The organism is Palleronia abyssalis (assembly GCF_900302445.1).
Taxonomy (GTDB): domain Bacteria; phylum Pseudomonadota; class Alphaproteobacteria; order Rhodobacterales; family Rhodobacteraceae; genus Palleronia; species Palleronia abyssalis.
The window spans coordinates 55,691-112,355 of record NZ_ONZF01000001.1; the positions used below are offsets into that span (position 1 = coordinate 55,691).

The following is a 56,665-nucleotide window of genomic DNA, read 5'->3' on the forward strand; positions in this document are numbered from 1 at the left end:
CTGGGATAAAACGACAAGACCCCCGATGGTCCGAACCGCCGGGGATCTGCCGCGCAGCGAGCACAAGATCAGGTTGTGCGGCCGATGGGGCGTTCGGGATTATCCTCACGGTCGCCGAAGTCGCGGTCGTCGGAATAGACATCCTCGTTCACACCGATATGCGCGGCCGAGGCGCGGACATTCTCATTGTCGCGCGTTTCATCCATCGCGACATCGGCCGGGACGGCACCCTGGGTCCATTCGGTCACCTGACGCTCAGCCTCGGCGGGGGCCAATCCCTCGCGTTCGGCGATGTAGGCGACCAGACGGTCCCGGTCGCCCTCAAGGGTCAGAAGGTCATTCTCTTCCGTGGCGGGGAAGCGCTGCATCAGTGCTTCGGTAAAGGCGGGCCAGTTCGACTGGACGGCATTCCATTTCATCTTCGCGTTCCTTTGGATTGTCCCGTCAGATCAACCCGCCGGCCGCTCCGATGTTCCTACCGAAGGATCGAGGTGTCGCGCGTGACCAGAAGAACGGCATGACCGGCCGCGCTCAGACCGGTGCCGGCCACGGTGCCCGCGGCCTTGACCGGAACCTGAACCGCGGCGCAGCCGGACAGACCTAGCGCGGCCGCGGCGGCAAGCGCGCTAGTCTTCTTCATACCACCAGACCTCCGGCAGGAAGCCCAGCCAGTCGCCATAGGCCGGAATCGTTTCGGGATGCTGGAGGTTCGCATCATGGGCAATATAGCTGACGGGGTTGTACCAGACGGGGATGACATAGCGGCCCGTCGTCAGCACCCGGTCGAGGGCTTTCACCGCCGCCACATAGTCTTCCTGGCTTTCGGACGTCAGCATGGTCTGAACCAGGCCGTCGATGGCAGGGCTTTTCACGCCCATCCAGTTGCGGCTGCCTTCCTGATCCGCAGCCTCGGACCCCCAATACAGCAGCTGTTCGTTGCCGGGGCTGAGGGAGTTGCCGCGGGTGTACCAGGTCATGTCGAAATCGAACTGGTTGGTCCGTTCGGTGAACTGGGCAGAGTCGACAGTGGTGATCTGCGGCTGAATCCCCAATCGCTCCAGCGACGAGGAGAAGAGATCCACCACCTGCTGCGGCTCGTTCGCGCCTTGGGTCAGCAGGATTTCGAAGGTAAAGGGGGTGCCGTCTTCGTTGCGCAGGACTCCATCCTCGCCCACGGTCCAGCCGGCTTCCTGCATCAGGCCGCGAGCGCGGCGCAGAGCGCTGCGGTTGCGCTCGGTTCCGTCGCTTTCGGGCAGGGCGTAGCCCTCTATCGCGCCGGGAAGCACCTCGCCTTCGTACTGGGCCAGAAGCTCTGCCACGCGGCCTTCGGCGGGGCCGTGATCCATCGCAAGGTCGGAGTTCGAAAAATAGGATGTGATCCGGGGCAGTCCCCCTCCGTTCAAGGTCTGGTTCACGAAGTCGAAGTTGAACGCCGTGATCAATGCTTCGCGCACGCGCCAGTCATCGAAAATCGGGCGCCTTGTATTCATCACCAAGCCGGTGATCCCGGAAGGACGCTCATGCGGGATCTCGGACAGGACGACATCGCCGGACTGAACGCGGGGAAAGTCGAACTGCGTCGCCCACTTCTCGGCATTCGTTTCGCGGAAGATGTTCAGAACGCCACCCTTGAAGGCTTCGAACATGGCGGTGCCGTCGCCGAAAAACTCCATCCGTATTTCATCGAGATTGGCTTGACCCTGCATGAAGGGGATATCGTCGCCCCAGTAATCGGGGTCACGGGTCAACGTCACGAAGCGACCGGGCTCGTAGTCCGAAATGACATAGGGCGCCGAAGAGATCGGGATCGTTTCGAGCCCTGATTCGGCGAATTCCTGTCCCTCCCACTGTGCTTTTTTCAGAATCGGGCGCATGCCCATCAGCAGGGCAAGCTCGCGGTCGGGTTCGTTGAACGTGAATCGGACCCCGCGTTCGCCCACGGCTTCGGCTTCAGCGACTTTCTGCCAAGCGCCGCGATAGCGCGGATGCCCCTCGGTCCCCAGCGTTTCGTAGGACCACAGCACGTCCTCGACCGTTACGGGACCGCCATCGGAGAACCGCGCTTCGGGACGCAGGTGGAACTCGACCCAGCTTCCATCCGGGGCCACCTCGACCGTTTCGGCAAGAAGACCGTAAAGGGTGAAGGGTTCGTCCCAAGACCGCCCCATCAGCGTCTCATGCGCAAGAAAGCGCAATTGCCAGGGGACATTTCCCTTCAAGATGTGGGGGTTGAGGGAATCGAAGGACCCGACCTCGCCCTGAACGACACGGCCCCCGGTGGGCGCGTCAGCGTTGGCGTAGGGCAAGGACTCGAAATCCTCGGGCAGGGCCGGCTCTCCGAACATGGCGACGCCGTGGCTGGGCTCGGCCGTGGCCGTACCGGCAGACAGGGCGATCGCCAGCAATGCCCTGCGGCCGACGTGCCAAAGGCGGACTGTTTCCAAACTCATGATATGTTGCCCTGATCAGGTTGAATTGGGGATCAAGTTATCGGGGTAAGTGCCCGGTATTCAACTTTAACCTTTGCAGTCCAAAGGAATCGGCGTATACAGGGGTCACTGCTCGATAGGTTTCTTGCCTGTATGAAACCTGCCTCAATGACTTAACGCCCGCTTCGTGCGGGCGTTTTTTTTGCCCGATACAAATGGTCCGATCAGCGATTTCCCGCTTAAGTTGCGCCATTCCCCTTTCAGAATCAACCTTGGACCGCAAGCACTTCGTGTCGCTGACAAAATCACGGAACCGTGTAGGCACACATCGTTTTTGCAGTTGCGGGGCGCTCGCGTCAGTATCCCCGCTTAATCCATCACGTGGGAGCATATCATGGATCTCAAGGGCAAGACCGCCGTCGTCACCGGATCGAACTCGGGGATCGGGCTCGGCGTCGCGACCGAACTTGCGAAAGCCGGGGCGGACGTGGTGCTGAACTCGTTCACCGAGCGGGACGAAGATCACAAGCTGGCCGAGGATATCGGGCGCACCCACGGGGTCACGGCGCGCTATATCAAGGCCGATCTGTCCAAGGGGGACGAGGCACGGGCGCTGATCGAAAAGGCCGGACGGTGCGACATACTGATGAACAACGCGGGGATCCAGCACGTGGCTGCGATCGAGGAGTTTCCGACCGAAAAATGGGACGCGATCATCGCCATCATGCTGAGCTCGGCGTTTCACACCATGGCCGTGGCTGTTCCCATGATGCGACAGAACGGCTGGGGGCGGATCATAAATTTGGCTTCTGCCCATGGACTGCGTGCGTCCCCCTACAAGTCGGCCTATGTCGCGGCCAAACACGGGGTTGTGGGTCTGACCAAGGTCACGGCGCTGGAAACCGCGCAGGATCCGATCACCGCAAACGCCATCTGTCCGGGCTACGTGATGACCCCGCTGGTCGAGGATCAGATTCCCGACACCATGCAGAAATACGACATGGATCGCGAAACGGCGATCAAGGAAGTCATCCTTGAACGGCAGCCATCGAAGGAGTTCGCCACGACCGAACAGATCGGCGGGATCGCCACGTTCCTATGCTCGGACGCGGCGGCGCAGATCACGGGGACGACAATCTCGGTCGACGGGGGCTGGACCGCGCGTTGACGCAGGCGACACTGGCGTGCCCTTATGTGGGCGCGCTGCTGAACGGGATACGACGCCGGGGATACGCAGCAGCGGCGCAGCACCTATGGGATAAGTAAACATGGTCAAGCAGATCAATCTGGCCCTTCAGGGCGGCGGTGCCCATGGCGCTTTCACCTGGGGCGTGCTTGACGCTTTGCTCGATTGCGAAGAGATCGAGATTGCGGGAATCTCGGGGACGTCGGCAGGTGCCTTGAACGGCGCGGCGATGAAAGCGGGACTGGCGACCGGAGGGCGCGCCGCGGCGAAAGAGAATCTTGCCTGGCTCTGGGCGCGGGTTTTGGGGGTCCGCGATTTCAAGATCGCGACGTGGTTATCGCCATTTGCGCCGACGACGGCGGCGATTTCCAAAGCGATCGAACACTCCTCTTTCTACGCGATGAGCGATATGGTGTCCCAGGCTACCTCGCCTTATGCGTTGGGGCCGTTCTACCGTAATCCGCTTCGGCCCATCGTCGAGGACATGCGCTTTAACGAGATCTGCTCGGATGCCGGGCCCGAGCTGCATGTCTGCGCGACAAACGTTCGAACGGGAAAGATACGTCTTTTCAAAGGTGAAGGGATCACCCCCGACGCCCTTCTGGCCAGCGCGTGCCTTCCGACGGTATTCCAGGCAGTGGAGATCGAGGGAGAGGCCTACTGGGATGGCGGGTATACCGGCAATCCCGCGCTGTTCCCGCTTTACGAAGATCATCTGCCGGACGACGTGGTGATCGTGAACATCAATCCCCTGTTGCGCGAAAATCTGCCGTATACGGCCCATGAAATCCAGAACAGAATCAACGAGATATCCTTTAATTCGTCCCTTTTGCGGGACTTGCGCGCAATCCGGTTCGTGCAGCGGCTGATCGAACGCGGCGCCATTCCCGAAGGCACGATGAGCTATGTGCGTGTCCACATGATCGCCGATGACGAGCTGATGCGGAACTTGTCGGTGGCGACGAAGATCATTCCCTCGGCCATTCTGGTCGAACGGTTGTTCAAGGCGGGTCGGGCCGCCGCACAACGTTTCATCGATGCCGATCTGGGCAATGTGGGCGAACGATCCAGCGTCGATCTGTCCGAGATGTACGATTGAAGGGTGTCGTCTATTCCGCCGCGATCCGGCCACGCGGTTCCTGAATCGTCTTGTCGTGCGGATAGACCAGCCCGGCCGAGATAACCAACTTCGCGGCATCCTCGACACTCATGTCGAGTTCGATCAACTCGGAGCGTGAGACGAACAGAAGGAATCCGCTTGTCGGGTTCGGCGTCGTCGGCAGGAAGACCGAAACCTTGTCATCCGTGGTCGGTATGGCTTCGGCGATTTCGCCCTTTGCATCTGTCGAGACGAAGGCGATGGCCCACAAGCCGCGTCGTGGGTATTCGACCAGGACCGCCTTGTCGAAGCTCGTCTCGGACTGGGCGAAAACCGTTTCGGCAATCTGCTTCAGCCCGGAATAGACAGATCGGACGACAGGCGTACGGTCCACCAGATTTTCGGCCCAGCGCAGAAGAGACCGGCCGATGAAGCCCTTCGCCAGCCACCCGATGACGACGGTGAACAGAAGAAAGAAGATCACCCCGACGCCACGCAGGTTGATTCCGATGTACTGCTCGGGCTTGAAGCGGTTCGGGACGAAGGGAAGAACGAAACTGTCGACCCACCCCATCACCGCCCAGATCAGCCAGATCGTCAGGCCGATCGGGGCAATCACCACAAGACCAGTCAGGAAGTTCGCGCGTATGCGGCCGAACATTCCGACGCGGCGGGTCTTGGCGGGATTGGAGTCGGTGCTCATGCAGCAGGAGATATGCTGCCCACGGGAACGCTACAATGATGCGTTTGCGCCGCTTGCGATTTCCTGGCGAATGGAGCTGATTTCACGGGCGACACCTGCGCCAAGGCGAGCATTGTTGAGCACCAGTGCGATATTCGCTTCGAGCGACCGCCCGCCCGTCAGGTCGAAGATTCGCGCCAGTAGGAACGGCGTTACGTCTTTGGCGTGGATGCCTTGCGATTCGGCTTCGGCAAGGGCGGTATCGATGGCGGTGGACAGTTCCGACGCGGGAATTTCGTCAGCCTCGGGGATCGGATTGGCGATCAGTTGCCCACCCTGAAGACCCATCGCCCCGCGCATGACATGCGCCGCGGCAATATCGGCTGCACGATCCAGCCGCAGCGGCGCGGCATGGTCCGAGGTTCTGGACCAGAAGGCGGGCAGGACGTTCTGCCCCACCGCGATGACCGGGACGCCCAGGGTTTCCAGCACCTCCCACGTCTTCGGCAAATCGAGAATGGCCTTAGCCCCGGCCGCGATGACCGTGACCGGGGTCTCCGACAACTCTCTGAGGTCAGCCGAGATATCGAAGCTGCGTTCCGCGCCGCGATGGACCCCGCCGATACCACCGGTTGCAAAGACCTCTATCCCTGACAGACGGGCCGCGATCATCGTGGCCGCGACCGTCGTCGCACCCGTGCCCCCCGTGGCCATGCAAACCGGAAGATCGGCGCGGCTGAGCTTGGCGACACCCCGGGCCTGGGCGAGGTCGGCTAGTTGCCGGTCATTGAGCCCGACATGCAGCGTACCCTCGAGCACGGCCACGGTCGCGGGTACTGCCCCGTGCGTGCGAACCTCCTGTTCGACACGGCGGGCCGTTTCGAAATTCTGGGGCCACGGCATGCCGTGCGTGATAATCGTGCTTTCCAGCGCGACGACTGGCGCCCTGGATTCGAGCGCGCTGCGGATTTCGTCCGTTAGAACAAGGGGGCCGCTCATGTCGTTACGTCTCCTGATACGTAATGCGCGGCGGCGCGCAAACCCGAGGCCAGTGCGTCGGCCCCGGCAAGCCCGGAGCGTTCGGCTGCAATATGCGCCGCCATGAAAGTGTCACCCGCCCCGGTGATCCGGGTTACGAGAACGTCAGGGGGGGCTGCATCCACCACCGAATCTCCCTCGGCCAGCGCAGCCGGTTGGCCCCCGTTTGTCACCAGAACCCGCGCCGTTCCGCGATGCGCAAGTGCCGCGGCTGCCGTCCGGGCATCGGCTTGCGGCCCCCCGAGCAGCGCGCCGGCTTCTTCGAGGTTCACGTAGAATGTCGCGTTCGCCATGGCCAAAAGCGGAACGAGGCGAAGAACCTTGCCCGGCGAGGCCGGCGCGATCCTCAGATCGGCGCGGGCCAGCCAAGGGCCCGACGCGATGCGCGCCAGGAGCCCCTCGGACAGGTTTCCATCCAGGGCCGCGACACCGCTGAAAGGATCATCCTCGGTGGCGATACGGCCGTCCAATAGAGGCGCCAGGATCTTGTCGCCCGCTTTTTCCAGCGAATGGGCATCCGCGATGGCCGCCACCAGACCGTTGCCCCCCTCGATCGCCATGTACTGATCGGTGGGCAAATCCTCGGAAACATAGACGTTGCCGCAGCCGATCCCGCGCTGTCGGGCTTCGTTCAGTAGCGCGGCCCCCTCGAAGTCGTTTCCGACGGCGGTCAGCAAGTCGCAGCCAATCCCGAGCCTGGCAAACGTCATTGCGACGTTCATCGCCACACCGCCCGGAATGCGCACGATATGTCCCGGCACGTCCGACCCCAGCGCCATGTGCGCGGGCGTCCGTCCGATGACGTCCCAAAGGACGCTGCCGATGCACAGTATGGCGCTCATGCGGTCTGATTGCGCTACGTCGGACGGGGACGCAAGCCCCTCACCCCCGGTGAATCCAGCCGCCGCCGAAGACACGACTGCCTTCGGGCGCATAGAACACACAAGCCTGCCCGGGGGAGACGCCTTCTTCGGGAACGAACAGTTCCACCTCGGCCTCCGTGCCCGAAACGGGCCGCACGATCGCCTCGCGGGGCGGGCGAGTCGAGCGCACCTTGACGCTGAGGTTCCATTCGCGCCGGGATGTGAAAGGCTCATCACCCAGCCAGTTGATTTCCCTCACCGGGACGATCCGGGTCGACAGCATTTCCTTCGGACCGACCACGACACGCCGATCCTCGACATCGAGTTTGACGACGTAAAGAGGCTCCGACAGGCCGCCGATCCCAAGGCCCCGGCGCTGGCCGACGGTATAATGGATGACGCCGGAATGCGTGCCCAGGACTCGACCGTCGGCGTGAATGATTTCACCCGGATCGGCAGCGCCAGGCCGCAGTTTCTCTATGACCGAGGCGTAGTCGCCGTTCGGCACGAAGCAGATATCCTGGCTGTCGGGCTTGTCGGACACCCCCAGACCATGCTTCGCAGCCAGCGCCCGGGTGTCGGCCTTGGTTTTCAGATGCCCAAGCGGGAACCGCAAATACGACAGTTGCTCGGCCGTGGTCGAGAACAGGAAGTAGCTTTGGTCGCGGACCTCGTCGACGGCGCGGTGAAGTTCGGGGCCGCGAAGACCATCTTTGCGTTGTATATAGTGACCGGTCGCCATGCAGTCCGCATCGAGATCCCTCGCTGTCTCCAGAAGGTCGCGGAACTTCACGCGTTCGTTGCACCTGATGCAGGGCACGGGCGTGGCACCTGCGAGATAGCTATCGGCGAACTCGTCGATCACCGATTCGCGGAACTTGTTCTCGTAGTCCAGCACGTAATGCGGAAAGCCCATCGATTCGGCGACTCGCCGTGCATCGTGAATGTCCCGTCCGGCGCAACAGGCACCCTTCTTCGCCAGCGCGGCCCCGTGATCGTACAATTGCAACGTAATTCCGACGACGTCGTACCCTTGGCTGGCCAATTCGGCGGCGACCGCAGACGAGTCCACTCCGCCCGACATCGCCACGACGACGCGCGTATCTGCGGGCGGTTTTGCGAAGCCAAGTGAGTTCACCGGCTGGGAATCAAGCGCCATGAAATGGCCTCCGGGGTTGGACTGAAGCAAGAACAATAAATGAAAATACCATGTATTCTCAAGTCCCACTTTCACCCTCCTTAAACGCATTCGGTCCAAGTTTACAGGGCTTAGGCGGACATGGGGATGTTGGAATGTATATCAAGAAGGTGTCGGGGCCCAGATCGGTCGTTCTGCCCGACGGGACCATGATGACGCGGGCGGACCTGCCCGACCGCAATACGCGAAGATGGGTCGCCAGTCGCAAGGCTGCCGTTGTCCGTGCGGTCGAAGCAGGCCTGATTTCCCGGGACGAGGCACAGGACCTTTACGAGATTTCGGAGGAGGAACTGGAAAGCTGGTCCACAGCCGTCTCACAGTTCGGTGAGGCTGCGTTGCGTACGACGCGCATACAAAAGTATCGACAACCTTAACGTGTTTTAGTCTTTCTGACCGGGGAACTGGGCGTTAGGTAACCTGAAATTAATCTTTGTCGGGCTAAATGATCTCAACCCTGCCGTAAGCGGAGAGAGCTATGCGCATACTCTTGATCGAGGACGAACCCACCACCTCGCGCAGCATCGAGATGATGCTCAATCACGCCAACCTCAACGTGTATTGCACCGATATGGGGGAGGAGGGGATCGATCTCGCCAAGCTGTATGACTATGATCTTATCCTACTGGATCTGGGTCTTCCCGACATGCATGGTTACGAGGTGCTGCGGCAGATCCGCCTGTCGCGCATTAACACCCCGATTCTGATCCTGACCGGTGCCGACGATACCGAAACCAAGATCAAGGGGTTCGGGTTCGGCGCCGACGATTACCTGACCAAGCCGTTCCATCGCGAAGAATTGGTCGCGCGCATTCACGCGATCATCCGGCGATCGAAGGGTCATTCGCAATCGGTCATCAGAACCGGCCGAATCTGTGTGAACCTTGATTCCAAATCGGTCGATGTGGACGGCCAGACCGTGCATCTGACCGGCAAGGAATACCAGATGCTGGAGCTGTTGAGCCTGCGCAAGGGGACGACCCTTACGAAGGAGATGTTCCTCAATCACCTCTATGGCGGGATGGACGAGCCGGAACTAAAGATCATCGACGTATTCATTTGCAAGCTCCGCAAGAAACTGGCAGAGGCCACCGGGGGCGATAGTCACATCGAAACCGTTTGGGGCCGCGGTTATGTTCTTCGCGAACCCGAATCCTCTGAACGCGCACCTCAGGTTGCCTCAATGGGCTGAACGGTCGGGTGGACGTCACGCCCGACGCGGCCTAGAATCCAGCCTAGGCGGATCGCAAAAAGGATGAGGACGTGGCAGCGGAAGAGGGTGCGACCGGTAGTATTGCGGTTGACGTTCTGACCGAAGACCAAGCCAAGGTCGAGTTGCTGCGCCTCGCTGACCTGATTTCCGAGGCCAACGCAGCTTATCACACCCGAGACGCCCCCGAAATCAGCGATGCCGACTACGACACGCTGAAGCGGCGCAATACCGCGATAGAGGTTCGGTTTCCGGCGCTGAAACTGGAAGACTCTCCATCTGAGCGAGTTGGTGCCGCACCGGCTGCGCCATTTTCCAAAATCCGTCATGCGCAGCGGATGATGTCCCTTGATAATGCATTCTCGGCCGAGGATGCCGCAGATTTCGTTCGGTCGATCCGCAGCTATCTGGGCATTGCCGAGGATGTCGAACTGGCGGTCACGGCCGAGCCAAAGATCGACGGCCTGTCGCTGTCGCTGCGATACGAAGGCGGTCGCCTCGTGCATGCCGCCACCCGTGGAGACGGCGCAGTGGGAGAAAACGTAACGCGCAATGCGCTGACTCTGAACGATATCCCGGAAAAACTGATCGGCGCACCGGAGATCCTGGAAGTTCGGGGAGAGGTCTATATGGCCCACGCCGATTTCGCGGCGCTCAACGCCCGTACCGAGGCGCAGGGGGGGAAGACATTCGCTAACCCGCGCAATGCCGCTGCGGGATCGCTGCGCCAGCTTGATCCGGCGATTACGGAAAGCCGACCATTACGGTTCTTCGCCTATGGCTGGGGCGAACTTTCGGCTCCCCTGGCCGGAACGCAGGTCGACGCCTTGGCGCGGTTGGCGGATCTGGGTTTTCCGATCAACGATCTGACACGGCGCTGTGAAACAATCGACCAGATGCTTGATCATTATAAGCTGATTGAAGAACGGCGCAGTGCGCTGGGGTATGATATCGACGGCGTCGTCTACAAGGTGGACGATTTGGACCAACAACGCCGACTTGGATTTCGGTCAACGACACCCCGTTGGGCGACCGCGCACAAGTTCCCGGCCGAATTGGCATGGACGCGCCTGGAACGGATCGAGATCCAGGTCGGCCGCACCGGAGCATTGAGCCCGGTAGCTCGGCTTCAGCCCGTGACGGTCGGTGGGGTCGTCGTCTCGAATGCCACGCTGCATAACGAGGATTACATCGCGGGCCGCGACTCCCGCGGCGATCCGATCCGAGATGGGCAGGATATCCGCGAGGGGGACTGGGTTCAGGTTTACCGCGCGGGGGATGTCATTCCAAAGATTGCCGCGGTGGACGTAAGCCGCCGGCCGGAGGATGCCGCGCCATTCATGTTCCCGGAGACCTGTCCGGAATGCGGCTCCGCAGCCGTTCGGGAAGCGGGGGATGCGGTTCGACGCTGCTCGGGCGGTCTGATCTGTCCCGCGCAGGCCGTCGAAAAGCTGAAGCATTTCGTATCGCGTGCCGCGTTCGACATTGACGGCTTGGGCGCAAAGCTGGTGGAGGAGTTTTACCGCGACGGTTGGATCACCGAGCCTGCCGAAATTTTCACCCTCAAGGAACGGTACGGCCCCGACCAGCCCCGTCAGTTGAAGAACCGTGAGGGGTGGGGTGAAACCTCTGCGCGCAACCTTTTCGAGGCAATAGACGCGCGCCGTTCCATCCCCCTGAACCGCTTTATCTTCGCATTGGGGATTCGCCACGTGGGGGAAACGAATGCGCGTCTTCTTGCACTGCACTACGGATCTTGGCAGCAATTCCGCACGGGGATGGAAGAAGCATCCGCGCAAGACGGACCAGCCTGGGACGATCTTATGGCGATTGACGGGGTTGGAACCGTTTTGGCCAAATCCTTGGTAACGACCTTCGCGCAAGAAAACGAAATGGCCTCGATCGACCGCCTGATGCGACTGATTACGGTAGAGGACGCCGATCTTCCACAGCTTGAAGACAGCCCCGTTGCCGGCAAGACGCTTGTTTTCACAGGGACTTTGGAAAAGATGAGCCGCCCTGAGGCAAAGGCCAGGGCGGAAGCCCTAGGAGCGAAAGTCTCCGGCTCGGTCTCGGCAAAGACGGATCTTCTTATCGCAGGACCCGGAGCCGGGTCGAAGGCAAAGAAAGCTGCCGATCTGGGCGTCGATGTGATCGACGAAGACGGGTGGCTGACGCTGATCGGCGGGGCATGAGCCGCCCGGAAATCCTGTATCCGCTGTTTGCGGATCTGACCACCCTGCCGGGTATTGGCCCGAAAGGCGCGCAGGCATTGGCTCAGATGAAGATCACGACACCGCGTGACCTTCTGTTCACGTTGCCACATTCCGGAATTGACCGCAGCTGCGTCTCGTCGATCCGCGAGGCAACGCTTCCCGCCACGGTCACGGTCGAAGTCACGATCGGTCGTCATCGTCCGCCAGCTGGCCGTGGTCCGACCCGGATCGAGGTGGAAGATGCACGAACCGGATTTCAACTGGTATTTTTTCACGCGCGCGGCGATTGGCTGGAACGGATGCTGCCAACCGGGCACCGCCGGATCGTTTCCGGCAAGATCGAACTGTTCGACGGGATCGGCCAAATGGCGCATCCCGATTATGTCCTCCGGCCCGAGGAACGCGACCAGATCCCGGACTTCGAACCCGTTTACCCCCTGACCGCGGGACTGACGCAGAAAACTATCGCCAAATCGGTATCCGCCGCGGTCGACAGGGCGCCGAAACTGCCGGAATGGTCCGACCCCGGTGTCATGGCGCGGGAGGGTTGGCCCAACTGGCGGGATGCCTTGCTGCTTGCCCATGCGCCCGAGACAGATCACGATCTGTCGGCCTCGGCGCCAGCGCGGATGCGTCTGGCCTATGACGAGTTGTTTGCCCACCAGCTGACCCTATCGCTGATCCGCGCCGACCGGCGCGCCCGGAAGGGACGGGCGAGCGTGTCAACGGGACGCTTGTCACGGCAGATCCGGGCGGCGTTGCCATATCGACCGACGGCCGCCCAAGAGCGCGCCGTATCCGAGATCACGCGCGACATGGCCTCTGATCAGCAAATGGGGCGGCTTCTGCAAGGCGATGTCGGATCGGGAAAAACGCTTGTTGCGCTCATGGCGTTGGTCGCGGCGGTCGAGGCGGGCGGGCAGGGCGTTCTGATGGCCCCGACGGAGATCCTCGCCCGGCAGCATTTCGAGAGTCTTGCGCCGCTGGCCCAAGCGGCAAATGTTTCGCTGGCCCTTCTGACGGGGCGCGACAAGGGGGCGGACCGGGGCGCGAAACTACAGGCGCTGAAGGCAGGTGAGGTCGGAATCCTCATTGGGACCCATGCGGTGTTCAGCGCGGACGTCGAGTTCGCCGATCTTCGCCTGGTAATCATCGACGAACAGCACCGCTTCGGCGTCAGCCAAAGGCTTGAGCTGGGCCGGAAGGGGGATCGGCCCGATACTTTGGTGATGACCGCAACGCCGATCCCGAGATCCCTGAGCCTGGCGCAATATGGGCACATGGACGTGTCTATCCTGGATGAGAAACCGCCGGGTCGCACACCGGTTCAAACGGCACTCGTGTCCTCCGAACGCTACGACTCCGTCGTCAACAGGTTGCGCAGCGCGATTGATGCGGGGAGGCAGGCATATTGGGTCTGTCCGCTGGTCGGCGAAAGCGAGGTCAGCGATCTGACAGCGGCAGAGGAACGTTTCAAGAGATTGCGTGCCGTGCTGGGGGAAGATCGGGTCGGGTTGGTGCACGGCCAGATGCCATCGGCCGAGAAAGATGCCGCGATGGCGCAGTTCGCCGCGGGCCAAACGGACGTTCTGGTGGCAACGACGGTGATCGAAGTCGGTGTGAACGTCCCCAACGCATCCATCATGGTGGTGGAAAGGGCGGAAATTTTCGGGCTCTCCCAATTGCACCAGTTGCGCGGCCGGGTCGGCCGCGGTGCCGAAGCGTCGACCTGTCTTCTGATGTTCGACCCCGCGCTCAGCGAGACTGCGCGGAGACGGCTGGAAGTTCTGCGCGAGACGGAAGACGGTTTTCGGATCGCAGAAGAGGATTTGGCAATCCGCGGTGCCGGCGACGTTCTGGGCCATGCACAATCCGGACTGCCAAGGTTTCGGATCGCAGATCTGGAGCGGCAGGCGGGGCTACAGGCGACGGCGCAGTCCGATGCACGCCGCCTTCTGGATGCCGACCCCGCCTTGGAGACTGACCGTGGCCGGGCCGCACGAACGCTTCTGTGGCTGATGGAGCAAGACAAGGCAATCGGCCTAATCCGCGCCGGATAGCGCCGTTTGTATTCGTTTCGTTCTCAAAAAGTTCTTGCCAAATGGTTAAGGGCGTGAGAACAAAGTGGAAACGGATATGAAGGAGGGCCACTATGATCCACACCGCAACCCAAACGCTCCGCCGTTCGGACACGCTGCTGGAAGATTTCATGGGATGCGCCGCTTTGGCGATCTTCCTTATTGCGGGCCTCCACCTGCCGCTTCTCTAGGCTTCCCTGCCTGCGTTAGATCGCATTCGGCACCCGGGCCACGCGCAGACACCCGTATGCGCCGAAGCCGGATCAGCCTCGATCCTGTCGATTGCAAAGACGCATTCCTGCCGCCGCCATCTTCGGATGAGCGGCGGTTTTTTCATTATGCAGTAGCATTTTCCTCGGCCGCCGCGATCGCCTCGGCCGTGGCGTCCAAGGTCAACATGATGGACGCGTGCCGATTCTTATAATCTCGGGCAGGCATGAGAACTTCCAGGCCTTGGAACGGGGCTGTCGGAACGGCACCTTCGCTTGTCAGCATCGCTTTAAGCTCGTCCCGCGCTTGTTCGACTTCCGCCCGGGTTCGTCCCACGATCGAGGCACCGACGACGGACGCGGCCGCTTGGCCCAGAGCGCAGGCCTTCACATCCTGGCCAAAGGCGGTCACCCGCCCACCGTCCACCGCGACATCCACCGTTACGGTCGAACCGCATAGGGGAGAGCGTTTGCGCACGGTGGCATGCGGCACGTCCAGTCTGGCGGTGTGCGGAATTTCCGCGGCCAGTTCCAGAATGCGGCCCGAATAAAGCTTGATGAGATCGCTGTCGGCCATGGGTTCCCCTCGTCGTCGCCGCCTCTTATCTAGGGGCCGCACGATCCCACGCAAAGCCCCGGAAAGGTCGCAGATGTTCGATCCCGCGAATTTGACGTTCGACGCCAACGGCTTGGTGCCGGCTATCGCACAGGATGCCGAAACCGGAGAGGTTCTGATGCTGGCGTGGATGAACGCCGACTCGATTTCGCGCACGCTGGACACCGGGCACGTCACTTACTGGAGCAGGTCCCGCCAAGCATTCTGGGCCAAGGGGGAAACGAGCGGGAATCGTCAGCACTTGATCGAGATGCGGATCGATTGCGATCGCGACTGCCTTCTGATGCTTGTCAGGCAGGACGGCCCGGCGTGTCATACAGGCCGTCGCACCTGCTTTTACACGGCAGTCCGCGACGGGGCGGAAGTCGAGCTCATGACGCCGATGGAAGACCAACCAAGCGCCTGATGTCCGCGGGCGTTGCTCCCGTGTCGCGATAGGCTGCGATGGACCTGGCGTCATCTCGTTTGGCGAGCCGTTTTCCCGTGTCATCCCGTATCAGTCGGTGATGGTGGTATATAGGGGATCTCAACCCCAGAAGGGATTGGAGCAAAACGTGAATTGGAGTCGCGTCGAACAGATCAAGACCGCGCACCACATGCGATATGCTCTGCGCTGAATCGTCGAGGACGACGGACAGATGGTAACTTGTCCCCATGTCCCGCCGTGCGAGCACAACATCCCCGATCATTCGCAGCATATGCTCAGCATCCAAAGCGATCCGCCCGGTCCCTGCCGCGCCGGTTTCCTCGAACGCGATCTCGGGAACGAGGGCGAGCGCGCGGTCCATATGCAACCTTATCGCCGAACCTTCATACGGATGATCGGCGTGTTTGCACGTGCCCGGGTATACGATGCCATCCGGTCCCAACATCGGCGCCCCCTCCTGCGGGGCAGCCGCGGCCTCGCGGATGTCACTGCGATTGCAAATACATGCGTAGGTCAGCCCACGTTCGGCCAATCTGAGAAGCGCTTCTCTATATGCTGGCGCCCTATCGGATTGCCGCACAACAGGGCGCGGCCATGACAGCCCCAGCCATGCCAAGTCTCGCTCGATCTCACGTTCCCATTTCACCCGCGACCGGCTGCGGTCGATATCTTCAATCCGCAAAACGAAACACCCGCCGTGGGCTCTCGCCATATCGAACGCGGTCATGGCCGAGAACGCGTGCCCGAGGTGAAGCGGGCCCGTCGGGGACGGCGCAAACCTCGTGATCACGCGGCGTCGCGACATCCCGCCGCGTCCAGCCACGCGGTCCAATCGGCCTTGGCGCGATCGGTATACGCCTTGTAGCGAGCAGGGCGATTGCGTCGGCCGCCCTTCAGATCAACCGGCGGAAAGAGACCAAAATTAACGTTCATTGGCTGGAACGTCTTAGCGTCAGCCCCGCCGGTTATGTGGGTTACGAGGGCGCCAGTGGCCGTTGTCGATGGAACACTGGGCACGTCTAGGCCCAAAAGCTCAGAGGCGGCGAGGCGTCCGGCAAGAAGCCCCATCGCGGCGGATTCGACATAGCCTTCGACGCCGGTGATCTGTCCGGCAAACCGCACGTTGGGCTTCGACCTCAGGCGCAGACGCTCATCCAGTAGCGTGGGTGAATTGATGAACGTGTTTCGATGAATACCGCCAAGCCGGGCGAACCGAGCCTCGGTCAATCCTGGAATCATCCGGAAAACAGAAGTTTGCGCCCCATACTTCATCTTGGTCTGGAAGCCGACAATATTATACAACGTTCCCAATTGGTTGTCCCGCCGCAGTTGAACCACCGCGTGAGCTTTGGTTTCGGGGTCATGCGGGTTCGTCAGCCCGACCGGTTTCATGGGGCCGTGCCGCAAGGTTTCGCGCCCACGCTCGGCCATGACCTCGATCGGCAGGCATCCGTCGAAATATCCGGCGGTTTCACCCTGTTTGAACTCGGTTTTCTCAGCCTCGAGAAGCGCGTCAATAAAGGCCTCGTACTGATCGCGCGTCATCGGACAGTTGATATAGGCCGTCCGTTCTTCCTCGGTCTCACCTTTATCGTAACGAGACTGGCGCCAAGCGAGATCCATGTCGATGGAATCAGCATGGACGATAGGGGCGATGGCGTCGAAAAAGGCCAGCTGATCGGCGCCGGTCTCGGTCCGGATGGCTTCCGCCAAAGCGCCCGATGTCAGGGGGCCGGTCGCGACGATCCATGACCCCTCGGAGGGGATTTCAGTAATCTCAGAAGGTTGAACCGTGATGTTTCCATGGGACTTCAGCGTCGCTGTCACTGCCTCGGAAAAGGTATCTCGGTCGACAGCCAAGGCTCCGCCCGCAGGCAGGCGATGCTGGTCGGCTGTTTGCATGATCAGGCCACCGGCCTGGCGCATCTCCCAGTGAAGAAGACCGACCGCGTTCTGTTCATCGTCGTCCGAGCGGAACGAGTTCGAACATACCATTTCGGCCAAGTTGCCGGTCCGATGTGCGAAGGTCCCAGTATTCGGCCGCATCTCGTGAATGACGACCCGGACTCCCATCTTCGCGGCTTGCCACGCCGCTTCGGACCCGGCCATTCCGCCGCCGATGATGTTCAGAACGTGCGTCATGTCAGCCTCCGCATCGTGCAGTCGCGCTATGAGGTGCCTCGGTGCAATCCACGCTCCAAGGGCCAAAGCTACTCTTCAACGGTATCATCCTCGGCCTGTTCGGCAATCCACGCGACCGTGACGACTTCTTCGCCTTCGCCGGTCTTGAACACGCGCACGCCGCCCGCGCCGCGCGACCGGAACGAGATGCCGTCGACCGGTACGCGGATCGATTGACCGCGCGACGTAGCGAGCATGATCTGGTCGTCCATATCAACGGGGAAAGATGCGACCAAGGGTCCGCCGCGCATCGCTTTGTCCATCGCCATGACTCCCTGACCGCCGCGCCCGCGAACCGGATAATCATGGCTCGAACTGAGCTTACCCATGCCCTGCGAAGTCACGGTCAGGATCAGGTCTTCGGCGGCTGACATCTCGGCGTAGCGTTCCTGGCTGAACTCCTGCGCCTCGGTCGTGCCGTCGTCCTCGTCGGCCTCCGGCTCCTCGGTCACGCCCATCATCGCACGGCGCATCTTGAGGTAGGTCTGCCGTTCTTCCGGCGACGCCTCGAAATGGCGGATCACGGCCATTGAGACCACGCGGTCCCCGTCGGCCAGGCGAATTCCCCGAACGCCGGTTGAATCCCTGCCTTTGAAGACGCGCACCTCGACGGTCGGGAAGCGGATCGCCCGCCCGAGCGCTGTGACCAGCATCACGTCATCGGCTTCCGAGGCGATCCGGGCGTTCACCAAGCTGACATCCCCGTCTTCGGGCAGCTTCATCGCGATCTTGCCGTTGCGCATGACGTTGGTGAAATCCGACAGCGCGTTGCGACGCACTTCGCCCGCCGACGTGGCGAAGACGATTTGGAGTTCGCTCCAGTCCTCCTCCGGCCTGTCGACGGGCATGATCGCGGCAATACCGGTGCCCGACTGCAGGCCCGGGATCACGTTGTTCAAGGCCCGGCCCCGCGACGAACGCGAGCCTGCGGGAAGCTGCCAGGTCTTTAGCTTGAACACCATGCCGGTCGTGGTGAAGACCAGAAGCGGGGTATGGGTATTGGCGACGAACAGCGTGGTGACGACATCGTCGTCCTTCAGCGCCCCGCCGGACACACCCTTGCCACCCCGACGCTGCGACCGGAAATCGGCCAGAGGGGTCCGCTTGATGTATCCGGTGGCCGTGACGGTGACGACCATATCCTCTCGCTCGATGAGGTCCTCGTCCTCCATGTCGCCGGCCCAGTCGATGATCTCGGACCGGCGGGGCACGGCGAATTGCTCGCGCACCTCGCGCAGCTCGTCCGAGATGATCGCCATGATCCGTTCGCGCGACCGAAGAATATCGAGGAAATTCTTAATCTTGCCGGCCAGTTCTTCAAGCTCGTCCGTAACTTCCTGTACGCCGAGTTGCGTCAAACGTTGCAGCCGCAGCTCGAGGATCGCGCGGGCCTGCACCTCGGACAGGTTGTAGGTTCCGTCCTCGTTGACGGTATGCCCGGGATCGTCGATCAGCCGAATGAACGGGGCGATCTCCGCGGCGGGCCACCGACGCTCCATCAGGCGGAAGCGGGCCTCGGGCGCATCGCGCGAAGACCGGATGGTCTGCACAACCTCGTCCACGTTCGAAACAGCGACGGCCAGGCCGCACAAAACATGCGCCCGCTCGCGCGCCTTGCGCAGTTCGAACGCGGTGCGGCGGGCAACAACTTCTTCCCGGAAGGTGATGAAATGCGTGAGGAAATCCCGGAGCGTCAGCTGTTCGGGACGGCCGCCATGCAGCGCCAGCATGTTACAGCCGAACGAGGTTTGAAGGGGCGTGAACCGGTATAGCTGGTTCAACACGACATCGGGCGTCGCATCCTTGCGCAGTTCGACCACCACGCGCACGCCGACCCGGTCGGATTCGTCCTGAACGGCCGAAATGCCTTCGAGACGCTTTTCCTTGGTCAGCTCAGCGATGCGCTCGATCAGCGCGGCCTTGTTTACCTGATAGGGGATCTCCTCGAAGATCAGCGCTTCACGGCCCTTCGAGACCTCTTCGACCCGGGCCTTGGCCCGAATAATGACCGAGCCTCGCCCTTCCAGATACGCTTTGCGCGCGCCCGAACGCCCGAGGATCTGCGCCCCGGTCGGGAAGTCGGGAGCGGGAATGATCTCCATCAGGCGTTCGGTCGACAGGTCGGGGTTCTCGATCAGCGCCAGCGTACCGTCGACCACCTCGCCCAAGTTGTGGGGCGGGATGTTCGTGGCCATGCCCACCGCAATACCGCCCGCGCCGTTGACCAGCATGTTCGGAAAACGCGCCGGAAGGACGGTGGGTTCAAGGTCCTTGCCGTCGTAGTTATCCTGGAAATCCACCGTCTCCTTCTCGATATCGGCGAGAAGGGCCTGGGCAGGTTTGTCCATGCGGACTTCGGTATAGCGCATGGCCGCGGCGTTATCGCCGTCCATCGAGCCGAAGTTGCCTTGGCCGTCCAGAAGCGGAAGGGACATCGAAAAGTCCTGCGCCATCCGCACCAGCGCTTCGTAGATCGCAGAATCGCCGTGCGGGTGGTACTTGCCCATTACGTCGCCCACGGGGCGCGCGGACTTGCGGTAGGGCTTGTCATGCGTGTTGCCGGTCTCGTGCATCGCATAGAGGATGCGGCGGTGAACCGGCTTCAGCCCGTCGCGCAGATCGGGAATCGCGCGGCTGACGATGACGGACATTGCATAATCCAGGAACGACGACTGCATCTCGTCAACGATCGAAATCGAAGGACCAGAGGGGCGCGATGCATCATCTTCGGGCAGTTCGGGGGGCTCGGGCGTGTCGCTCAACGGGGGGCCTTTCCGGTGGGATTTTCCCAGATCTTGTTGCTTTTCACTATATCAGCACATGGATATGGTGAGCAATCGGAGTCTCGGCATCAGTTTGGCAGCACTTCGGATCGACTGCCAATAGATTGTTTTTATTGATTTTTAATCCTGCTTTCGCACTCTGAGTGCATTGGCAAGGAGAGCAGCAATGACAGAAGGCGAAATGCTACTGAAAGGGTATGGCGTGACAACTGCGGAGTTCTTCTATCGCATGCCCGATTACAAGCATGTCCTCAACACGTATGTCTGGCAGGATTACGATCTGGCGCCCGATCATCCGAAGCTTTTCGACTTCATCGAATACTGGCAGCGCGAGATCGAGGGGCCGCTCCATTCCGTGCGGTACACGCACCGGAAGCTTCTGGCGCCCGGTGAATGGCGACATATCACCGGGGAATTTACCTTGCACTAGCGATTGCCGTTGCCGGTGAATCGACCAGCGTCCTCGGCCGCGCGGCGGATGGCGCCCGCCTTGTTCACCGTCTCCTGGAACTCGGCTTCGGGGTCGCTGTCGAATACGACGCCACCGCCCGCCTGGAAATACAGCTTGCCGTCCTGCACCACCGCGGTGCGCAGGGCAATGCACATGTCCATGTCGCCGCCTGCGCTGAAATAGCCCAGTCCGCCGCCATAGATGCCGCGCTTCTCGGGCTCCAGCTCGTCGATGATCTCCATCGCGCGGACCTTCGGCGCGCCCGAGACAGTGCCCGCCGGCAGGCCGGCCAAAAGCGCGGACAAGGCGTCCTGATCCTCGCGCAGCTCGCCCACCACGTTCGAGACGATGTGCATGACGTGGGAGTAGCGTTCGATGATGAATTCCTCGGTCGGGCGCACGGTGCCGATCCGGGCCACGCGGCCGACGTCGTTCCGCCCGAGGTCCAGAAGCATCAGATGCTCGGCCCGTTCCTTCGTGTCGGCCAGCAGGTCCGCTTCGAGAGCGCGGTCTTCTTCCGGGGTTTTGCCGCGGGGACGGGTGCCCGCAATGGGGCGCAACGTGACCTCGCCTTGCATGACGCGGACGAGGATCTCGGGCGAGGCGCCGACAACCTGGAAGCCGCCAAAGTTGAAGTAGAACATGAAGGGCGACGGGTTCGTGCGCCTGAGGCTTCGGTAAAGCGAAAAGGGAGGAAGGGGAAAGTTCTGAGTCCAGCGTTGCGACGGGACGACCTGAAAGATATCGCCCGCCGCGATATACTCCTTGGCGCGTTCGACGATCCGCAAATAGTCCGCGCGGGCTATGTTCGACGTGGGATCGGGCAGGGCGTCCGTATCCCCGAACTCGCGCGCGTTTCCGGGCATCGCGCGATCCAGATCATGCAGTGCGTCCATTACCCGCTCGCCCGCCTGGGCGTAAGCGGCCCGCGCCGATTGTCCGGACGCGACCCAGGCCGGTGCGACGATCGTGACCTCGCCCTTGGCCCCATCCAGAACGGCCACGACAGACGGCCGCAGCATCAGGGCGTCGGGCAGACCCAGCGGGTCGGGGTTCACATCGGGCAAACGCTCCACCAACCGGATCATGTCGTACCCGAGATACCCGAACAGGCCGGCGGATGCGGCTGGCAGATCGACGGGCAGGTCGATGCGGCTTTCCGCCAGAAGTTCGCGCAGCGCATCCAGCGGTGGCGCATCCATGGCCTCGAACGCGGTATCGTCAAAACGCGCTTGGCGGTTCACGCGGCTCGTGGTGCCGCGGCACTCCCAGATCAGGTCGGGCTTCATCCCGATGATGGAATATCGCCCGCGCACTTCGCCGCCGGTGACCGATTCCAGCATGAACGTGTCCCGTGCAGCCTGACCGAGTTTCAGCATTAACGAAACAGGGGTGTCGAGATCGGCCGCGATACGGGCATAGACAACCTGGTTGCGGCCCGCGTTATAGCCGCGCTCGAAACCGGCGAAGTCGGGAACCAGCTGCATCAGTTCATCTGCGACAGCACCGCATTCACTGCGGACTGATTGAGCGAAATGCCCTTCTGAGCTTCCAGCGCCGAGGTGAAGGCCGCCGTGATATCCTGGGCTATGCCTTGGCCGGCGGCCGTGCGCACGCCTTCCTTGATAGCCACCGCCTCTTCGGTGGCGCCCCCGGGAACCGACACGGCGTCGACACGGACAAGAACGGCGCCATCCTGTCCCGACACGACTGTCGAGTCGCCCTCCGGCAGGGTGAAGGCGAGCTCGATCAGATCGGCGGGCTGGCCTTCGAGGAACGCGTCGCGCAAAAGCTCCGTCTCTCGCCGAACCGTGGCCCCAAGCTGGTCGGCCGCGGTGCCTTGCGAAAGCGCGTCTCGCGCGGCCTCGGCTTGCTCCACCAGACGGGCGCGGCGCGCTTCGACTTCCCATCCGGCCTCGACCTCTGCACGCACCGCATCCAGCGGCTGAAGCTCAGGCTCGAGGATCTCTTCGACGCGGAGGGCGAAAAGCCCCCCGTCGGACAGTTCCTCCAGTTCCGGAAAATCGCCGGGTTCGGCGTCCAGAGCGGCCTCGCGGAATGCCGCATAGGCGTCGATATCCGCACCGGCTTCGCTGGCCTCACCGGGGGACCATACGGTTTCGCCCAGCGTGAACTCGGTCTCGTCGGCGATCTCTTCCAGCGTCGCGCCACCAGCCAGCAAATCTTGAATCGGCTCGATCCGGCCTTCGATGGCGCGGCGGCCTGCGGAAAGGGCGACTTCGGCGCGCAGCTCGTCCTCTACATCTTCGAACGGTGTTTGTTGCGCCTCCAGGATGGCGTTCACCCGGAACAGCGCAGGACCGAGCGGCGTGGGCGCGGGTCCGGCGATGCCCGGATCGTCAAGCGCGAAAACCGCATCAGCGGATGGGCCCAGATCGGCGCGGGACACGTCCCCGAGGTCGATATCCGAAAGGGTCAGGCCTCGATCCTGAACCAAGGTCTCGAAATCGGTGTCGCCCGCCTCGATGGCGTCAGCGGCCTGCCGTGCGGCTTCGTCGTCGGGAAACACCAACCGCTCCACGAGGCGGCGTTCGGGCTGGTCGTATTGTTCGGTGCGTTGCTCATAGAGGTTCTGCACGGCCTCGTCGCTGACCTCGACGGTTTCGCGCATTGTCTCGGGCGACAGCCACACGTATGTGATGCGCTTGCGGCGGGGCAGAGTGAACGCATCTTCATTTGCTTCATAGTACTCTACCAGTTGCTCCTCCGTCGGCTCCGGCAGATCGCCTTCCAGCGCATCCGGGCCAAAGCTGACCAGGGTCAGGTCGCGGGTTTCCCTGGCGTATTCGTAAAGCGCATCCACGAACGTCGCGGGCGGTTGAATGCCCGAGATCACGGCACCCTGAAGCAGCGAGCGGGCCGTTTCATCCCGAAGCTGCGCCTCGAACTGGGCGACGGATAGCCCGTTCTGTTGCAGGGCGAAGCGGTATGCCTCGCGGTCGAACCCGCCATCGGCGCCCTGGAACGCCTGAATGTCCTGGATGGATCGGGCGACTTCCTCATCGCCGACCGACAGGCCCAGATCGTCCGCCTCGTCCTCCAGCGCCGCGAGGGCGATCAGGCGTTGCAACACGATGCGGTCGATGCCCATCTCGCGCGCCTGGGCGATGGGGATGTTCTGCCCCGTCTGCCCTTCGAACGCGCGGATTTCCTGCTGGAGCTGCCGGGCATAGCGATCAAGCCCGATCTCGGTATCACCGACGGTGCCGACCACCCGGGTCGAGCCGCCGAAACTCGTCGCACCGAACCCGGCCAGCCCGACGATCAGAAGCAGCATCACGACCCAGATGACGCCACGTGCGATCGGGTTCTTTTTCTCGGCCATGGCGCGGACACCCCTTGGAAAGTTCGGTTCCGGTGGGGTTTAGGCGATGGACGGACCACCCTCAAGGGATGATGCGCGTGTACTTCGTGCCGTCCACGGATGCGCCCGCCATCAGCCCCGCCTGACCGAAGATCAGACCAATGACCGGCGCGGTCGAGGTCAGCGTTGTCGCCGTAAGATTGCCACCCCGGTCCCGCAACGCGTATTCGATGTCGCCCCCGGCTTCCCATCCCGGCGAGGTCCGGAAATTATAGAGCGCGTCGTTCGTCATGAAGAAAAGGGCATGAGCGTATTGCTGCGCGCCGATCTGGAACCCGAGGCTTGCCTGAGCGGCGGAATAATAATCGACAGTAGTGTCGTTTACCAACAGCGCGCCCCGTCCGTAGGCGCCACCGGCACCCAGCGCGGCTTTCGTCATCAGCGGCATAACCAGGACGCCCGCAGATTTCCGGCGTAACTGTTCCGTGCCCGGGAAAGCGGAATACAGGTAGTTCATGGTGGACTGTACACGGGCGTCGATTGTCTGCGACCCGCTCGAGCCGACGCCATTGGCGCATCCGGCCAGCAAGGTGCCGCCTGTTGCAAGCGCGCCAAGCATCGCTGCGCGCCGCGTGATCGTTTTCATGGGGAGGTGTCCCTTCTACTGCCGATTGCCATTCGGATGGCGGCCTTGTCCCGACCGCTCAGGTGCCAGCATAGGCGCGGGACGCATCGCTGTCATCCTTTGCACACGGATTGGTCGTGTTCCCGCCGACGTCGTGCGCGTTCGCGCAACAGATCCGTGCCCTCTAGCCGTTAAGAAGGCGCGCAGCTTCGGGGGCAAAATAGGTCAGGATCCCGTCGCACCCGGCGCGTTTGAACGCGGTCAGACTTTCCATCATCACGGTCTCGCGGTCCAGCCAGCCGTTCTGGAACGCCGCGTTCAGCATCGCATACTCGCCGGACACCTGGTAGGCATAGGTCGGCACGGCGAACATGTCTTTCGCTCTCCGGCATATATCCAGGTACGGCATTCCCGGCTTCACCATGACCATATCCGCACCCTCGGAAAGATCTCGCGCGATCAGGCGCATCGCCTCATCCGCGTTGGCCGGGTCCATCTGGTAGGTCTTCTTGTCGCCTTTCAGCGCGCCCGAGGCCCCCACCGCGTCGCGGAACGGCCCGTAAAAGCCGCTGGCGTACTTGGCGGCGTAGGACATGATCGTCACATCCTTGTGGCCTTCGGCTTCCAGTGCCATGCGCATGGCCCCGATACGACCATCCATCATGTCGGACGGGCCAAGGATGTCGGCCCCCGCATCGGCTTGCGCCAGCGCCATCTTTACCAAGGCTTCGACGCTTTCGTCGTTCACGATGACGCCGTCGCGAACGATCCCGTCATGGCCGTTCGAATTGTACGGATCCAGTGCGACATCCGTCATCACGGCGATGTCCGGCACGGCCTCCTTGATCGCACGCGTGGCGCGGTTCGACAGGTTTTCACGGCTCCAGGCCTCTTCGCAGGTTTCGGTCTTCAGCGACGGGTCGATGTAGGGAAACAGACAGATTGCCGGAATGCCCAACGCCGCTGCTTCCCTGGCAGACTCGACGACTATGTCGAGAGACAGTCGATCCACGCCGGGCATCGACGCGATGGGCTCTCGCGTGTCCTGTCCCTCGCGGATGAAGAGGGGCCATATCAAATCCGATGGCGTCAGGGTGGCCTCGCGGACCAGTGCGCGCAGCTGCGGTGTGCGACGCAGACGGCGCAGGCGGGTGGCTGGGAAGGGGGCGGGATGGGGCGCCATGGGGTGGTCCCTCTGCAACGGAACGTGATCGATGGCCTTGGTCGCATGGAATTCCCGACGTCTCAAGTGTAAGCGCGGGGTCACGGCCCTTCGGAGATAAGCGGTGAACTGGTATCAATCGGTATTCGAACTCATCGACATGCGGTCGTTCTCGAACCTGTGGTACTGGATCGTCCTCGCGACGATCTGGTCGACGGCCAGCCACTACGTTCTGGGCGTGCCATACGACATGGTCGGGCGCGCAGCGCGGCATGGGGGCCAGGCCGAGTCCGATCTGGAAGATGTCGTGCGTATCCGCGTCGATCGTCTTCTCTATATCGCCCGGGTTTCAGGTTTGGTCATTGTCACCCTCGTGGCCGCGGCGTTGACGATGCTTCTGCTGCTGGGGTTCGTGTATGGCGTCGAGTTCGCGCAGGCACTGGCGTTGATCGCGGTCCCGATGACAGGCGTGAGTTTTTTGAGCGTCAGGACCGCCGAACACATCGCCGCGGCAGAGCTGTCGGGCGAGGATCTGCGGCGTCGCCTGACCCGGCACCGGCTTGCAGTTCAGGTGATCGGCATGGTGTCGATCTTCTTCACCGCGATGTGGGGCATGTACCAGAACGTGACGATCGGCGTCCCGGGGTTCTGATCTTGCGCTGAAAAGGCGAACCGTCATCCGGCTCCAACTCGAAATGCCCGTCACTGGTCGAACTCCTACCAGAGGTTTTCCAGCGTTCGGCGGCCCGGTGTCATTCTTGCATCTTGGCCCTTCCGCCCGCCCGGATTTGTCGCTACACCGACCCCGCGATGGTTGCCCGACCCCGCGACATGCGGGCCCGCGTGGCGGAATGGTAGACGCAGGGGATTCAAAATCCCCCGCCGAAAGGCTTGCCGGTTCGAGTCCGGCCGCGGGTACCATCGCAAAATCACGGCTTCAGGACGAATGAACCAGCACGGGGCGCCCCCGGGACCTCCTCCCGGCAGAATCCCATCCCGCAGCCAAGGATGGCCCCGGGAACGGCGGTCTACAGATCGCCCAGATAGTCCTCTGAGACATAGCCGACGATCCCGGGGGATTCGGCGAGCGATACGCGGCACCAAAGCTGTCCAACCTCGGTAATGCAGTCCCGCCGGACAAGCCGCGTTCCGTCCGGAAGACCCAGGATGACATTATAGCCAAGACCCGGCCCCGCCCGAAGCTTCAAAAGCTCTTCCGACCCCGTACCTTGCACCACGGCACCGGTTCCGAGGCCGCTACAGGCCGCGATGCCCAGAATGGCGGAGAGTGGGATGAGCGATGCGAGGCGCATGTGAAAACCTTGTCTTGTTGAGTATGTCTTACCCGGTACGGGAAACCCGCCCGGGCACAACAGAAATCCACGGATCGCGATTGAGGCACGTCCGGGGTAAATCACGAATAGTCCGGCATCACGATATTCGCCAAGAACGCGTGAATGTCTGCGGCGTCGGCCTCCAGCAGGGAACTCGGCCGCTTGCGCTGGGAAACCCATGCCTCCCAAGAAGCATCCTGGTCCGTGGAATAGGACATGCTCCACCCATCGAAGTGCCGTTGAGGCAACGTGCCATACCAACGGATCGTCATGTCCCTGTGCCGGTCGTCCCGTGCGATCTTCGAAAGCAGCGCATCGACCTGGTCTGCAGGACCTTCGACATGCTGAACGAACAGGCAACCCTGGCGGTGAAGAGTTCCGGTAATCCCACGGGCACGATTGTCCCTCCGGCTCTGCAGGTAAACCCGAGAGTCCAGCTCGCGGGGCTGATTGGCCTCGCTGGTATAAAGGAATCCAGTGAACACGTGTTTCGCTCGGTGCCGTCGACGTAACCTGATAAGCCATTCTACAGGCAAGGGTCAAACCTTCCGCGACGGCCGGACGACGGCGGCAAGGCGTGCGGACAGCCCGGCCGGCTGAACGGCCGGGCCGTCGCTATTGCACGGCCTCTGCCGGCTGCGTGTCCTTGGGCGAACCGTGACTGAACAGCGCCTGGAGGGCCGCATACGAAATCGGCTTCGTTATGTGATCATCCATGCCGTGCTCGAGGCATGCCTTGCGCACCTCGGGCGAGGCATGCGCCGTCAGACCTATAATGCACGACTTTGGCAGACCAGTCTCACGCTCAAAAGCTCGGATGGCCCCGGTCGCCTGATAACCGTCCATCACCGGCATGCTGACGTCCATCAACACGAGGGCAGGGCGATCGCGGCGAAACAGATCGACGGCTACCCGCCCGTCAAGGGCCGTGAGTATGCGGTATCCCATGAGCTCGAGCATCCGACTAGCCACAGCGATATTCGTCCGATTGTCGTCGACAACAAGTACTGTGGCTCGGTCCCGGCGCGGCAGAGGCGTTCGGTGTGGTCCATCTGGGACCGGGATCGGATGACGAGGTGTACTTTCGCGGTCCACGACTGCCGCGCGTAAAGGTGTCTTCAGAAGTCGCGCGGTCGCGTTGGCGAGATCGTCGGCCGCTACCGGTTTGGACATTCTGACGACCTTCGGATCGTCCGAAGGTCCCGCGACGGGATCGCCGATCAGGCGGCACAGCAGAACGATAGGTGTCAACGCAAGGGCCGGGTCCGAACGGATCGCCCGGATCGCCTCCACCGCTTTGAGGTCCGGGAGGTGCTGGTCGAGGAGCACGAGATCGAAGCGTTGTCCGGTCCCGGCGGCGGCCAGATGGGCAAACGCCTGCGATCCCGTGGGAACCGACACGGTTTCGGCACCCCAGGATTCGAACAGTTCGGCATGGGTGCGCCGGTCGGACGGGTGTGGAATGACGACGAGGACGCGTCGGCCGTCCAACGACGGTAGGGGAATGCCGGGCGGGCGATCGGCGGTTTCTTCGGCGGGCGGAAGAGGCAGGCGGAACGTGAAGACGGAACCGCGACCGACAGCGGACCGGACCTCTATCTGTCCGCCCATGATTTCGACAAGGCCCTTGGTGATCGCAAGACCCAGGCCGGTTCCCTGTTGCCGACGGGTGGGCGTGCCGTCGACCTGCGCGAACCTTTCGAAAATCGTGGACAGGTGGGCGGCCGGAATACCGCACCCGGTATCGCTGATCTCGACCCTGATCCAAGAAGCGTCCCCTGGGTCCGGCATCGCATCAATCGAAACGTGTCCGGTTTCGGTAAATTTGATGGCGTTGCCGAGGAGGTTGATTATCACCTGAACCAGTCTTGCCCGGTCGCCCCTGACCACGTTTGGCAGGGATGGATCGACCCTGACCATCAGCTCCAGCCCCTTCTGCGCGCTCAGGACCGAAAGCAGCCGGGCGGGTTCCTCGACCATGGAACGCAGGGCAAACGGAGCGACGTGGGTCTCCAGAACCCCGTTCTCGATCCGGGCGTAGTCGAGGATGTCGTTGATGACGGTCAGAAGCGACTGGCCGGAGGACTGGATCGTGTCGACGAAAAACCCCTGGTCTGGATCGAGGTCGGTCTTCGACAGTAGATCGGACATGCCGATCACCCCGTTCAGGGGAGTCCGAAGTTCGTGGCTGACAGCGGCCAGAAACTCGGACTTTGCGATATCCGCGCTTTGCGCGCTTTCCAAGGCGGCCTGCAGACGGGTATTCTTGTCCCGCAGCGCAAGCTGAATTCGACCGATGATGTGAAAGACCGCGCCCAAGACAAGCGGCGCAAGGGCGACGATCCCGTGAATGGGATTCGTGAGAATGCGGGTGCCCAGGGATCCGTGACCGGGCCGAAGGACAAGGTAATCGGCGCCAAGCCCGATGGCCGGGAACAACAGCCCGAAAGCGACCCCGAACAGCGTATAGAACAGGATCACATTGTGACGTGAAATGTCCGGAAGACTATAGGCCGACACGAATGCCATGCCTGCCTTGCCCGAGGTCGAACCGAAATTTCCTTCCGCATCGCCCGATCGACATTCCAGATGCTCCCCGCAACCCTCTCGCGCCGGGCGCGTGCCGCATGCGCTCGGACGGTCCTTTGGACAGGACCCTAGCGCGCCCGGGTAAACACGGTCTGAACAGGCGAAGGTCGTAGAGCTTTCGATTGGCGACGATCGCTTTTGCCGCAGGTCGTGAACCAAGTACGCCATCCCCATCGGTGCCGACCCCGGCCGCCGGGGCAAACGGCACCTCGTTCTTGGATATCGTTTCCCGTGTGGTGCGATCCCCGGAAAATTTGCGTAGCGTCTCGGTTGTCATGGTCGCGCCGGTTAAGCATAAGCTCTCGCTACAAAGCGTGCGCCGTTCCATCGGTGGCACGCAAGATGGCCGGGCGGGCGTGATGGAATGGTAGACATAGGGGACTTAAAATCCCTAGGGCATGGCCCGTGCGGGTTCGAGTCCCGCCGCCCGCACCACCTCTCTTTCTGCGGATCGCGGTCAAATGGCCGCGTAGGCAGGACCGACCGGCCGATCGAATCGTTCGATTATTCGTGAGATTGGAAATAGTCGGGCGCGATGTACCTCATTGGTTCCCGTCCGCCTCTTTTTGCGGCGCGGTTCGCGAGCAAGCTTGCGCCTCACACGTCAGGTTTTGTCCCCATATTGGAAACGACGGCCAAGCAATCATCGCGGGCCACATGCCAGCCCACAACAGATTTTATCAAAGAATGCTGGCGTTTCTCGCCACGCGTTCCATCCCGAAGTGGGATCGGTTCGGAAACGATCCTGCGGGAATCACGGTCAACCGCGCCCGTGGCAGGCCAAATAAGGCAAGCTCTTGATAATTTTCAGCTAACGCTTTCGCGAAGGTTTGAGTAAAACATAAGGTGTCGGGGAACCGACATGGCCGTTGGGGGACGGCCTGCCTGACTGTCCGAAGAGGCCGGGAAGGCAAAGGTGTCTGCTCGCGGGGGCGAAGTCCTCGATCTTGAGCACATCGTGATGCAGTGGCCGGTTCGCCGGCTCATGGGACGGCTTCGGCCGACCGATCGGAGTGCCCGGGTTTGCATGGCGCATGTCATGCCCCCGAGAATTGGAGATTGAGATGACCTATTGGCCCAAGTCCACAACCAAGAAAGATGGAATCGTCGACGGAACCGAGGGCGCGGACTCGATCGTCGCAGGGTATGAGGATTCGGACGGCGACCGGATCGACGGCAACGACGCGATCTTCGGGAATGTCGGGTCGGACGACGATATCGTCGACGCACGGGGCGGCGATGACGTGATCGAATCCGAGGATGGCAATGACACGGTCTATGCGGGCGCCGGCGACGATACGGTCGATGGCGGCAGCGGCAACGACGTGATCTACGGTGACAGCGACCTGCCCGGCGGCGGTGACGATCTGATCTTCCGGTGGAGCGAGCTGCCCGATACGCACATCAGCTATTCTGGCGACAAGATCGACGATGGCGACGACTTGGACGGCAAGACACTGACCCAGCAGGTCGGTGACGTGAAGGTCACGGTGAAGACCCCCGGAAAGAGCGACCTGGAAACGGAGTTCAGCGACGAGAGCATCTATGTCGGCACGCTCGACGACGATGTCAGCTCGAAATCCAGCCTGTTGTCCGAAGCCCATGACGACGACGTGGGCAAATACGAGATCGGGTTCGACACCCCGGTCGAGGATGTCACCTTCACCATTTCGGATATCGACGCGAATGTCGGTTACGTGCAAGTGCTGGCCTATGACGAAAACGGCAATCCCGTTCAGGTCGACATCTCCGTGCTCGACCCGTCGAAAAGCGGCGATCTGCAGGTCGGTCCCGACGGAAAGATCACCGAGCTGAACCAGGAGACGAACGACGCCGCTGATTCGACCCAGGCCGCGACGATCTCGATCCCCGGGCCGGTCACCCGCATCGAGATCGTGCACGCCGCTGACGGAAGTGGGCAGTCGGACATCAACATCTCCGACATCCACATCGGCAGCGTGCCGGGAGGGGATACCGCTGCGGGCGACGACGACCTCTCGGGCGGTGTTGGCGACGACACGATCTTCGGCGAGGGGGGCGACGATACGATCACGGGCGGTTCGGGCGACGACAAGCTCGAAGGCGGCGACGGAAACGACTCGATTTCAGGCGACGGCGGCTCTGGGCCACAGAAGGTCACGCTGGATTTCAACGATCTGCACAAGGGTCAGATCGTCGACGACGAGTATGTCTCGGACGGCGTGACGATCTCGAGCCCGACGAACAAGGTGATGGCCTTCGACACGGCCAACCCGACGGGCGGCGATCATGATCTGGCGACCGGCAATCTGGGCAAGGTCCTGATCCTCAGCGAGGATGGCAATTCCCACGATCCCGATGACGACGCCGATGGCGGCAAGTTCGTTTTCGAATTCGACGACCCGTCCGAAGTGCATTCGCTGACTGTCCTCGATATCGATCACCGCGAGGACGGCGGTAAGATCAAACTCTATGATGCGCACAACAACCTGATCGACACGATCTCGATCCCGACGACCGGGAACAACGGTCAGGCGACCATCGACATCAACACCGATGGCGTTGCCCGGATGGAGGTTATCCTCGAAGGGTCGGGCGCCATCGACAACCTGTCCTACACGGTTCCGTCAGGATCCGACGGCAACGACACGATCTATGGCGGCGACGGGCAGGACACCGTCGATGGCGGCGGCGGCGACGATCTGATCGACACGCGCGGCGGCGACGCGGCCTTCGACACCGATGTGCCTTTCGTGTCGCCCGATCCGGCTGGCGCCGAGGATCCCGATGTCCTGGGCGACATGGATCCGGACCCCGACAACGATCGCGACAGCGTCAATGGCGGGGCGGGCAATGATACGATCCGCACGGGCGACGATGCCGATACGATCTATGGCGGCGAAGGCGACGACCTGATCGAGGCCGGCATCGACGACGACTATGTCGAAGGCGGCGAAGGCAACGACAAGATCCTCGACGTCCAGGGCGCCGACACGATCTATGGTGGCGACGGCGACGACACCATTGTGGCCGGCGTGGATACGCTGACCGACGATGTCGACCCCAATACCGATGACGGCCGCGACTACGTGGATGGTGGGGACGGCAACGACCACATCATCACGGGCGACGATGACGACACCGTCTTCGGCGGCGCCGGAAACGACTACATCGATGCCGGCATCGACGACGATCATGTCGAAGGTGGCGAGGGCAACGACACCATCCTCGGCGGACAGGGCGACGACACCGTCTTGGGCGGCGAAGGCGACGACGACATCAAGGGTGGCGACGGCGACGACTCGATCCGGGGCCAGGGTGGCGAAGACACCATCGACGGTGGCGCCGGAAACGACTTCATCTCCGGCGGGGATGACGACGACTATCTCCGCGGTGGCGACGGCGATGACGAGATCGTCGGCAACGGCGGCAACGACACGCTGGAAGGCGGGGACGGCAACGACTTCGTCCGCGGCAGCATCCTGGACGATACGATCCGGGGCGATGGTGGCGACGATACGCTGGTCGGTGGCCTGGGGCACGACCTCCTTGAAGGCGGTGCTGGCAACGACTCGATCAACGCGGCCGGCGGCGACGATACCGTCTATGGCGGCACCGGCGACGACACCATCAACGGGGGCGACGCCCCGGGCAGCGACTCCCTGTTCGGCGAGGACGACCGCGACACCTTCATCCTGGTGGGCGAGGGAGACTCGGTCTTCGGTGGCTCTGGCGGCGACGACTACGACACGCTCGACCTGACCGGATCGCTGCAACCGGGTGGCTCGTACAAGATCATCAACAAGACCGATGACGATGATCCGGGTGATACCGTCGACGGCGACAGCCCGAATGACGGGACCGACGGCACGGTGGTCTTCTTCGACGCCGGTGGGAACGAAACGGGGCGTCTCGAGTACGAGAATATCGAGAACATCATTCCCTGCTTCACCCCCGGCACCCTGATCGCCACCCCCAAGGGCGAAATGCGGGTCGAAGATCTGCGCGAGGGCGACCGTGTCATCACCCGCGACAATGGCATCCAAGAGATCCGCTGGACGGGCGAGAAGCGTCTGACCCGCAACGAGCTGCTGCGCCAGCCCGAGCTGAAGCCGGTCCTGATCCGCAAGGGTGCGCTGGGCCACGGCCTGCCGGAGCGTGATATGCTGGTCAGCCCGAACCACAGGATGCTTTCGGCGTCTGATCAGGCGGCGCTCTACTTCGAAGAGCGGGAAGTCCTTGTCGCTGCCAAACATCTGACGCATTCGACAGGTATTGAGCAGGTCGAGGCACTGGGTGTCAGCTACATCCACTTCATGTTCGATCGCCACGAGGTGGTTCTGTCGGACGGGACCTGGTCGGAAAGCTTCCAGCCGGGGGACTATACGCTGAAGGGCATCGGCGACGCACAGCGGCAGGAAATCGTAAGCCTCTTCCCCGAGCTCGACTTGCCCCAGGGGATCGAGGGGTATCGTTCGGCCCGGCGTAGCCTCAAGAAGCACGAAGCCCGACTTCTGCTTCAGGATTGACGACGGCCATCCGGCGCGCGCCGCCGGGTGACGGAACAGAAGAACACTCGGGGGCTGGATCTGTCTGATCCAGTCCCCGATTTGCGGATCGGCGATCGGGCCTCGATCCCGGACCGCTGCAGGGGGGCGACCGGCATCCACGGATCCGGGAACATCAGAAGACGATCTTCCGTCCTATAGCGGAAAGGAAAAAAAGATGGCCACGAAGAACGGAACGCCCGGCGATGACAGCATCGAAGGGACCGATCAGAACGACAGCCTGTCCGGCGGAGCGGGGAACGATACCATTTCCGGTTTCGGCGGTCGGGATACCATTTCGGGCGGCGACGGCGACGATGTGCTGGATGCCGGCACCGGGATGAACGACCCCGACGACGTATACGGCGGCACTGGCGACGATACGCTCACCGGCTATGGCGAGAATGACAAGCTGTATGGCGAGGACGGGAACGATGTCTTCGTTCCTCTGCCGGGCACGGTCAATGGCGGCGATCTGCTGATCAAGGGCGGCTCCAGCGAGTCCGGAGATGTCATCGACTTCCGCGAGGTGATCGCGCGCGGGTTCGAGGTCAACATACGGACCCAGAACCCCTCGGGCGACGACAACGGTACCGACAGTTTCTCGGGTCAGATCACGGTGTCGAACCCCGATACCGGTGAATCCTTCAATATCAATTACGAGAACATCGAACGCTTCATTCCCTGTTTCACGCCCGGCACGCTGATTGCCACGGCGAAAGGGGAAGTCCCGGTCGAGGATTTACGCGAGGGCGACCGCGTCATCACCCGCGATAACGGCATCCAGGAAATCCGGTGGGTGGGGCGCAAGGATCTGACCCGGTCCGAGGTTTCGGCCCAGCCCGAATTGACGCCGGTTCTGATCCGCAAAGGCGCGCTGGGCAATGGCGTGCCCGAACGCGACATGATCGTCAGCCCGAACCACAGGATGCTCTCCGCCTCGGACGAGACGGTCCTCTATTTTGAGGAACGCGAGGTTCTGGTCGCGGCCAAGCATCTGACGCACTTGGCAGGGATCGACCAGGTTGCCCCGCAGGCCGTCAGTTACGTACATTTCATGTTCGACAGACACGAGGTCGTGGTTTCGGACGGAACTTGGTCGGAAAGCTTCCAGCCTGGCGATTACAGCTTGAAGAGCATCGGCCAAGCTCAGCGGGCGGAGATCCTGACCCTGTTTCCCGATCTTGCAACGCTCGCCGGCGCGAAGGAATACCGCGCCGCACGTCGCAGCCTGAAAAAGCACGAGGCCGCGCTTCTTCACGGGTGAGCCCACGATAAGAACAAAGGCGAAAGGGGCGGTCTCGAAACCGCTCCTTTTTTCGTTTCCGGCGGCCACAGGCTCCTGATCACCGCAAAGATTCGCGACCGCGGGAGCCATTCGGGGAAACGATTCTGCTCCACCAGATGGCATTGGACTGGTTTCCGCTCGAGATTCACCACGATTTCGCCATGGGGATCGTTGCCGGGGCGACCACAATAACGCCCTGAATTCCGGTCCATTTCCACATACATCCCGATTGTCCCGGGACCGTGATCGGTGCTGCAATTCGGCCTGAATCGTTTCCCAGGACTTATGAAAACTTTCCCCGATTTGGTCACAATTCCTTCCAGTAACGCCCCGGGACCGGGTACTCTTGTGGCAAGCAGAACGGCGTGCCGTTCCTCTCAATCAGTGCGACAGGACATCCAATGGCCTCTCTTTTCGACCGCCTCGCCCGCCCTATTCAGACCTCGCCTCAGAATACGTGGTTCACCGGATTGGCGATGGGGGCCCGTGTCGCGACGGGTCGGGGCGAATGCCCGGTCGAGGCGCTGCGTATCGGCGAATCTGTTCTGACCCGCGATTCCGGCCTCCAGCGGATCATCGCGATCAACCACGAACTGTGCGAGACCCGGACAACCCGCGCCGTGCTGATCCGCAAGGGGGCGCTGGGTCATGATCTGCCCGAGCGTGACATGACCGTCTCGGCCACGCACAGGGTTCTCGTGGTGTCGGGCCAGATGCGCTTGTTCTTCGATGTCGACGAAGCTTTCGTGGCCGCGGGCGATCTGGTCGGTCGGCACGGCGTCGAATGGACCGACGCCCCGGCCGCTGGGTGGCTCTCCATCTCGCTCGCCTCGCACGAGATCATCCTGACGGAAGGGACGTGGTCCGAAACCGAGCCGCTGCGCCTCGCCGGCGGTCAGCCCGTCACCGGCCGGCGCGTCCTCAAGCGGTTCGAGGCGCAACTCCTTTCTTGACTTGACTTGTCCGCCGGGGACGGTGCCATAGCTGTTCCAAGTCACGAAACGGAGAGACGCATGCACCCCACGCCCTGGCACTTCTGGATCGTCGTCACCTTGGGTGTCGTGTGGCATCTGATCGGGGTCGTAGACTACACCTCAATCCAGTACGACTGGCAGCCGTGGCTGACGATGATGTCGGGTCGGCAGGCCGCTTTCGTGCAGACCATGCCGGACTGGGTCGACGGGGCTTGGGCGCTGTCGGCCTGGGTGGGCCTTCTGGGCGTCCTGCTGCTGGCCGCAAGGGTGAGCTTCGCGCCAGTAATCCTGGCCGTCTCCATGTTCGCCACCTTCGTCGTGGCGGTCTGGCTGTCGCTGTTCTCGAACCCGCCGGTGCTGCAGCTTGCAGGTTGGCCGGCCCTCGCTACGCTGTGGATCGCCGTCGTGTTCACCGTCCTTCTATGGCTCTACGCCAGAGACATGCACAAGTCGGGCGTGATCGCCTAATTCCGGATCCCAGTTCGCGCGCGCCACTCCGACCAAGCTTCGGGCGTGTCGAGATCGGTGATCGCGCGCTGGCCGGGCAGGGGAACCAGGCGGGGCGGATGGGCCTTCAACAGCCCCTGCGCCCCCTTGTCTCCCTCAAGCCGCGCCATCGCAGCCACCAGTCCCGGTGGAAAGATCACCGGCTGACCGGGCGTGCCGTCCTGCGCCGTCGCCCTCACAGGCGCCGTGCCGTCATAGGCCGCGATCAGCGTTTCCATGTCTGCGGTCTCGATCTCTGGCATGTCGCCCAGGCAGACCATCAGCGGACCCTCGATCCCCGACAACGCCCGGAACGACGCAGCCATGCCCGCGTCGGCATCCGACACCTCGACAACCCGCGTTGTCGAGGTGTCTAGATGTTGTCGGCGTTCCGATCCGGGCCTCAACGTGACCGCAACGTCCCACCCGATTGCCGCTGCCCGATCGACCAGCACCCTTAGAAGCGGCACGCCGCCCACAAGCTCCAGGCACTTGTCGCCGCCCCGCATTCGCGAGGCGGACCCGGCGGCGAGGATGGCGATGGTGCCCTTACCGCTCAGGGATCAGACCCCGTGGCGCGAAGCGAAGCACCAGCAAAAGTACCAGCCCCATGGTGAACAGACGCATATGCGCCGCCGATTCCAGCAACCTGTCGCGCAGCATCGACCCCTCGGGCAGCCCGGACGAGATCGTGGACATCAGCCACAGCCCCAGCGGTTCGACCTGCACCCACAGGAACCAGATCAGGAACCCGCCCAGCACGGCGCCCCAGTTGTTACCGGATCCGCCGACGATCACCATCACCCAGACCAAGAAGGTGAAGCGCAGCGGCTGATAGGAGGCCGGGGTCAGCTGCCCGTCCAGCGTCGTCATCATCGCCCCCGCGATCCCGCACACGGCCGAGCCCAGGATGAAGATCTGCAGGTGCCGCCGCGTGACGTCCTTGCCCATCGCCTCGGCCGCGACCTCGTTATCGCGGATCGCGCGCATCATCCGCCCCCAGGGCGAGGCCAGCGCGGCCTGCGCCAGCCACAGCACGATCCCCAGCACCACGATGAACAGCGCCGCATAGCCCAGCTTGACCACCACCGACGAGGCCGTGACCGGATCCGCGCCGATGGCGGCCATTTGCTCGACGAAGCCGGGGTTCTGTTGCAGGTCGACCTCGTAAGGCACAGGGCGGGGCAGGCCGATCACGTTCTTCACGCCCCGGCTCATCCAGTCCTCGTTCTTCAGGACTGCGATGACGATCTCGGCGATGCCCAGCGTCGCGATGGCCAGATAATCCGACCGCAGCCCCAGTGCCGTCTTGCCGATGGCCCAGGCGGCGCCCGCCGCCAGCAGGCCGCCGACCGGCCACGCGATCAGGATCGGCAGGCCAAGCCCGCCCAGATACCCCTCGAGCGCCGAGTTCACGTCCTCGATCGCCTGTACGCCCGGATCGAAGACCGACCGGAACAAGAAGAACCCGACCACCAGGATCACGATCATCGCGGCGGTGCGCGTTGCCCCCTTGCCCATGCGGGTGAAGGCGATAACGGCGGCCACGATCACGCCTGCACCCACCAGAAGCCCGCCGATGACCCGTGCGCCGCCTGCGGTCCAGGCTTCGCCTACCGGGGGCATGCCGACCAGCACCGCCGCCAGACCGCCCAAGGCCACGAAGCCCATGACGCCCACGTTGAACAGGCCCGCATAGCCCCATTGCATGTTGACCCCCAGCGCCATGATCGCGCTGACAAGCCCCATGTTGAAGATGCCCAGGGCGACGTTCCAGCTTTGGGTCAGGCCGGTCAGGACGATCAGGAAACCGACCGCGGCGAACAGAAGGACGTTTCTCATACCGCTTTCCCCTGGAACAGACCGGTGGGCCGGAACAGCAGGACGATCACGAGAATCGCGAAGCTGACCGCGAACTTGTAGTCGGTGGACAGAAGCTGAACCAGGCTGTCGGGCTCCAGCCGTTCGGGCAGCCAGTATTCCAGCACCTTCTTCCACGCATAGGTGATCATCACCTCGGAATAGGCGATGACGAACCCGCCCGCGATGGCGCCGATCGGCGATCCCAGGCCGCCCACGATGGCCGCCGCGAAGATCGGCAGCAGAAGCTGGAAATAGGTGAACGGCTTGTAGGACTTGTCCAGCCCGTAAAGCGTGCCCGCCACGCAGGCCAGGGCCGCCACTATGATCCAGGTGATCGCCACCACGCGCTCCGGGGATATCCCCGAAAGAAGCGCCAGATCCTCGTTGTCGGAAAACGCGCGCATCGACTTCCCCGTGCGGGTGCGGTTCAGGAACCAGAACAGCACGGCCACGACCAGCACCGCCGCGACCACGGTGATCGCTTGGCTGGTTCGGATCGCCAGCCCCTCGTCCAGACCGGTCATGTTGCGGAAATCCCGGGCCGAGATCAGAAACCGCGTCCCGTCGTCGAAATTCTGGTCGTCCGGCCCCAGAATGAAACGCGTCAGGCCGTTATAGACGAACATCACCCCCATCGAGACAATGACCAGCAGCACCGGCGTAACCTTCTGCCGACGATAGAACCGATAGACCATGCGGTCGGTTAGCAGCACCAACCCGATAGTGATGAGGATCCCCAGGGGCAGCGCCAGAAGCGCGGTCGGGATCGGGCCCAGACCCACACCCAGCGCCTGCAGCCCCCAGGTCACCAGGATCACGGCCATGGTCCCGAAGGCCATCGTGTCGCCATGCGCGAAGTTCGAGAATCGCAGGATCCCGTAGATCAGCGTCACCCCCAACGCCCCAAGCGCAAGCTGCGCGCCATAGGCGGTGGCGGGGATCGCCACGAAGTTCAGGAAGGCCACCAGCCCGTTCAGGAAATCCATCATTCCGCCGCCTCGCAGGTCCCGGCATAGTTCAGCATCAGGTTCCCCCCGGCGGAATGGACCGACAGGCGCGCCGTCTCGCCTTCGGTCCCGGTCAAAAGACGGATCGCGCTATTGCCCCGGCCCAGAAAGGCGGTGGTCCTGTCGATCAAGACCGCTTCGGCGGGCACGTCCTCGGCCGTGTCCGACATGATGAAATCCGCGCCGTCGGGGCGGACCGAAAGGCTGTAATCGGTCGGCTCGCACCCGGCGGCGTCATAGCATTCGGTCTGGAAATTGCATTCCAGCGGCGCGCCCTCGAACGCTGCCACTGGGGCGGCCAGCCCTAGGGCCAACGCCATCGCGGTTCTGAATATCATTCTCGTCATCCCTTTCACGCCTGGGCGGCACATCGGTCGCGGGGGCATCGAGTCGAGCGGGGCAGGTGGTGTGACACCCCTTCAGCCCCCAAGGAACGACCGGCGCACGTCCGGATTGGCCAGCAATTCCTTGCCCGTGCCCGTGAAGGCGTTCGCCCCCTGCACCAGCACGTATCCGCGGTCCGCGATTTCCAGCGCCTGCCGCGCGTTCTGTTCCACCATCAGGATTGAGATGCCGGTCCGCGCCACCTCGATGATCCGGTCGAACAACTCGTCCATGACGATGGGGCTGACGCCCGCGGTCGGCTCGTCCAGCATCAAAACCTGCGGCTGGGTCATCAGCGCCCGTCCCACGGCGACCTGTTGACGCTGACCGCCAGAAAGCTCTCCGGCCGCTTGGCGTCGCTTGTCGCGCAGGATCGGGAACAGGTCATAAACCTGATCCATCGTTTTGCGGATGTCGTCGCGTCGCAGGAAGGCCCCCATTTCTAGGTTCTCCTCGACGCTCATCGAGGTGAACACGTTTGACGTCTGCGGCACGAAGGCCATGCCCTTGGCCACCCGCTCCTGCGGTTTCAGGTGGGTGATTTCCTCGCCGCGCAGGCGCACGGCCCCCTCCCGCACGTTCAGCATCCCGAAAACGGCCTTCATCGCGGTCGATTTGCCCGCGCCGTTCGGCCCCACGATCACCGCGATCTGCCCCTTGTCCACAGCGACGGTGCAGGCGTGCAGGATGTCCGCGCCGGTGCCATAGCCGCCGGTCATCTTGTCACCGATCAGAACCGGCTCGCCCGGCTTCGGCTGGCTGTTCCGGGGTGCACCCGTTTGCGGCGTGGTCCCGACGGGGCGGTTCGACTTGGTGGCCGACAGGTCGTTGCTTCCGCGGTCCGAATACGTATCGCTCATGCGAGGGTCCCCCGCGCGGACAGGCTGTCCCGACGGATGCCCGACAGACGCCCGGCGCCTGTCCGGCCGAAATCCGGCCCATGTCCGGCCACGGCGCGGCGGAAACCCGTCGCGGGTCCGGCGCATGTCCGCCGGGTTTCAGGGGCGAAAGACCCGTTTTGGGGCGTCCTCATGCCGGTTCCTTGTTCTTCAGACCGGTGCCGAGATACGCCTCGATCACCTCTTCGTTACTCTTGATCTCGTCGATCGTGCCCTCGGCCAGCACCTTGCCCTCGGCCATGACGATGACCGGATCGCAGAGACGCCCGATGAAATCCATGTCGTGCTCGATCATGCAGAAGGTGTATCCACGCTCCTTGTTCAGACGCAGGATCGCGTCGCCGATCGTGTTCAGAAGGGTGCGGTTCACGCCCGCGCCGACCTCGTCCAGGAACACGATCCGCGCGTCGACCATCATCGTCCGGCCCAGCTCCAGAAGCTTCTTCTGGCCGCCCGACAGGTTTCCTGCCTTCTCGTCCTTGAGGTGATCGATGGTAAGGAATTCAAGAACTTCGTCGGCCTTCTTCAGAAGGTCGGCCTCTTCCTGACGGATGCGCGCACGGTGGAACCAGGCGTTCCACAGCGTCTCCCCGGACTGGCGGGGGGGCACCATCATCAGGTTCTCGCGCACCGTCATCGAACTGAACTCGTGCGCGATCTGGAACGTCCGCAGAAGCCCCTTGTGGAACAGCGCGTGCGGCGGCAGGCCGGTGATGTCCTCGCCCGCCATGGTCACACGGCCGCTGGTCGGGGGCAGGACCCCCGCGATCACGTTGAACAGTGTCGTCTTTCCCGCACCGTTCGGACCGACGAGTCCGGTGATGGAACCTTCCGCGATTTCCAGTGTTGCCCCGTCGACGGCGTGGAACCCGCCGAAGTGCTTGTGAACGTCCTCTACGACGATCATGTCCCTGCTCCCCGTGGGTGTCCGATATTGTCCCGATCGGCACGCGTTTCGGTCCGGCCGTCAAATTAGCAGCCCAGGCGTGTCCCTAGCCTGGGCTGCGTTTTTATTCAACGATATCAGCGAATTTCGACGGTCGTGAACGCGCTGTCTTCGATGTTGTATTCGCGATAGGTACCGGCGGCTTCGCCCGGTCCGATCAGCTCGACATTGGTCGCGCCGACATAGTCGATCTCGCCGCCGTCGGCCAGGATCTCGATCGCGCGGCCAAGCTGACCGGGGAGGATCTGCTCGCCTGGCTCGTTGGCGATCTCGGTGATCATCGGGCCGTAATCCGATGCGCTGGTCGAGCCTGCAGCCTCCATCGCCAACGCGAGAAGGGCTGCCGCGTCATAGCTTTCGCGCGTGTACGAGGTCGAAGGATCGAAACCAGCTTCCTCGGCGGCGGTGTTGAACGCCTCGGTGCCTTCGCCTTCGGCCCAGGGAACGGTCCCGAACGAGCCTTCCATGTCGCTGCCCAGATCGGCCAGCAGCGCTTCCGAGAACATCCCGTCGCCCATCATGAACGTGTCGAACGCGCCCGAGTCGAGCGAGGATTGGATCATCCCCTTGCCGCCCTGGTCGGCATAGCCCAGCACGACCAGCACATCGCCACCGGCAGACGCCAGCGCACCGACTTCGGCCGAATAGTCCCCCTTGCCGTCCTCGTGCGGCGCCGACAGGGTCACGGTGCCCCCGGCGTCCTCGTAGGCGGCGGTGAAGGCGTCGGCGAAGCCCTTGCCGTAGTCGTTGTTCGTATAGGTGACGGCGACTTCCTCGATCTCCCGCTCCATCAGGATGTTGGCCATAACCTCACCCTGGCGTGCATCGGACGGGGCAGTGCGGAAGAATAGGCCGTTATCCTCGGCCTGGGACAGACCCGGCGAGGTGGCGGACGGCGAAATCATAGCGACGCCGTTCGGCACGGCGACGTTGGCCAGGATCGCCCCGGTCACGCCGGAACAGTCAGCGCCCATGATGCCCGCAACCCCGTCCGAGGTGATCAGACGCTCGGCAGCGGCCTGTGCGGCGGCGGCGTCGATGCAGGTTGAGTCGGCGCGGACCGCTTCGAGCATACGCCCGTCGAGGATGCCGCCGGCTTCGTTGATCTCGGAGATCGCCAGCTCGGCCGCGGTGCCCATGTTGGGCGTGATGGATTCGATGGGGCCGGTGAAGCCCAGAATGACGCCGATGCGCACCGGGTCGCCATCCTGCGCAAAAGCGCCGGTCGCGGCAGTGGTCATCGCGGTCGCGAGAAGAAGTTTTTTCATTGATCGTTTCTCCCTGTTGCTCAGGATTTGACTCCTGGCGCGCAAGCTAGAACGCCCGTTCGGAAAAGAAAAGCAGCCCCCTGCGTCAGGGTTCGGCCTGGCTGCCACGTTCCCGGTACGGCGTGGTCTTGTAGTGCGCGCGGTAGCATTTCGAAAAATGCGAGGGCGAGGTGAAGCCGCAGGCCAGCGCGACGTTGATGACGCTCATATCGGTCTGAAGAAGCAGGTTGCGGGCTCGGCTAAGGCGCAACTCCATGTAGTAGCGCTTGGGGCTACGGTTCAGGTAACGGCGGAACAGGCGTTCCAACTGTCGGGTACTGAGGTCGACCTCGCGCGCCAGGATGGCGGGGCTGATCGGCTCCTCGATATGGCGCTCCATCTTCTGGATCACCTCGGACAGTTTCGGGTGGCGCACGCCGATCCGGGTGGGGGTCGACAGCCGTTGCTGATCGCGGTCCGTGCGGATCGCCGAATAGATCAGCTGATCGGCCACGGCATTCGCCATATCCTCGCCTTGGTCACGCGCGATCAGACGCAACATCAGGTCGATCGATGCGGTGCCGCCCGCGGTCGTCAGGCGGTTGCCGTCTATGGCGAAGACGCGTTTGGTCAGTTCCACGTCGTCGAACGCTTCGGCGAACCCATCGGCATTCTCCCAGTGGATCGTGGCGCGTTTGTCTTCCAGCAGCCCCGCTTTGGCCAGCGTATGCGCCCCGGTGCACAGTCCACCGATGACCGCCCCGCGCCGCGCTTCGCGCCGCAACCAGTTAAGCACCCGCTTGGTCGACGCCTGATCGACCTCAAGCCCGCCGCACACGATGATCGTCGCGTCGCGGGGCGGATCTCCCAGATCGTCGTTCAGTTGAAACACCACGCCGGCCGAGCATGTCTTCGCCGCGCCCCCGTCGCCGGTCAACGACCAGGAATAAAGATCACGCGCTGCAAGGCGGTTCGCGATGCGCAGGCAGTCGACCGCACCCGCAAAGCTTAGCAGGCTGAAGCGATCCAGAAGAAGAAAGGTATAGTGGCGTGCGACCCCGTCTCGCGGGGCAGCGCGCTCGGTCTTCGGCGTGGGGCGGACGGATTGTTCCATTGGCGGACCGAAGCACCATTTCCCGGCCCTTCGCAAGACGCGTAATTCGGCGGGATTGAGGTTTGCAAGCTGCGCCGCGCGCGCCTATACGTTCTCCCCGGTTTCTTTCGCAGGAGGATGGGCGATGCAAATGTCCGGGATTTCGAGCTGGCGCCAGCGTGAGCGGATCCAGATGCCCGTCTATACCGACGCTGCCGCGCTGCGCGCGGTCGAGGATCGGCTACGGGCATTGCCGCCCCTTGTCTTCGCGGACGAGGCGCGGCGCCTGAAGTCCGAGCTTGCCGCGGTCAGCCGCGGGCAGGCGTTCCTTTTGCAGGGTGGGGACTGTGCCGAGAGCTTCGAGCAGTTCGGCACCGAGCAAGTCCGCGACTTCTTCAAGGTCATTCTGCAAATGGCCATGGTTCTGACCTATGGCGCGAAGGTGCCGGTGGTGAAGGTCGGCCGCATCGCCGGGCAGTTCGCCAAGCCGCGCTCGGCCCCGACCGAGACGGTGAACGACGTCGAGCTTCCCAGCTATCGCGGGGATATCATCAACGGGTTCGACTTTAGCGAAGCCGCCCGCGCGCCCGACCCGAACCGGATGATCGAGGCCTATACACAGGCTGCCGCCACATTGAACCTGTTACGCGGGCTGTCGAAGGGCGGCTTTGCCGACGTCAACAAGGTGCATGCCTGGACGCTGGACTGGACGGCCGAGGACAAGGCGGCCGATTACCGCGCCATCGCCGGAGCGCTTCAGGACACGCTGGACTTCATCCGCGCCGCGGGCCTCAGCCCCCGCAAGGCGGAAGAACTGGCGACGGTCGACTTCTATAGCAGCCACGAGGCGCTGCTTCTGGAATACGAGGAAGGCCTGACCCGGGTCGATCCGCAGACCGGTGATCTGGTGGCCGGCTCTGGGCACCTGATCTGGATCGGCGACCGCACGCGCCAGCCCGATGGCGCGCATGTCGAGTTCTGCCGCCAGGTCATTAATCCCATCGGCCTGAAATGCGGCCCGACGACCTCGAACGAGGATCTGAAGGTCCTGATCGACAAGCTGATGGGCGGCAACCTGGACGACGCGGGGCGCCTGATGCTGATCACCCGTTTCGGCGCCGACAACGTCGAGGATCATCTGCCCCGCCTCATCGACACGGTCGAGGAGATGGGCGCAAAAGTCGTCTGGACCTGCGATCCGATGCACGGCAACACGATCAAGTCTGCCACCGGCTACAAGACTCGCCCGTTCGAGAACGTGCTGAAGGAAGTGCAGGAGTTCTTCCGTATCCACGCCGCGAAGGGCACCGTGCCCGGCGGCGTGCATTTCGAGATGACGGGGCAGGACGTGACCGAATGCACCGGAGGACTGCGGGCGCTGACCGACGAGGATCTGTCGGATCGCTACCACACGGCTTGCGATCCCCGCCTCAACGCATCGCAAGCCCTGGAACTGGCGTTCCTCGTCAACCAGTTGATGCGGAACACCAAGGGCGACGTCATGACGGCCGCCACCGCCTGATCCACATATCCCGCGGGTTTCGCCGGCGGGATTTTCGTCAAACGGGATCGACGATCCGGAACGATTGGCGGCGACGCAGGACGTCTCGCGCCCGCTCGGCATCTTCGAAGATCGGCGTGTTGGTTTGGACAGGTGCAGCCACCCGCGCCTTCAGGCGCCGGAGACGCGTATCCATAATGTCGAACCGAAGCGGGGCCTTGGTCCGGCGTTCGGGCAAGCTGGCATAGCAGATCGCACGGGTGATCTGATCTTCGCGATCACGCAATGGCAGAAGCAACAATTCCCCATGCATCCGCCTGCGGAATGGCGTCTTGGGGCCTGCAAGCTCCAGTTCCACCATGGACGGGCGATCGAACAGGGCTTCCATCGCATCCTCGAGCGCGCCACGCGACGCCGTCGAGATCAGCGATGTCATCGGCATGCCACGGGGTTCGATCCCGACGGCGTTTCCAATCGCCTGCCCTGCCAGACGGATCTTGGCTTGGCGGGGTGCGATGCGTTCGATCAGCACGATCTCGCCCAGAAGTCCCGAGATCCGCGCCGGGTCGATGGCGTCCCGCCCTGGCACGTCCAGCGCGCCCCCGATCTCGTTCCAGTAGGCGAGCAGTGCATCCTTGCCGGTTGGTATCAGCGCCTTGCGATGCGCTTCCAGATCGACAACCGTACTTTCCTGCGACATGACAAGACCCCTCATGCAAATTCGGAACGCTCCGGGTCGTCTTTCCGACCGCCTTGCGACACACTGTTCCGCAAACAAGCAAATACCACGGCAGTTTCTGAAAATCTGCTGCAATTTTAACGAGAGGTTAACGGATGACCGCTTCGATGACGGGGTTTGCCAGCGAAACAGGCGCTTGGGAAGGGTGGACCTGGGGCTGGGAAATGCGGTCCGTGAACGGCAAGGGGCTGGACTTGCGCCTGCGTGTGCCGGACTGGATCGGCGGGCTTGAAACCGGGCTGCGGCAACGGGTGCAGGCGGCACTCGCCCGGGGGAACGTGACCGTCTCGCTGCGTCTGACGCGCGAGGCGATCTCCGGCGGGGTGGACAGGGTCGCGGTCGAGACGGCACTGACTCAAATCTCCACGGTCGAGGCGATAGCGGCCGAGAAAGGGCGTCCTCTGGCCCCGGTGCGCGCGATCGACATTCTGCAGATCCGGACTGCGCCCGAGTCCCTGTCTCCCGAGGCCGAAGCCGGTCTGCGCGATACCCTGATCGCCCAGTTCGAGGACGAGGTTCTGCCGGCCTTCGTCACCTCGCGCCTGGATGAGGGCCGCGCCCTGGATGCCATCCTGATGCAGCAATTGGACCGGATCGGTGACCTGGTGGCGCAGGCATCCACGGCCGCACGGGACCGTCAGGCGGGGCAGGGCGACGCATTACGCGCCGCCATTGCCCGCATCGCGCCAGAGGCCAGCGTCGATCCCGACCGCCTGGCACAGGAGCTGGCCCTTCTGGCGGTCAAGCAGGACGTGACCGAGGAACTGGACCGGCTGTGCGCCCATGTCGCCGCGGCCAAGGCCGAGATGCGCCGGGACGGCCCCAAGGGACGCAAGCTCGACTTCCTGATGCAGGAGTTCAACCGCGAGGCCAACACTCTGTGTTCCAAGTCTCAGGATGCGGCGTTGACGGCCATCGGGCTTGACCTCAAAACCGTCATAGATCAACTCCGCGAACAGGTTCAGAACGTGGAGTGATCTCTTGTCCGTCTCCCGACGCGGTCTTCTCATTATCCTGTCATCCCCGTCCGGCGCGGGCAAATCCACGCTGGCGCGGGCGCTGATGGCCTGGGATCCCAGCATCCAGTTCTCGGTCTCGGCCACGACGCGATCGCCGCGCCCGGGCGAGGTGGACGGCAAGGATTACCTTTTCGTCACGGAATCCGAGTTCAAACGGCAGGTTGCCGATGGTGACATGCTGGAACATGCCCATGTCTTCGGCAATTTCTACGGCTCGCCCAAGGGGCCGGTTCAAGAGGCCATTCACGCGGGCCGGGACGTCCTGTTCGACATCGACTGGCAGGGTGCACAGCAGATTCGAAATTCCGAGCTCAATACAAACACGCTGTCGATCTTCCTGTTGCCGCCTTCGATTCCCGAACTGCGCCGCCGTCTGGAAGCCCGCGGTCAGGACAATGACGAGACCATCGGGCGGCGGATGCAGAAAAGCTGGGACGAGATCAGCCATTGGGACGGCTACGATTTCGTGCTGGTGAACGAGGATCTGGCCGAGACCGAGCAGAAGTTGCGTGCGATCATCACCGCGGCCCGTCTGCGCAGGACCCAACAGCCCCGCCTGACCGAGCATGTGCGCCATTTGCAAAGCGAGTTCGAGGAAACGACATGATCTACGATCTGGGCGGGGCCACGCCCCTTCTGGAAGACGGTGTCTGGGTGGCGCCGGACGCGAACGTCATTGGCCGGATTCTTCTGCGCGCCAAGGCGTCGGTCTGGTTCGGGGCCACCTTGCGCGGCGACAACGAAACCATCGAAGTCGGCGCCGGCACGAACATCCAGGAGAACTGCGTGCTGCATACCGACATGGGGTTCCCGCTGACCATCGGGCGCGACTGCACGATCGGGCACAAGGCGATGCTTCATGGCTGCACGATCGGCGATGAAAGCCTGATCGGCATGGGGGCGACGGTTCTGAACGGAGCACGGATCGGGAAGAACTGCCTGATCGGGGCAGGGGCCCTGGTCACGGAAGGGAAGGAGGTGCCCGACGGGTCCCTCGTCCTCGGCGCGCCCGGCAAGGTCGTGCGCGAGCTCGACGCGCAGGCGATCCAGATGCTGCGCGCGTCGGCCATCCATTATCAGGAGAACGCGGCCCGCTTCTCCACGTCGCTGAAAGCCATCTCATGAGCATTTTCGACCGCCTTTTCGGCACCTCTCGCCTCGTCGACCGTCCCGCGTTGCCCGCGCCATCGACCACGAATCCGATGGCCACACAGGTGCGCCGCACCCCATGGCCCGGGGGAACGGGGCGCGCCGTTGGCACCCCGATCCAGCCCTCGGTCGTCTATGGGGCCGAAAGCCCGGACGCGCTGGACGCGATCTATGAAGGGCGCGAGGAAGGGTTCACCTATGCCCGCGAGGCGCACCCGAATGCAGCACTTCTGGCCCAAAAGATCGACGCGATGGAGGGGCTGTCGGGCGGCATGATCATGGGCTCGGGCATGGCTGCGGTCAGCGCGGCGCTGATGGGAATTCTGAAGCAGGGCGACCACGTGATCGGCGCCGACCGTCTTTACGGCCGGTCGCTTCGCATGATGTCCGAAGAGCTGCCGAGGATGGGCATTGCGACCACCCTTGCCGATCCGACCGATGTCGAGGCCCTCCGTGCGGCGATCCGACCCGAAACCCGCATGATCCTGATCGAAGTTGTGTCGAACCCGACGTTGCGGATCGCGGACCTCAAGGGGATCGCCAAGATCGCGAAGGAAGCCGGTATCTTGCTGGCCGTGGACAACACGTTCACAACCCCCCGTGCCGTGAGGGCCCGCGATTTCGGCGCGGATATCGTGATCCATTCTGTCACGAAGCTGCTGGCCGGTCACTCCGACGCCACGTTGGGCTATGTGGGCGCAACGGATTCGGCGCTGATGGACCGGATGCGCGTGTTTGCCGTCACTCTGGGTCTGACGCCCAGCCCGTTCGACTGCTGGCTTGCCGAGCGGGGCCTGTATTCCTTCGACTTGCGGTATGACCGGGCCGAGGAGAACGCAGCGAAACTGGCTGCCCATATTGACGGTCTGCCCGGTGTGACGCGGGTGATCTATCCCGGGCGGGCCGATCATCCGGATCACGAACGGGCCCGGGACCTTCTGAAGGGACGCTTCGGCAACATGGTCACGTTCGAGATCGCCGGCGGGCGTGACGCGGCCAACCGCCTTGTTCGTGCGGCCCGGAACATCGCCTTCGCACCCACGCTGGGCGACGTTGGCACCACCATCAGTCATCCTGCGACCTCCTCTCACCGCGCGCTCAGTCCCGAGGATCGCGAGGCCAAGGGTCTGGGCGAGGGGACGTTCCGCGTCTCGGTGGGGGTGGAACCGGCCCAGCTTCTGTGTTCCGAGTTCGAGACCGCCATACGGTCGGCTGCGAACGGCTGACATGGCGCTGTCCGATCCCTCCGATCTGCTTCGGGCCTTGCCGCAGCCCGCATTGCTTGTCGGATCCTCGGACCGGATCACCGCGGCGAACCCCCAGGCGGAGACGCTTCTGGGCGCGGGGCTGGTAGGGCGACACTATGTCGTGGCGCTGCGCCAGCCCGGCCTGATCGAGGCGATCGAGAAAGTCCGGGGCGACGCGACGTCCGCCCGGGCGCGGTACCTTGCACGGCGTGACGGCGTGGACAGCACATGGCGGGCCCATGCGGGCAAGATCGGCACCTCTGCCCTTGTGACGTTCGAAGACCTGTCGGCGGCGGAAGATGCCGACCAGATGCGGCGCGATTTCGTGGCCAATGTCAGCCACGAATTGAAGACCCCTCTAACCGCGATGATCGGCTTTATCGAAACATTGCGCGGTCCGGCCCGCGACGATGCCGGCGCACGGGACCGTTTTCTGGGCACCATGGCGCAGGAAGCGAGCCGGATGAACCGGCTGGTCGAGGACCTGCTGGCGCTGTCCCGGGTCGAGGCAAACGAAAGGGTGCGCCCGCGCGAGGAAGTCGACGTCGCCTCGATCCTCGCCTCGGTCGTGCGCGTGCTTTCGATGCAAGCCGAAGCAAGGGGAATCGACGTTGTTTGCAATGCGCCTGAGCCGCCCGTCATCATACGCGGCGATGCGGATCAGCTTCGCCAGGTTTTCGCGAACTTGCTGGAAAACGCCATCAAGTATGGTGGGAAAACCGTTTCGCTGACGCTGACCGAACACGCGATGCTGGACGATCTGCGCCGGCCCGGTGTCGTGGTCGAAGTGCGAGATGATGGCGTCGGCATCGACCCTATGCACGTTCCACGCCTGACCGAGCGTTTCTATCGTGTCGACAGTCACCGGTCCCGCGAGGTTGGCGGAACGGGGCTGGGCCTGGCCATCGTGAAGCACATTGTTTCGCGGCACCGGGGACGTTTGCGCACGCGCTCTCAGGTGGGGCAGGGGACGTGCTTCACAGTAAGTCTGCCCCGCGAACCTTGACGCCGCGGAATTATGAACTTTGTCATCAAACTGTTACGTGAGCGTTACAAAAGCGACTCCGAACGCGCCTAGTCAGCCCTCCAAGGCCGCCTCGACGCGGTCTCAACGAAAGACAGACCAGGAGATTCCAATGTCCTTCGCAAAAGCCACCGCATCCGTCGCCATTCTGGCCGCGGCCGCGACCGCCGCGTCCGCCCAAGGCCGCGAGCAGGTCCAAGTCGCCGGTTCGTCCACCGTGCTGCCCTACGCCAACATCGTCGCCGAATACTTCGGCGAATCCACCGAGTTCCCGACTCCCGTCATCCAGTCGGGCGGCTCCTCGGCCGGCCTCAAGCTGTTCTGCGAAGGCGTGGGCGAGAACACCATCGACATCGCCAACGCCTCGCGCGCCATCCGCCCCGCCGAGGTCGAAACCTGCGCCGCGAACGGCGTGAGCGACATCATCGAAGTCCGCATCGGCTATGACGGCATCGTCTTCGCCAGCCAGACCGACGGCCCGGCCTTCAACGAGTTCGAGCCCGCCCAGTGGTATCAGGCTATGGCCGCCGAACTGCCCCAGGACGGCGAGATGGTGTCGAACCCGAACACCAACTGGACCGACGTCGACAGCGAATTGCCCGACGCCGAGATCCTGGCCTTTATCCCGGGCACCAAGCACGGCACCCGTGAAGTCTTCGAGGAAAAGGTCCTGCTGCAGGGCTGCGAAGACACGGGCGCGATGCAGTCCATGATGGACATGGGCATGGACGAAGATGCCGCGGAAGAGGCCTGCATGGCCGTTCGCAACGACGGCGCCGCCGTGGACATCGATGGCGACTACACCGAGACGCTGGCCCGCATCGAATCGAACCCGCAGGGCGTCGGTGTCTTCGGCCTGTCCTTCTACGAGAACAACACCGACGTTCTGAAGGTCGCCACCATGGGCGGTATCGAGCCGTCGACCGAGACGATCTCGACCGGCGAATATCCCGTGTCGCGTCCGCTGTATTTCTACATCAAGGGCGCGCATATCGGTGTCATTCCCGGCCTGAAGGAATACGCCTCGTTCTTCGTCAGCGACCAGATCGCCGGTCAGGGCGGCCCGCTTGCCGATTACGGACTGGTCCCCGACCCTGAGCTTGCCGCGACCCAGCAGAAGATCTCGGACGAGGAAACCATGTCGGCCGACGCGTCCTGAGCGACGATCTACCATTGCCGGGGGCGGCCATCCGGCCGTCCCCTTTTCGTACCTGAAACCCGGGGGGTTGAATGTCGGTGTTCTGGATCCTGGTCATCCTCGTGGGACTGGCTATCGTGGGCTTCGCGCTTGGACGGCGCCGGGCCATTGGCTCGGCCGGTGGCGATCCCAAGACCTTGCACTCGCGGCCGAACTATTACGGCGTCGGCGTCGCACTCGCCGCACTGATCCCGTCGCTTGCCCTGCTGGCGATCTGGCTGTTCGTTCAGCCCCTCTACATCGATGCGCAGGTCGCTACCCAAATTGCCGATGCCGCGATCCCCGAAGGTTCGACCCGCGGCCTGATGATGGGCGATATCGAGCGCCTGGCGGCCGGGTTCGATCAGCTTGAATCGCGCGGGCTTATGACGCCGGAGGAGATCGCGGCCCTCGGACCCGACGACGATATTCGCGGGCGCCTTGGCGAGGTCGGCCTTGCCCTCGGCTCTAACGTGTCGGCCGAGACCCTTGATGCCGCCCGTACCTTCCGCAGCCTGTCTGCCACCGGGGGCATTCTGATGACGGTGGCCGTCCTTCTGGCGGGCGCCGCGGGGTTCGCGATCAATCTGGCCCGCGTTCATCACAGCAAACGCGCCCGCAACCAGGTCGAAAGCGTCATACTTGCTCTGCTTCTGGCGGCGGCGTGTATCGCAATTCTGACGACGGCCGGCATCGTGCTGTCGATGCTGTTCGAGTCCATCAATTTCTTCCGCCAGTACCCGATCACCGAGTTCTTCTTCGGCCTGCAATGGGCGCCGAACTTCCGCGGCAACTCCGATCTGGGGATCATCCCGCTGCTATGGGGAACACTCTATATTTCGCTGATCGCGCTTCTGGTGGCGGTGCCCATCGGCCTGTTCTCGGCGATCTACCTGTCGGAATATGCCGGACGGCGGATGCGGGCCATCGCAAAGCCCTTGATCGAGGTGTTGGCCGGCATTCCCACCATCGTCTACGGCCTGTTCGCGCTTCTGGTCGTGGGCCCGATGCTGCGGGATTACTTCGCGCAGCCTCTGGGACTTGGCAATTCGGGGTCGTCGGTGATGACGGCGGGCCTTGTGATGGGGATCATGCTGATCCCGTTCGTGTCGTCGCTGTCTGACGACATCATCTCGGCCGTGCCGCAATCCATGCGGGACGGGTCGCTGGGTCTTGGTGCGACCAAGGCCGAAACCATCCGTCAGGTCGTCGTGCCAGCCGCACTTCCGGGTATCGTGGGCGCCATCCTGTTGGCCGCGTCGCGTGCCATCGGCGAGACGATGATCGTGGTACTGGGGGCAGGGGCCGCGGCCCGCCTGTCACTCAACCCGTTCGAGGCCATGACCACCGTCACCGTCAAGATCGTCAGCCAGCTGACCGGCGACACCAACTTTGCCTCGCCCGAGACGCTGGTGGCCTTCGCGCTTGGCCTGACCCTTTTCGTCATAACGCTGGGGCTGAACGTCTTCGCCCTGTTCATCGTGCGCCGCTACCGGGAGCAATACGACTGATGACCGCCATTCCCGACACCCCGTCCCGGCCCTCAAGCATCCTCGAAGCCGATGCGCGGACCCGCAAACGCAATGCCGCAGAAAAGCGGTTCCGCATGTACGGCCTGGGGGCGATCTTCGTCGGTCTGACCGCACTGGTTCTCCTGCTGACGTCGATTCTGATGCAAGGCCTGCCAGCGTTCCAGCAAAGCTATGTCACGCTGGAGGTGCCGCTTCTGGAGGACACGCTGGACCCCAGCGGCGAGAGGAATATCGACGACATCGCCGGCGTGATCTCGTTCGGCTACAACGGTTTGATCGAGCAGGCGGTGGAAGACGCCATCGAGACTCAGGGGATCGAGATCGAGGGGCTGGACGATCCGGCCGAGATCGTCTCGAACCAGGCCGCTGCGCAAGTGCGCAGATTCGTGCTGGCCAATCCCGAGCGGATCGGCACGTCCGAGACGTTCCGCTTCCTGACAACCTCGCGGGTCGACCAGTATTACAAGGGTCAGGTCACCATGGCCTCGGCCGAGCGGGACAGCCAGATCTCGCCCCAACAGTTGCAACTGGCCGAGGCCTTGGCCGAGGCGGGTCTTCTGGAGCAGTCCTTCAACTGGAACTTCGTGACTCAGCCTGATGCGTCGGACCAGCGCCCCGAGGCGGCCGGGCTTGGCGTCGCGATCCTTGGGTCGGCCTACATGATGCTGATCGTCCTGTGTCTTGCGCTGCCGATCGGGGTCGCCGCGTCGATCTACCTTGAGGAATTCGCACCGACGAACCGCATCACCGACATCATTGAGGTCAATATCTCGAACCTCGCGGCGGTGCCCTCCATCGTGTTCGGCATCCTGGGCCTGGCGATTTTCATCAATTTCGCGGGTCTGCCGCAATCGGCACCCATCGTGGGCGGGCTTGTTCTGACGCTGATGACGCTGCCGACCATCATCATCTCGACACGGGCGTCGCTGAAATCTGTGCCGCCTTCGATCCGCGATGCGGCCCTCGGGGTCGGCGCGTCAAAGATGCAGGCGGTGTTCCACCACGTCCTGCCGCTGGCCGGCCCCGGCATCCTGACCGGCACGATCATCGGCCTGGCGCAGGCCCTTGGCGAAACCGCGCCGCTTCTGCTGATCGGCATGGTTGCCTTTGTGACCGAATACCCCGACGCCCCGCCCGAAGGATTCTTCGATCCCGCCACGGCATTGCCCGTTCAGGTCTATAACTGGACCCAACGTGCCGATCCCGCCTTTGCCGAACGGGCCAGCGGAGCCATCATCGTATTGCTGGTCTTCCTGGCCATCATGAACATCACGGCAATCCTGCTTCGCCGCAGGTTCGAACGGCGCTGGTGAATGGAGGATAGAATGAAAGACGTGAGAGCCGACGAGAGAGACACGACCATGAACGACGTGAAAATCGAAACAAAGGGCGTTCAGGTGTACTATGGCGAAAACCACGCCATCAAGGACGTAAGCCTTGCGATCAAGGACAAGACGGTCACCGCCTTCATCGGCCCCTCGGGCTGCGGGAAATCGACGTTCCTGCGCTGCTTGAACCGCATGAACGACACGATCGACATTGCCCGGATCGAGGGCGAGATTTCGATCGACGGCGAGGATATCTATGATCCCCGCGTCGATCCGGTGCAGTTGCGCGCCAAGGTTGGCATGGTGTTCCAGAAGCCGAACCCGTTCCCGAAATCGATCTTTGACAACGTGGCCTACGGGCCGAAGATTCACGGGCTTGCCAGCAACAAGGCCGAGCTGGACGAAATCGTGGAAACCTCGCTTCGGCGTGCGGCGATTTGGGATGAGGTGAAGGACCGTCTGCAAGCGCCCGGCACCGGGCTTTCGGGCGGCCAGCAGCAGCGTCTGTGCATCGCCCGCGCCGTGGCCACGTCTCCGGAAGTGCTGCTGATGGACGAACCCTGCTCGGCGCTCGACCCGATTGCCACCGCGCAGGTCGAAGAACTGATCTCCGAGCTGCGCACCCGTTATTCCGTCGTGATCGTGACGCACTCCATGCAGCAGGCGGCCCGGGTCAGCCAGAAGACGGCCTTCTTCCACCTGGGCGATATGGTCGAATACGGCGAGACCGACGACATTTTCACCAATCCGCAGGATCCGCGGACTGAAAAATACATTACCGGCCGGATCGGCTGAGGGGGGTACGACGATGAGCGAAGGGCAACATATTCTTTCGGCGTTCGACAGGGATCTTGAAGGCCTCCAGGCCAAGGTTCTTCGCATGGGCGGATTGGTCGAGGCGGCGATCACCGATGCGGTCACCGCACTGGAAACCCGCGACGAGGAGCTGGCCCAGAAGGTCCGAGAGAACGACAAGAGCATCGACGAGATCGAGGCTGTCGTGAACGAAGAAGCCGCCCGCGTGGTCGCCTTGCGTGCGCCCATCGCCAGCGACATGCGCCTGGTGCTGTCGGTGATCAAGATCAGCGCCAACCTCGAACGCATTGGCGACTATGCCAAGAACCTGGCCAAGCGCACCAACATCCTGCTGGAGCTTCCGCCCATCGAAGGCGCGCCGCGGTCCATTCGCCGCATGGCCCGCGAGGTCGAGCGGATGCTGCACGACGTCCTTGATGCCTATATTCAGCGCGATGCGAAGCTGGCCCATGACGTGCGCAACCGCGACGAGGACGTGGACCAGATGTACACGGCCATCTTCCGCGAATTCTTGACCTACATGATGGAAGATCCGCGCAACATCACGGCTTGCATGCACCTGCATTTCATCGCCAAGAACATCGAACGCATGGGGGATCATACCACCTCCATCGCCGATCAGGTGATCTATACGATCGAGGGGAACCAACCGGGCGGCGAACGTCCCAAAGGCGACCGGACCTCGACCGAGGTTTTCGAGGGCTAGACGATGTCCACCAAAC

The 56,665-nt window shown here is 62.9% G+C and carries 52 protein-coding genes and 2 tRNA genes (1 of these 54 only partly in view); 27 read left to right on the forward strand and 27 right to left on the reverse strand.

The genetic code is table 11. The annotated features are described in order from the left end of the window. Positions 1 to 68: 68 nt before the first annotated feature. Genes PAA8504_RS00290 through PAA8504_RS00295 form a run of 3 tightly spaced genes read right to left on the reverse strand, consistent with a single transcriptional unit; the run spans position 69 to position 2,450 of the window. On the reverse strand, positions 69 to 419 hold the full coding sequence (locus tag PAA8504_RS00290) for a CsbD family protein (RefSeq protein WP_108892182.1): 351 nt from the start codon (positions 417 to 419) through the stop codon (positions 69 to 71). 56 nt (positions 420 to 475) lie between these two features. Further along, positions 476 to 640 carry a hypothetical protein gene (locus tag PAA8504_RS21940; RefSeq protein WP_181375649.1) on the reverse strand — a complete coding sequence of 55 codons (165 nt, stop codon included), beginning with the start codon at positions 638 to 640 and terminating at the stop codon, positions 476 to 478. Next, positions 627 to 2,450 carry an extracellular solute-binding protein gene (locus tag PAA8504_RS00295; RefSeq protein WP_370739659.1) on the reverse strand — a complete coding sequence of 608 codons (1,824 nt, stop codon included), beginning with the start codon at positions 2,448 to 2,450 and terminating at the stop codon, positions 627 to 629. The genes PAA8504_RS21940 and PAA8504_RS00295 overlap by 14 nt, the downstream gene beginning before the upstream one ends. Before the next feature lie 373 nt (positions 2,451 to 2,823). Between PAA8504_RS00295 and PAA8504_RS00300 the strand changes: the two genes are divergently transcribed. Together PAA8504_RS00300 and PAA8504_RS00305 are read left to right on the forward strand one after the other, a co-directional pair. Next, on the forward strand, positions 2,824 to 3,597 hold the full coding sequence (locus PAA8504_RS00300) for a 3-hydroxybutyrate dehydrogenase (RefSeq protein WP_108892183.1): 774 nt from the start codon (positions 2,824 to 2,826) through the stop codon (positions 3,595 to 3,597). Between the two features lie 100 nt (positions 3,598 to 3,697). Then, positions 3,698 to 4,714, forward strand: a complete 1,017-nt coding sequence (locus tag PAA8504_RS00305) for a patatin-like phospholipase family protein (RefSeq protein ID WP_108892184.1) — start codon at positions 3,698 to 3,700, stop codon at positions 4,712 to 4,714. 10 nt (positions 4,715 to 4,724) lie between these two features. Here the strand turns inward: PAA8504_RS00305 and PAA8504_RS00310 are convergent, their stop codons facing one another. From PAA8504_RS00310 to mnmA, 4 genes are read right to left on the reverse strand one after another with little or no spacing between them, the layout of a single operon-like run. Next, positions 4,725 to 5,417: a DUF502 domain-containing protein gene (locus tag PAA8504_RS00310; RefSeq protein ID WP_108892185.1), complete on the reverse strand. Its 693-nt coding sequence runs from the start codon at positions 5,415 to 5,417 to the stop codon at positions 4,725 to 4,727. A 30-nt stretch (positions 5,418 to 5,447) separates the two neighbouring features. Then, positions 5,448 to 6,395: a pseudouridine-5'-phosphate glycosidase gene (locus PAA8504_RS00315; protein WP_108892186.1), complete on the reverse strand. Its 948-nt coding sequence runs from the start codon at positions 6,393 to 6,395 to the stop codon at positions 5,448 to 5,450. Continuing rightward, positions 6,392 to 7,276 carry a PfkB family carbohydrate kinase gene (locus PAA8504_RS00320; RefSeq protein ID WP_108892187.1) on the reverse strand — a complete coding sequence of 295 codons (885 nt, stop codon included), beginning with the start codon at positions 7,274 to 7,276 and terminating at the stop codon, positions 6,392 to 6,394. The genes PAA8504_RS00315 and PAA8504_RS00320 overlap by 4 nt, the downstream gene beginning before the upstream one ends. A gap of 40 nt (positions 7,277 to 7,316) precedes the next feature. Beyond that, on the reverse strand, positions 7,317 to 8,456 hold the full coding sequence (gene mnmA / locus PAA8504_RS00325) for a tRNA 2-thiouridine(34) synthase MnmA (protein ID WP_108892188.1): 1,140 nt from the start codon (positions 8,454 to 8,456) through the stop codon (positions 7,317 to 7,319). Between the two features lie 134 nt (positions 8,457 to 8,590). Between mnmA and sciP the strand changes: the two genes are divergently transcribed. The 4 genes from sciP (at position 8,591) to recG (ending at position 13,978) form a co-directional block, all read left to right on the forward strand. Continuing rightward, a complete protein-coding gene (sciP, locus tag PAA8504_RS00330) occupies positions 8,591 to 8,869 on the forward strand; it encodes a CtrA inhibitor SciP (RefSeq protein WP_108892189.1) in 279 nt (92 codons plus the stop codon). A gap of 101 nt (positions 8,870 to 8,970) precedes the next feature. Then, the gene (gene ctrA / locus PAA8504_RS00335) at positions 8,971 to 9,684 is read left to right on the forward strand and encodes a response regulator transcription factor CtrA (RefSeq protein WP_108892190.1); all 714 of its coding nucleotides are present in this window, start codon (positions 8,971 to 8,973) and stop codon (positions 9,682 to 9,684) included. A 71-nt stretch (positions 9,685 to 9,755) separates the two neighbouring features. Then, a complete protein-coding gene (gene ligA, locus PAA8504_RS00340) occupies positions 9,756 to 11,897 on the forward strand; it encodes an NAD-dependent DNA ligase LigA (protein ID WP_181375650.1) in 2,142 nt (713 codons plus the stop codon). Beyond that, positions 11,894 to 13,978: an ATP-dependent DNA helicase RecG gene (gene recG / locus PAA8504_RS00345; protein WP_108892191.1), complete on the forward strand. Its 2,085-nt coding sequence runs from the start codon at positions 11,894 to 11,896 to the stop codon at positions 13,976 to 13,978. Before ligA ends, recG begins: the two co-directional genes overlap by 4 nt. A 354-nt stretch (positions 13,979 to 14,332) precedes the next feature. Here recG and PAA8504_RS00350 read toward each other — a convergent pair whose 3' ends face one another. Further along, entirely contained in the window at positions 14,333 to 14,782 is a 450-nt protein-coding gene (locus tag PAA8504_RS00350; protein WP_108892192.1) for an iron-sulfur cluster assembly scaffold protein, read from the reverse strand. A gap of 73 nt (positions 14,783 to 14,855) precedes the next feature. On the opposite strand from PAA8504_RS00350, the gene hisI reads away from it, so the two are divergent. Beyond that, positions 14,856 to 15,227: a phosphoribosyl-AMP cyclohydrolase gene (gene hisI / locus PAA8504_RS00355; protein ID WP_108892193.1), complete on the forward strand. Its 372-nt coding sequence runs from the start codon at positions 14,856 to 14,858 to the stop codon at positions 15,225 to 15,227. Here hisI and gluQRS read toward each other — a convergent pair. The 3 genes from gluQRS to gyrA form a co-directional block, all read right to left on the reverse strand. Beyond that, on the reverse strand, positions 15,193 to 16,053 hold the full coding sequence (gene gluQRS / locus PAA8504_RS00360; protein WP_108892194.1) for a tRNA glutamyl-Q(34) synthetase GluQRS: 861 nt from the start codon (positions 16,051 to 16,053) through the stop codon (positions 15,193 to 15,195). The genes hisI and gluQRS overlap by 35 nt on opposite strands. Then, the gene (trmFO, locus tag PAA8504_RS00365; RefSeq protein ID WP_108892195.1) at positions 16,035 to 17,390 is read right to left on the reverse strand and encodes a methylenetetrahydrofolate--tRNA-(uracil(54)-C(5))-methyltransferase (FADH(2)-oxidizing) TrmFO; all 1,356 of its coding nucleotides are present in this window, start codon (positions 17,388 to 17,390) and stop codon (positions 16,035 to 16,037) included. Before trmFO ends, gluQRS begins: the two co-directional genes overlap by 19 nt. A gap of 68 nt (positions 17,391 to 17,458) precedes the next feature. Further along, complete coding sequence (gene gyrA, locus PAA8504_RS00370; RefSeq protein WP_108892196.1) at positions 17,459 to 20,191, reverse strand: DNA gyrase subunit A; 2,733 nt, start codon at positions 20,189 to 20,191, stop codon at positions 17,459 to 17,461. A 187-nt stretch (positions 20,192 to 20,378) separates the two neighbouring features. Here gyrA and PAA8504_RS00375 point away from each other — a divergent pair, with 187 nt between their 5' ends. Then, positions 20,379 to 20,642 carry an usg protein gene (locus PAA8504_RS00375; protein ID WP_108892197.1) on the forward strand — a complete coding sequence of 88 codons (264 nt, stop codon included), beginning with the start codon at positions 20,379 to 20,381 and terminating at the stop codon, positions 20,640 to 20,642. Here the strand turns inward: PAA8504_RS00375 and trpE are convergent. The 4 genes from trpE to hemB all read right to left on the reverse strand — a co-directional run bounded on the left by trpE (position 20,639) and on the right by hemB (position 25,796). Next, complete coding sequence (gene trpE / locus PAA8504_RS00380) at positions 20,639 to 22,150, reverse strand: anthranilate synthase component I (RefSeq protein ID WP_108892198.1); 1,512 nt, start codon at positions 22,148 to 22,150, stop codon at positions 20,639 to 20,641. The two genes, PAA8504_RS00375 and trpE, sit on opposite strands and share 4 nt — an antisense overlap. Continuing rightward, positions 22,150 to 24,009, reverse strand: coding sequence for a SurA N-terminal domain-containing protein (locus PAA8504_RS00385; protein WP_108892199.1), 1,860 nt, complete (start codon positions 24,007 to 24,009; stop codon positions 22,150 to 22,152). The genes trpE and PAA8504_RS00385 overlap by 1 nt, the downstream gene beginning before the upstream one ends. A 61-nt stretch (positions 24,010 to 24,070) precedes the next feature. Continuing rightward, entirely contained in the window at positions 24,071 to 24,634 is a 564-nt protein-coding gene (locus tag PAA8504_RS00390) for a lipid-binding SYLF domain-containing protein (protein WP_108892200.1), read from the reverse strand. Between the two features lie 163 nt (positions 24,635 to 24,797). Then, positions 24,798 to 25,796 carry a porphobilinogen synthase gene (gene hemB / locus PAA8504_RS00395; protein ID WP_108892201.1) on the reverse strand — a complete coding sequence of 333 codons (999 nt, stop codon included), beginning with the start codon at positions 25,794 to 25,796 and terminating at the stop codon, positions 24,798 to 24,800. Positions 25,797 to 25,899: 103 nt separating this feature from the next. Here hemB and PAA8504_RS00400 point away from each other — a divergent pair, with 103 nt between their 5' ends. Further along, on the forward strand, positions 25,900 to 26,427 hold the full coding sequence (locus PAA8504_RS00400; RefSeq protein WP_108892202.1) for a component of SufBCD complex: 528 nt from the start codon (positions 25,900 to 25,902) through the stop codon (positions 26,425 to 26,427). 185 nt (positions 26,428 to 26,612) lie between these two features. Then, positions 26,613 to 26,696: transfer RNA gene (locus PAA8504_RS00405), tRNA-Leu, on the forward strand. Between the two features lie 107 nt (positions 26,697 to 26,803). On the opposite strand, the gene PAA8504_RS00410 is transcribed toward PAA8504_RS00405, so the two are convergent. From PAA8504_RS00410 to PAA8504_RS00420, 3 genes are all read right to left on the reverse strand, one after another. Then, positions 26,804 to 27,088: an SH3 domain-containing protein gene (locus tag PAA8504_RS00410; protein WP_108892203.1), complete on the reverse strand. Its 285-nt coding sequence runs from the start codon at positions 27,086 to 27,088 to the stop codon at positions 26,804 to 26,806. Positions 27,089 to 27,189: 101 nt separating this feature from the next. Beyond that, positions 27,190 to 27,594, reverse strand: a complete 405-nt coding sequence (locus tag PAA8504_RS00415) for a BLUF domain-containing protein (protein ID WP_181375651.1) — start codon at positions 27,592 to 27,594, stop codon at positions 27,190 to 27,192. Positions 27,595 to 27,724: 130 nt separating this feature from the next. After that, on the reverse strand, positions 27,725 to 29,638 hold the full coding sequence (locus PAA8504_RS00420) for a response regulator (RefSeq protein ID WP_181375652.1): 1,914 nt from the start codon (positions 29,636 to 29,638) through the stop codon (positions 27,725 to 27,727). A 410-nt stretch (positions 29,639 to 30,048) separates the two neighbouring features. On the opposite strand from PAA8504_RS00420, the gene PAA8504_RS00425 reads away from it, so the two are divergent. From PAA8504_RS00425 to PAA8504_RS00445, 5 genes are all read left to right on the forward strand, one after another. Next, positions 30,049 to 30,133: transfer RNA gene (locus PAA8504_RS00425), tRNA-Leu, on the forward strand. Between the two features lie 629 nt (positions 30,134 to 30,762). Then, entirely contained in the window at positions 30,763 to 34,206 is a 3,444-nt protein-coding gene (locus tag PAA8504_RS22670) for a Hint domain-containing protein (RefSeq protein WP_181375653.1), read from the forward strand. A gap of 196 nt (positions 34,207 to 34,402) precedes the next feature. Then, entirely contained in the window at positions 34,403 to 35,491 is a 1,089-nt protein-coding gene (locus PAA8504_RS00435; protein ID WP_108892207.1) for a Hint domain-containing protein, read from the forward strand. A gap of 422 nt (positions 35,492 to 35,913) precedes the next feature. Beyond that, complete coding sequence (locus tag PAA8504_RS00440; RefSeq protein WP_108892208.1) at positions 35,914 to 36,465, forward strand: Hint domain-containing protein; 552 nt, start codon at positions 35,914 to 35,916, stop codon at positions 36,463 to 36,465. Positions 36,466 to 36,525: 60 nt separating this feature from the next. Further along, on the forward strand, positions 36,526 to 36,954 hold the full coding sequence (locus PAA8504_RS00445) for a hypothetical protein (protein ID WP_108892209.1): 429 nt from the start codon (positions 36,526 to 36,528) through the stop codon (positions 36,952 to 36,954). On the opposite strand, the gene PAA8504_RS00450 is transcribed toward PAA8504_RS00445, so the two are convergent. The 8 genes from PAA8504_RS00450 to PAA8504_RS00485 form a co-directional block, all read right to left on the reverse strand. Further along, complete coding sequence (locus PAA8504_RS00450) at positions 36,951 to 37,532, reverse strand: nucleotidyltransferase family protein (protein WP_281259932.1); 582 nt, start codon at positions 37,530 to 37,532, stop codon at positions 36,951 to 36,953. The two genes, PAA8504_RS00445 and PAA8504_RS00450, sit on opposite strands and share 4 nt — an antisense overlap. Continuing rightward, complete coding sequence (locus PAA8504_RS00455) at positions 37,522 to 38,814, reverse strand: branched-chain amino acid ABC transporter permease (RefSeq protein WP_108892211.1); 1,293 nt, start codon at positions 38,812 to 38,814, stop codon at positions 37,522 to 37,524. The genes PAA8504_RS00450 and PAA8504_RS00455 overlap by 11 nt, the downstream gene beginning before the upstream one ends. Continuing rightward, positions 38,811 to 39,821, reverse strand: coding sequence for a branched-chain amino acid ABC transporter permease (locus tag PAA8504_RS00460; RefSeq protein WP_108892212.1), 1,011 nt, complete (start codon positions 39,819 to 39,821; stop codon positions 38,811 to 38,813). Before PAA8504_RS00460 ends, PAA8504_RS00455 begins: the two co-directional genes overlap by 4 nt. Beyond that, entirely contained in the window at positions 39,821 to 40,180 is a 360-nt protein-coding gene (locus tag PAA8504_RS00465; RefSeq protein WP_108892213.1) for a hypothetical protein, read from the reverse strand. Before PAA8504_RS00465 ends, PAA8504_RS00460 begins: the two co-directional genes overlap by 1 nt. Positions 40,181 to 40,261: 81 nt before the next feature. After that, on the reverse strand, positions 40,262 to 41,086 hold the full coding sequence (locus PAA8504_RS00470) for an ABC transporter ATP-binding protein (RefSeq protein WP_108892214.1): 825 nt from the start codon (positions 41,084 to 41,086) through the stop codon (positions 40,262 to 40,264). Between the two features lie 169 nt (positions 41,087 to 41,255). Beyond that, a complete protein-coding gene (locus PAA8504_RS00475) occupies positions 41,256 to 42,032 on the reverse strand; it encodes an ABC transporter ATP-binding protein (RefSeq protein WP_108892215.1) in 777 nt (258 codons plus the stop codon). A 116-nt stretch (positions 42,033 to 42,148) separates the two neighbouring features. After that, positions 42,149 to 43,339 (reverse strand): ABC transporter substrate-binding protein, encoded by a 1,191-nt coding sequence (locus PAA8504_RS00480; RefSeq protein WP_108892216.1) that lies wholly within the window; start codon positions 43,337 to 43,339, stop codon positions 42,149 to 42,151. 85 nt (positions 43,340 to 43,424) lie between these two features. Continuing rightward, a complete protein-coding gene (locus PAA8504_RS00485; protein WP_108892217.1) occupies positions 43,425 to 44,432 on the reverse strand; it encodes a GlxA family transcriptional regulator in 1,008 nt (335 codons plus the stop codon). A gap of 124 nt (positions 44,433 to 44,556) precedes the next feature. On the opposite strand from PAA8504_RS00485, the gene PAA8504_RS00490 reads away from it, so the two are divergent. After that, entirely contained in the window at positions 44,557 to 45,933 is a 1,377-nt protein-coding gene (locus tag PAA8504_RS00490) for a class II 3-deoxy-7-phosphoheptulonate synthase (RefSeq protein WP_108892218.1), read from the forward strand. A gap of 37 nt (positions 45,934 to 45,970) precedes the next feature. Here the strand turns inward: PAA8504_RS00490 and PAA8504_RS00495 are convergent, their stop codons facing one another. After that, on the reverse strand, positions 45,971 to 46,612 hold the full coding sequence (locus PAA8504_RS00495; RefSeq protein ID WP_181375654.1) for a PAS domain-containing protein: 642 nt from the start codon (positions 46,610 to 46,612) through the stop codon (positions 45,971 to 45,973). Positions 46,613 to 46,746: 134 nt separating this feature from the next. Here PAA8504_RS00495 and PAA8504_RS00500 point away from each other — a divergent pair, with 134 nt between their 5' ends. From PAA8504_RS00500 to phoB, 11 genes are all read left to right on the forward strand, one after another. Continuing rightward, positions 46,747 to 47,628 (forward strand): YicC/YloC family endoribonuclease, encoded by an 882-nt coding sequence (locus tag PAA8504_RS00500; protein WP_108892220.1) that lies wholly within the window; start codon positions 46,747 to 46,749, stop codon positions 47,626 to 47,628. A 4-nt stretch (positions 47,629 to 47,632) separates the two neighbouring features. Continuing rightward, entirely contained in the window at positions 47,633 to 48,277 is a 645-nt protein-coding gene (gene gmk, locus PAA8504_RS00505; protein WP_108892221.1) for a guanylate kinase, read from the forward strand. Next, positions 48,274 to 48,795 carry a gamma carbonic anhydrase family protein gene (locus PAA8504_RS00510; protein WP_108892222.1) on the forward strand — a complete coding sequence of 174 codons (522 nt, stop codon included), beginning with the start codon at positions 48,274 to 48,276 and terminating at the stop codon, positions 48,793 to 48,795. Before gmk ends, PAA8504_RS00510 begins: the two co-directional genes overlap by 4 nt. Positions 48,796 to 48,872: 77 nt before the next feature. Then, positions 48,873 to 50,045: a trans-sulfuration enzyme family protein gene (locus PAA8504_RS00515; protein ID WP_108892777.1), complete on the forward strand. Its 1,173-nt coding sequence runs from the start codon at positions 48,873 to 48,875 to the stop codon at positions 50,043 to 50,045. Position 50,046: 1 nt separating this feature from the next. Continuing rightward, positions 50,047 to 51,072: a sensor histidine kinase gene (locus PAA8504_RS00520; protein ID WP_108892223.1), complete on the forward strand. Its 1,026-nt coding sequence runs from the start codon at positions 50,047 to 50,049 to the stop codon at positions 51,070 to 51,072. Positions 51,073 to 51,202: 130 nt separating this feature from the next. Next, entirely contained in the window at positions 51,203 to 52,249 is a 1,047-nt protein-coding gene (locus PAA8504_RS00525; protein WP_108892224.1) for a PstS family phosphate ABC transporter substrate-binding protein, read from the forward strand. A 71-nt stretch (positions 52,250 to 52,320) separates the two neighbouring features. Beyond that, a complete protein-coding gene (gene pstC, locus PAA8504_RS00530) occupies positions 52,321 to 53,778 on the forward strand; it encodes a phosphate ABC transporter permease subunit PstC (RefSeq protein ID WP_108892225.1) in 1,458 nt (485 codons plus the stop codon). Then, the gene (pstA, locus tag PAA8504_RS00535; RefSeq protein ID WP_108892226.1) at positions 53,778 to 55,112 is read left to right on the forward strand and encodes a phosphate ABC transporter permease PstA; all 1,335 of its coding nucleotides are present in this window, start codon (positions 53,778 to 53,780) and stop codon (positions 55,110 to 55,112) included. The genes pstC and pstA overlap by 1 nt, the downstream gene beginning before the upstream one ends. 12 nt (positions 55,113 to 55,124) lie before the next feature. Then, the gene (gene pstB, locus PAA8504_RS00540) at positions 55,125 to 55,922 is read left to right on the forward strand and encodes a phosphate ABC transporter ATP-binding protein PstB (protein ID WP_108892227.1); all 798 of its coding nucleotides are present in this window, start codon (positions 55,125 to 55,127) and stop codon (positions 55,920 to 55,922) included. A 13-nt stretch (positions 55,923 to 55,935) separates the two neighbouring features. After that, positions 55,936 to 56,649: a phosphate signaling complex protein PhoU gene (phoU, locus tag PAA8504_RS00545; RefSeq protein ID WP_108892228.1), complete on the forward strand. Its 714-nt coding sequence runs from the start codon at positions 55,936 to 55,938 to the stop codon at positions 56,647 to 56,649. Between the two features lie 3 nt (positions 56,650 to 56,652). Continuing rightward, positions 56,653 to 56,665 carry the 5' end (the start) of a phosphate regulon transcriptional regulator PhoB gene (gene phoB / locus PAA8504_RS00550; protein WP_108892229.1) on the forward strand. The gene runs 674 nt beyond the window's last position, so the window shows 13 of its 687 coding nt (coding positions 1–13); the start codon lies at positions 56,653 to 56,655; the stop codon falls past the right edge of the window.

What these genes read in the sequence shown, in the direction of transcription:
- PAA8504_RS00290 (WP_108892182.1), bottom strand. Translation starts at nt 419, where the DNA reads ATGAAATGGAATGCCGTCCAGTCGAACTGGCCCGCCTTTACCGAAGCA.
- PAA8504_RS21940 (WP_181375649.1), bottom strand. Translation starts at nt 640, where the DNA reads ATGAAGAAGACTAGCGCGCTTGCCGCCGCGGCCGCGCTAGGTCTGTCC.
- PAA8504_RS00295 (WP_370739659.1), bottom strand. Translation starts at nt 2,450, where the DNA reads ATGAGTTTGGAAACAGTCCGCCTTTGGCACGTCGGCCGCAGGGCATTG.
- PAA8504_RS00300 (WP_108892183.1), top strand. Translation starts at nt 2,824, where the DNA reads ATGGATCTCAAGGGCAAGACCGCCGTCGTCACCGGATCGAACTCGGGG.
- PAA8504_RS00305 (WP_108892184.1), top strand. Translation starts at nt 3,698, where the DNA reads ATGGTCAAGCAGATCAATCTGGCCCTTCAGGGCGGCGGTGCCCATGGC.
- PAA8504_RS00310 (WP_108892185.1), bottom strand. Translation starts at nt 5,417, where the DNA reads ATGAGCACCGACTCCAATCCCGCCAAGACCCGCCGCGTCGGAATGTTC.
- PAA8504_RS00315 (WP_108892186.1), bottom strand. Translation starts at nt 6,395, where the DNA reads ATGAGCGGCCCCCTTGTTCTAACGGACGAAATCCGCAGCGCGCTCGAA.
- PAA8504_RS00320 (WP_108892187.1), bottom strand. Translation starts at nt 7,276, where the DNA reads ATGAGCGCCATACTGTGCATCGGCAGCGTCCTTTGGGACGTCATCGGA.
- mnmA (WP_108892188.1), bottom strand. Translation starts at nt 8,456, where the DNA reads ATGGCGCTTGATTCCCAGCCGGTGAACTCACTTGGCTTCGCAAAACCG.
- sciP (WP_108892189.1), top strand. Translation starts at nt 8,591, where the DNA reads ATGTATATCAAGAAGGTGTCGGGGCCCAGATCGGTCGTTCTGCCCGAC.
- ctrA (WP_108892190.1), top strand. Translation starts at nt 8,971, where the DNA reads ATGCGCATACTCTTGATCGAGGACGAACCCACCACCTCGCGCAGCATC.
- recG (WP_108892191.1), top strand. Translation starts at nt 11,894, where the DNA reads ATGAGCCGCCCGGAAATCCTGTATCCGCTGTTTGCGGATCTGACCACC.
- PAA8504_RS00350 (WP_108892192.1), bottom strand. Translation starts at nt 14,782, where the DNA reads ATGGCCGACAGCGATCTCATCAAGCTTTATTCGGGCCGCATTCTGGAA.
- hisI (WP_108892193.1), top strand. Translation starts at nt 14,856, where the DNA reads ATGTTCGATCCCGCGAATTTGACGTTCGACGCCAACGGCTTGGTGCCG.
- gluQRS (WP_108892194.1), bottom strand. Translation starts at nt 16,053, where the DNA reads ATGTCGCGACGCCGCGTGATCACGAGGTTTGCGCCGTCCCCGACGGGC.
- trmFO (WP_108892195.1), bottom strand. Translation starts at nt 17,390, where the DNA reads ATGACGCACGTTCTGAACATCATCGGCGGCGGAATGGCCGGGTCCGAA.
- PAA8504_RS00375 (WP_108892197.1), top strand. Translation starts at nt 20,379, where the DNA reads ATGACAGAAGGCGAAATGCTACTGAAAGGGTATGGCGTGACAACTGCG.
- trpE (WP_108892198.1), bottom strand. Translation starts at nt 22,150, where the DNA reads ATGCAGCTGGTTCCCGACTTCGCCGGTTTCGAGCGCGGCTATAACGCG.
- PAA8504_RS00385 (WP_108892199.1), bottom strand. Translation starts at nt 24,009, where the DNA reads ATGGCCGAGAAAAAGAACCCGATCGCACGTGGCGTCATCTGGGTCGTG.
- PAA8504_RS00390 (WP_108892200.1), bottom strand. Translation starts at nt 24,634, where the DNA reads ATGAAAACGATCACGCGGCGCGCAGCGATGCTTGGCGCGCTTGCAACA.
- hemB (WP_108892201.1), bottom strand. Translation starts at nt 25,796, where the DNA reads ATGGCGCCCCATCCCGCCCCCTTCCCAGCCACCCGCCTGCGCCGTCTG.
- PAA8504_RS00410 (WP_108892203.1), bottom strand. Translation starts at nt 27,088, where the DNA reads ATGCGCCTCGCATCGCTCATCCCACTCTCCGCCATTCTGGGCATCGCG.
- PAA8504_RS00420 (WP_181375652.1), bottom strand. Translation starts at nt 29,638, where the DNA reads ATGGCATTCGTGTCGGCCTATAGTCTTCCGGACATTTCACGTCACAAT.
- PAA8504_RS22670 (WP_181375653.1), top strand. Translation starts at nt 30,763, where the DNA reads ATGACCTATTGGCCCAAGTCCACAACCAAGAAAGATGGAATCGTCGAC.
- PAA8504_RS00435 (WP_108892207.1), top strand. Translation starts at nt 34,403, where the DNA reads ATGGCCACGAAGAACGGAACGCCCGGCGATGACAGCATCGAAGGGACC.
- PAA8504_RS00440 (WP_108892208.1), top strand. Translation starts at nt 35,914, where the DNA reads ATGGCCTCTCTTTTCGACCGCCTCGCCCGCCCTATTCAGACCTCGCCT.
- PAA8504_RS00445 (WP_108892209.1), top strand. Translation starts at nt 36,526, where the DNA reads ATGCACCCCACGCCCTGGCACTTCTGGATCGTCGTCACCTTGGGTGTC.
- PAA8504_RS00455 (WP_108892211.1), bottom strand. Translation starts at nt 38,814, where the DNA reads ATGAGAAACGTCCTTCTGTTCGCCGCGGTCGGTTTCCTGATCGTCCTG.
- PAA8504_RS00460 (WP_108892212.1), bottom strand. Translation starts at nt 39,821, where the DNA reads ATGGATTTCCTGAACGGGCTGGTGGCCTTCCTGAACTTCGTGGCGATC.
- PAA8504_RS00465 (WP_108892213.1), bottom strand. Translation starts at nt 40,180, where the DNA reads ATGATATTCAGAACCGCGATGGCGTTGGCCCTAGGGCTGGCCGCCCCA.
- PAA8504_RS00470 (WP_108892214.1), bottom strand. Translation starts at nt 41,086, where the DNA reads ATGAGCGATACGTATTCGGACCGCGGAAGCAACGACCTGTCGGCCACC.
- PAA8504_RS00475 (WP_108892215.1), bottom strand. Translation starts at nt 42,032, where the DNA reads ATGATCGTCGTAGAGGACGTTCACAAGCACTTCGGCGGGTTCCACGCC.
- PAA8504_RS00480 (WP_108892216.1), bottom strand. Translation starts at nt 43,339, where the DNA reads ATGAAAAAACTTCTTCTCGCGACCGCGATGACCACTGCCGCGACCGGC.
- PAA8504_RS00485 (WP_108892217.1), bottom strand. Translation starts at nt 44,432, where the DNA reads ATGGAACAATCCGTCCGCCCCACGCCGAAGACCGAGCGCGCTGCCCCG.
- PAA8504_RS00490 (WP_108892218.1), top strand. Translation starts at nt 44,557, where the DNA reads ATGCAAATGTCCGGGATTTCGAGCTGGCGCCAGCGTGAGCGGATCCAG.
- PAA8504_RS00495 (WP_181375654.1), bottom strand. Translation starts at nt 46,612, where the DNA reads ATGTCGCAGGAAAGTACGGTTGTCGATCTGGAAGCGCATCGCAAGGCG.
- PAA8504_RS00500 (WP_108892220.1), top strand. Translation starts at nt 46,747, where the DNA reads ATGACCGCTTCGATGACGGGGTTTGCCAGCGAAACAGGCGCTTGGGAA.
- PAA8504_RS00510 (WP_108892222.1), top strand. Translation starts at nt 48,274, where the DNA reads ATGATCTACGATCTGGGCGGGGCCACGCCCCTTCTGGAAGACGGTGTC.
- PAA8504_RS00515 (WP_108892777.1), top strand. Translation starts at nt 48,873, where the DNA reads ATGGCCACACAGGTGCGCCGCACCCCATGGCCCGGGGGAACGGGGCGC.
- PAA8504_RS00520 (WP_108892223.1), top strand. Translation starts at nt 50,047, where the DNA reads ATGGCGCTGTCCGATCCCTCCGATCTGCTTCGGGCCTTGCCGCAGCCC.
- PAA8504_RS00525 (WP_108892224.1), top strand. Translation starts at nt 51,203, where the DNA reads ATGTCCTTCGCAAAAGCCACCGCATCCGTCGCCATTCTGGCCGCGGCC.
- pstC (WP_108892225.1), top strand. Translation starts at nt 52,321, where the DNA reads ATGTCGGTGTTCTGGATCCTGGTCATCCTCGTGGGACTGGCTATCGTG.
- pstA (WP_108892226.1), top strand. Translation starts at nt 53,778, where the DNA reads ATGACCGCCATTCCCGACACCCCGTCCCGGCCCTCAAGCATCCTCGAA.
- pstB (WP_108892227.1), top strand. Translation starts at nt 55,125, where the DNA reads ATGAAAGACGTGAGAGCCGACGAGAGAGACACGACCATGAACGACGTG.
- phoU (WP_108892228.1), top strand. Translation starts at nt 55,936, where the DNA reads ATGAGCGAAGGGCAACATATTCTTTCGGCGTTCGACAGGGATCTTGAA.